This window comes from Aedoeadaptatus acetigenes, from assembly GCF_025566985.1.
Taxonomy (GTDB): domain Bacteria; phylum Bacillota; class Clostridia; order Tissierellales; family Peptoniphilaceae; genus Aedoeadaptatus; species Aedoeadaptatus acetigenes.
In genome coordinates this window covers 1-57,671 of record NZ_JAOQJD010000012.1, presented here as the reverse complement: position 1 = coordinate 57,671, position 57,671 = coordinate 1, and the positions used below count along the sequence as shown (strand labels likewise).

The window sequence follows — 57,671 nt, the reverse complement described above, 5'->3', positions numbered from 1 at the left end:
TGCGAAAACCAAAAACCCGAATTCATCGAACACAGCGAAGGCCACCGTTGCCGCTGCTGGAAGTACCACCCCTCCTATCCGAAAGCGAAGGAGTTGACACATGAATGAACCCATTCTGCAGGTAAAAAACCTGTCCAAACACTTTAAAGTAGAAAGCGGCTTTCTCCAAGCCGTGGACGGATTAAATTTCGACATCTACAAAGGCGAAACCTTCGGCCTCGTCGGCGAAAGCGGCTGCGGCAAATCCACCGCCGGCCGCACCATCCTGCGCCTCTACGAGCCCACATCAGGCGAGGCCATCTTTGAAGGGCAAAACATCTACGACTTAAGCCCCAAAGAAATGAAAGAGCACCGCAAAGAAATGCAAATGATCTTTCAAGACCCCTACGCCTCCCTGGACCCGCGGATGACCGTGGAAGAAATCATCGCCGAGCCTTTGGTTATCTACGGCATCGGCAACAAAAAAGAGCACAGAGAGCGCGTCATCGAGCTCCTGGAAATGGTGGGCCTAAGCGCCGAGCACAGCCTCCGCTTCCCCCACGAATTTTCCGGCGGGCAAAGACAGCGGATCGGCATCGCCCGTTCCCTGGCCCTAAAACCCAAATTCATCATCTGCGACGAGCCCATCTCCGCCCTGGATGTCTCCATTCAGGCGCAAGTCGTGAATCTTCTGAAAGACGTGCAAAAGAAACTGGGCCTCACCCTGCTCTTTATCGCCCACGACCTTTCCATGGTGCGCTACATTTCCGACCGCGTCGCGGTTATGTATCTGGGCAAGCTCATGGAAGTCGGCACCACGGAAGACTTCTACAGCAATCCTCTGCACCCCTACACGAAAGCCCTCCTTTCGGCCATCCCCATCGCCGATCCCGACGAGCAACGCAAGCGCGTGCAAATCGAATTGGAAGGCGACGTGCCGAGCCCCATCAACATGAAGCCCGGCTGCCGCTTTGTGGATCGCTGCCCCTACGGCGACGATACTTGCCGCGGAAGAGACCCCGAAATGGAAGAAATCCTCCCCGGCCAATACGTGGCCTGCTTCAAAGTGCGGGAAATCAATAAAGATCGACTGTAAAAAGAGAAGACCCCTGCGGCAACTGCACCGCGGGGGTCTTTTTGTTGGGGAGATTGATTAATTCTGAAATATCCTTTGGAGTAGATCAATCGCCTTAGAGTAATCTCCTCATTAAATGATTTTTGCTTTTTGATTTCCGTGGTTCTTCATTCTGCGGAGGGCTACTACGAACTACTACAAACTACTACAAACTACTACAAACCGCTACAAACCGCTACAAACCGTTACAAACCGCTACAAACCGCTACAAACTACTACAAACTACTACAAACTACTACAAACTACTACAAACTACTACAAACTACTACAAACTACTACAAACTACTACAAACTACTACAAACTACTACAAACTACTACAAACCGCTACGAGGATTATTACACCACTGATTATCTCTTAATTCTTTCTAATAAGTGGTTAACGTATAGTATTGCTTAGGATCTTGTTTGGAATTTCCATGCCAACGAAGAACTTCTTTCTTTGTCAGCCCTCGTAATAATTTACGCGCTGTGATGTGGCTCATATCAATAATTTCTGAGGCTGTTTTTACTGTAATCCGCCCATTTCCATACAAATATGCCAGAATTTTTCGTTCGTTTTCATTGAATTGATAAATGTCTAATTTTTTTCCAGGTCATCAATATGATCATCCATACGCAACCTTCGGGAAGCGTAGTTGTTCTCTAATTTCAATTGAAGCGCGTAAGGATTTGGTTGACTATACGTAGGCTCATTGAGATAAAAGTCCGCCATTTCATCATAAATGCGGTTTACACCTTCATTCAACTCACGGACCCAACCGAAATTTACAAGAGCCCGAGCGATTCTCGGATTTCTGGCATAACGTGTGTAACGCATATTTTCTAAAGTCACAATATTCGGTAATGAACCGGGGCTAAAAATCTCCAAGCGATCATCAAACATGCTGACACGAATATGATCGCCGCGAACAGAATAATCACAACGACTACGACGCATGTATACGACCATTGGCGAAGAAAGCGGAAAAAGTTTCCTCCAATTTCATCTGAACGAAATTTTGAGATCCCTGCCACATAATTATAGCCGGGGATTCTCTTCCCTTAAATTTTGTGGAGGTAAATCTTTATATCTACCTCGTCCAGCCGCGCCTCCACGGCCTTTAAATCGATCCTTTCCCGGCGATTCTTTTTCGCCTGAATCAAATCCTTTTTTCTACGCAAACGAAGGTAGTCGCAGGACAGATACGTCGGATTCCCGGGAAATGTGTTTCCGCTATTCTATCCAGCTGACGGGCGATTTCCTCAAAGGGAAGGTTCAAGTCCAAGGTCTTCACGCTTATCCGATTCCCGTGCATTTGATACACGTGATCGGGCTGAATCAATGCGTCCGTCCTGGCATAGAGCACCATTCCCGAAACGGTATTCTCCCTTTCGCCGAATTGGTATTCGCGATTTTTGACATAGGTAAATATCTGATACAGATTATTCGAATGAACCGTATGTTTATTGAATCGTACCCAGGTCGTATTCGCATAGTATTTCGCGTCAATAATCAGCACCGTGTTCTCTCTTTCGAGGTGAATGTCGCTCTGCATCACGGGAAGCATATCGTCGTAGCCGTCATCTAAAGACCAGGGGATTTGGGAAGCGGCGGCTGAAAGCCCGGGGTAGTGCTTTTTATAGTATTCCAAAATAAACTTCTCATAGAGACGACTCATTCTCTGCTCATCGAGATAGTCCATGACCTTCGTCGTGCCGTCAACATTCGTATGGAGCAAACCTTTTACGACAAAATAACAGATGGAGATCAACATCTGATAAGTCTGATTGTACCGATTGTATTGCAGATTCCAATTTACCTTATATAAATTGATGGGCGTGACATCGGCAAAAAATACCATAAGCTTGTGCAGTTCTTGTTTCCTTTTTCCGGTAATATCCCCACGAAGAAGCAGCGCCACCGTCGATTTAATGATTCGATTCATCGTGGTGTTTGCGGAAAAATCATCGTATGTGCAGGTCAATCGCTTCCTGAGCATGCTGTTTGTCTTAATCGACTCTCCCATGTCGATTTTCCCCCGAACGGAAGATCGCTCCTCGGTTTGAAGCAGGTACTCTTTCCCCAACCCGCGCTTCAACTGAAAGGCGATGCCCTTAGCCAAAATCGCCGCCATTAACTCCGCCGTGTTGTTAAATTCTTCCGTGGCAATCTTTTTGAATCCCTGTCGATTCAGGGCTTGAAAGGCGTAGGACAGCATGTAATAAATGTTTCGTACCGGGATCACTGAATCGCGCTCCTTAATCTGCCGATCCAATTTTCCACCTTTGTCGGCTCATCGAACCAATACTCCTTCAAGAGCGGAATCAGCTCATATTCCACAATGCCGGACAAGACTTGCTCGTCAATTGTCTCCGCCGAAAGGTTGCAGAAATAACTGTGACCGATGCAAAAGCCTTCCCCTAAGGATTCGTCTATGGAAATAGCGTTGTTTAGATTTTCCACACAGGCGATCAATCGATCAAATTTTTCATTTTCTAAGCCAAGTTTATACGCTTCGAATCCGTCCGTCGCAAATCCGGGCTTGATTTCGAAAAAGGCGAACCGCCTTCTCAATGCGTAATCCAGCATGGCCAAGCTGCGATCCGCCGTGTTCATCATACCGATGATGTAAACATTTTTGGGCACGGAAAACTTTTCGTCGGAGTATAAGAGCTGCAAGGACACGCCCCGCTTGTCATTCTCTATAAGCATAAACAACTCGCCGAATATTTTACTCAAATTCCCCCGGTTAATTTCATCGATAATAAAGAAGTAGTCGTTGTCGCCGTCGATTTCTGCTTTTTTGCAAAAGTTATAGAAAGCGCCGCGCCGCAGCTCGAATCCGTCGGCGGAAGGCCTGAAGCCCATAATGAAATCCTCATAGGAATAGCTCTGATGGAACTGGATCATCATCACTCGTTCCACATCTTTCTCTCCCATCATCGAAAAGGCCAACCGCTTGGCGGCAAAAGTCTTCCCGACGCCGGGCGCGCCCTGCAAGACAATATTTTTCTTGATCCGCAAAATGCCGATTAATTTCTCGTATTCTTCCTCCGACATATAAACATCAGACAAAAAATCGTCCTTTGTATAGTGCGGATAGATCTTTTCTACCTCTTCTACGTCCTCTTCGGACTCATTTTCAAAAATGTCTTTGAGCTTTTCTACATAATCCGAATAAGGCGTAATATCAGTCAGGGTCTTCGTGACCGCTTTTCCCGGATGGGGCCAGTCGCCGCGGTGAGTCCAATCGACTTGGCGAATATGCTTAAACTCATCGTTTCTTGAGCCGTCGAATTCGTAATCCGACATGACAACGCCGCGGCCGATCAACCGGTGCATGCCTTTTTTCACAAAAACGACATCGCCTATTTTCATCTCATTGGCAAATTGCCAAGTTAAATGGGCAGAATTTATGTAGGAAAGGCTTTCGTCATAAATCTCCTTCATTTTTGCCTTCATGGCGTCCTTGCTGTCATAGGCGGTCAGATCACCCATCCCGCCCCAGCCGATGGCCATGATGCCGGAATTGTAAAATTCATCCCACAAACCGGAACCTTTCCCGGGCGAGTAGATCCAATAGCGCTTCGTTTTCACATCCTCGTCCGCAAGCGCAGTGGTTTTTTTATCCGACTTAGCCGGGCCGGCTGACAAAACATTTTTGAATATATCAGAGGCCAGCTCTTTCGTCATCTCAACATTCATGCCTGCTTCTGTTAAAGTCCATACGCCATAAATACTCTTATCGATGTATCCTGCATTTACAAGGTAACTGCGCGCGAAAGCCACTTCATTTTCGAATTTGTTTACATTGTTTTTTCCTCTGGTAACACTGACCTCTTCTTCAGTTAAGTTTTCATTCTCTATTATTTTTGCCCGTGCTTCAGCCGGAGTGGCGGAACCATCTAAATCACGAAGAGCCTGAATTAACGGAGCAAACCACTGAAGAATTGAGGCATTGGAAAGTTTGTTTTCCTTTTCCTCTGATTTCTCCTTATTCACCTGTTCCGAATAGACCCATGCTTCAAATGACAATTCCTTAAAGTCTTTTAAAAGGCTTTCGTCGCTCTGCAAATACCTTTTCAATGCTTCAATGATCTCAAAGTATTTTGCAGCGGCCATCTTAGATTCAGTTTTAGGAAGCTGTTTTACAAATGTGGCAGGCAGTTTTCCCGATTCATAAATATACCATTCATTGCGACTGTCTAGATTTAAGAATGCGTCCGGAGCAATCCAGTACAATGCCATGGTAATTTTACTATTACCGCTGCCTCTTTTCTTCATCACCAAGTTAAAATCACGGGACATGGTCTTCCGGTTCTCTGCCGTTGGCGATTGTGCATAGGCCAAAGCCGATTCATACAAGCCCCACAAATCGTCGATGTCCTCGGCGCCCCGCTGATCGACAAAATAATAAAACGTCGCATTCTGAGGATTGAGCACCGGCAAGCTGTCAAATGACGTGGGTACCGCCGTCTTGACGTCAAAGAGCTCGGCAATGGCCGTGAGAATCTTCACGCGGTTTTTGTCCGTCAGCTTCTTATTAAAAAGGCCGAAGACCGTAAAGGGATCGATGTCGACGAGTTGATTGTCTCTTTCCAATGTGGGCATGCTGATGCCCGTCATGGTATAGATCGCCACGACCTTCTCTATCAGCTCTTTTCTTCTGTTTTTATAATCTAAAAGTTTCGAAGCAAACTCTCCGTAAAAATCCACCCAGCCGAATTGATTCTTTTCCATCACATTCTCCTCCAATACCTAATGTTCAAATCTATTTTATCGTCAATCAACGTCTTTATCCACTTTTACTCAAGTATTAGGTAGCCCGGTGCATCTTTTCTTCCAATCAAAAACCCGACTCCACCTGAAAGATGCGTCGGGTCGTATCATTTTTCTTTTCATTCCTTATCTGCCACGCAATTTTTCTGCTTTTAAAAATCCTTATTCCATCATTCCTCGATCCATCCCCGCTTTTTCCACCCGCGAAATTCCGCCCGGGCCATGATGACGCACAGAAGGCAGGTGAGGCTGTCTGCAATGGGCACGGCGTAAAGGGCGCCGTCCAATCCGTAGGTGGCGGAGAGCGCGAGTGCCAGGGGAATCAGGAGGACGCCCTGACGCACCAGAGGAATCGCCAGGGAGCGGAGGGGCTTTCCGATACCCTGAAAGAAGGAGGCTGTGGTCATGTGGATGCCGTAGAGGAAGAAGGCCATCATGTAGAGCCTAAAGAAGTGGGCCGCGCAATCCCGGTAAAGGGGATTGTCGGAGACAAAGAGCGCGGCGATCTGCCGAGGAAGCAGCAGGTAGACTGCGCACCAGCAAGCGGAGATGACCAGGGCGATGGTCGTGGCCATGCGGTAGGTATGGTGTACCCGCCCGTAGTTTTTCGCCCCGAAATTGTAGCCGTTGATGGGCTGAATGGCAGAGGAGACGCCGACGAACATGGCGTGGGCAATTTGGTAAACTTTCATCATCATGCCGTAAACGGAGAGGGCCATGTCGCTGCCGTAGATCGTGGCGGCGCCGTAGATGCGCATAAGATTGTTGAGCACAATTTGCACCAATGCGGTCAATACCTGTGTCAGAAAACTTGGGAAGCCCAGCTTTACTATCCGAAGGGTCAAGGCTCTCGTCGGGCGCAGGGCATCCCTTGTGAGGCACACGGTCTTGAGCCGGCGCAGGTAGAGAAGGCACAGGCTTCCTGCGACGACTTCGCCGATGACCGTGGCGATCCCCGCACCGACGACGCCCATATGCAAGCCGAAGATAAAAATCGGATCGAGGATGATATTGATGGCGGCGCCGGCCATCATGCATTTCATCGTGTATTTCGGCGAACCGTCGGCCCGAATCATGGCAGTAAAGGCGGGGCAGATGAGTTGAAAGGGAAAGCCGACGGCGATGGTCCTGAGGTAGGCGAGGGATTCGTCGTAGGCCGTGTCCGTGGTGCCGAAAAGTCGCACGATCCGCGGCGCGAACAGGGTGCCGATGATGGCCATGACGAGGCCGCTCACGATGATCCAGGTGACACCGTGGCCGAAGATGCGATCCGCCGTATCTTGATCTTTTCGCCCCAAGCACAGGCTGACGTTGGCGGCGCAGCCGTCGCCGAGCATAAGGGCGACGGCGTTGACGAGGATGGCGACGGGAAAGGCCACGTTTACCGCCGCCATGCCGGTGATTCCCGCACCCCGGCCCACAAAGATTTGATCGACGATATTATAAAGGTAATTGACCATAAGGGTCAGGGTCGTCGGCACCGAGTAGCGGATAAGGAGCTTCGAGATCGGCTCCGTCGCCAAAGGGCTGTCGACGGTTTGCGTCTTTTTCACCATGCACCTTCCTTTTTCGCTTTTCACTCTCGGGAAGTTTGCCGCAAATAAAAACATCCGGCGACATGAGCCTCCCCAAGGGAATTTCTTACACCGGATGCTTTTTTCGGAAGACGAAGGGAAAGGGCATCCGGCAACAAGCCGAAAAGCCTCCTTCTCCCTTCCAGACCAGACTGTTGGCTTCGGACTTGCACCGAATCAGCTATGCGCTCGCGGGCTTTTACCGCCAGTAGAATACATTCGTTTCCGAAGAAAACTTTCATCTTTAATCTATCACTATTTTATGACGCGGTCAATGATTTCATGTAATTTTTTGTTTTTTCTGGCGCTTATCCGACAAAATCGCCATAAATGCGGCGTCAGACGCAGAAAAATCGAGCAAACGCGCGAAAGCCGCCTGCTCGATTCCATTCCTTTTCAGGTCAATCTGTCTGTTCGTCATTTTCTTCTTCCAATTCCTCAGCCACTTCTTCTTCCACGGCGTCTTTGATTTTTTCATCGTCGATAATCGAGGCTTCGGCGAGTTTTTCCAGTTTTTCTTTGTCTTTTTTCGTAAACTCTTCGTCGTCGTCCAATTTCTTTCTCGTGAGGCGGTTGATTTTCTTTCTCTTTTTTATCTCGGATTTGATTTCGCTCCGCTCCCGAATCCAGGCGGCGATTAAAATCAGGATCAGGATCAATCCCAAATAGCCCAATATCGGATAGAGAATCGCCATTAATTTTTTAAATCCCAAGAAGGACAGGCCGAAGCCCGCCAAGGTAAAGAGAATCAGATTGCGCTTAAAGGTGCCTTCTGTGGCGGAAAAGCGCCTGGCGGCGGAGTAAAAAAGGGACATGCCCGTGTTAAAGATCATGCCGAAGATGATGATGGACATGGCGAGGCCCATGGCGGGATGCACGCTGTCTAAAACGGTCTGCATGGGAATGTCCGCATCTTTTACGATTCCCAAGGCGAGAAAGAGCGTCACGCCGACGAGGCCCGTAAGAATGGCCACGAGGGCGCCGCCGATCATGCCGCCGATGCGCGCTTCGGCCGGGTCGGTTTTGCTGCCCCCTAAGACAAAGGCCATGGAAATGCCGCTGATCATGCAGAGGCCGAAGTAATTGATGGTGGAGAGGGGGAGGTTGGGAAGCGCCGGTGGCAGAGTTTTGCCCAAGCTGTCTAAAAGCGCCACGTCCGGGCTCGCCTTGACCATGGTGTAGACCGCGCCGATCAAGGTAAAGACCAGGACCAAGGGCGTGAAGGCTCCGATGATTTTGGCCACTTTATCGAAATCCAACATGCCCACGACGACGATGAGGGCCGTGCACAGAAGGGAACCGATCCAGGGCGCCAGGCCGAATTGTTGCTCCAGATTCGATCCGGCGCCGGCAATCATAACAAAGCCCATTAAAAAGCAATTGACGATAAGAGCGTAGTCCATGAATTTCGTCACGGCGGTGGAGGTGACTTCGTCCAACACGTCGATGTGGCTTTCGGCGACGAAGTGGCTGCCTAATTGAAGCACAATGCCGCCCACCACCACGTGCAGCACGCCCACCGCGGCGATGCCGTAGATCCCGGGAAGGCCGAAGGACAGAAAATACTGCATGAGCTCCTGCCCGCTGGCCAGGCCGGCTCCGGTGAGGACGCCGACGTAGGCGAAAATAATGCTTAGTGTTTTTTTATTCATTCATTCTCCTTTGTGAAATGCCATTACTTAACTTAAATAGTTTATCATAAAATCCCTCTCCATCAAAATCGCCCGCTTACGTGACAAAAAAACCGACGTCCGCTTCATCGTCGACGCCGGTTTTCCGATTTTTTCTACTTTCCGAAACTTATTTTTTTCTTGTTTAGTATAAAGGAGCCGAAGAGGACCAAAGCCAGGCCCACGGCCATGTTTAGGGTAAATGCTTCGTCCAATACGAGGACCGACAGGAGGGAACCGAAGATCGGTATAAACAGTTTGTAGACGCCGAATTCATTGGCGTGGTAGTGTTGCAGCACCGAAGTCCAAATGGAAAAGGAGGTCGCCGAGATAAAGGAGCCGTATAAAATCATGAGGCAAGCTTTCGGCGTCAGGGCCAAGGGCCTGCCGGCGATGGCGAGCCCCAGGAGGATGAGCACCACGGCACCGATCATAAATTGAAAGGACGTAAGGATAAAGGAATTTACGCCCTTTCCGTACTTTCGAATCATCACCGAGGCCAAGGCGTTTAGGGTGGTGGCGATGAGCACAAAGCCTTCCCCGACAAAGCGCACGCCGCCGGTGTTCTCCGCCGGGCCATTGGAAATAATGATGCCTGCAGTCCCTAATAGGAGGGCGATGAGAATATTCGGGTTCACCTTTTCGTTCGGGATCAAGATCGCCGAAATTAATACGACGAGAAAGGCATTGGTGGATTGGATAATCGACGATTTCACGCCGGCCACGTGAGAAAGGCCGATGTAATAGAAAATGTATTGCAAGGACGTTTGAATCAAAGCCAGGATCACGACGAATTTCCAATTGACTTCCTTAAAGGCGATCCGCCGCCCCTTTTCGCTCACCTTAAAATAGATGAGAGTCAAAAAACCGGCCAGTAAAAACCGGATCCCCGCCACCAAGATTTTTAGCCCCGCATCCCCTTGGCCGATGCCCAACTCCGTAAAGGTGCATTTTATTAAGGGAATGGCGCTCCCCCAAAGGAGCATGGCAAGAATACTTAATAAAATCGCATTTCTCTTTTTTGCTAACAACTTGTCCTCCGCAACTTCTCTCTTCTTTACAATTCCCCTGCCCGAAAGGGAATCCCGGGCAGTGAATGCCCTTTGGCGAATCAAAAACCCCGACCGGGGAAAAATTACCATGTCGAGGTTTTTTTCATTTATTTCTCTTTTTTCACGTTCATTCCCAAGCCGTGGCTTCAACAAAAGGCCTCTTTCCCTCTTCGACCACACTTCGTCTAATGCCATTATCATACCACAAAGGAACGCAGGAATAAAAATGCGCTCTGCCGGCCGAATTCCTACAAGAAATTAAAGGGAAAGATGGAAAATTCGCCGGTCGTAGAATAGGTAGCTTTTCAACACGCGATACCTCGTATAGGAATACAAAAGGGCGCGATAAGAGGACACAACGCCCTCTTCGCCGCTCCATGGAACGGGAAAGCACAGCAGGATGCACAAAAGAAGCAACTTCTTTTTCTTACGCATTTGCTTTTTCATCAATCGCCGCCTTTTCTCATGCCCGAGGCATTCTTAGCCCTTGCCCATAACGGACATGAAGCGTTCAAACATCATATTGGAATAGCCGTCTTTTTCCACGAGATCTTTCCAATGGAGAATGGCCTCCGCGTCGGTGACTTTATCGGGAAGCATCATGCTTCCGTCCTTCAAGCTGATGGAGGGAGAAAATGCCGTGATATCGTCTCTGTAGCGAATGGTGATCTTGCCGTTTGGGGCAATGTCGCTGATGTTTTGGCAAATAAAGGTGATGCCGGTGGTTCCAAGGGTATCAAAGGAGGGATTGTCCTCTTCCTTCAGCTTTCCGCCCTCTGAAATCGCAAGTTCTTTGAGGCAAACAGAGGCGTTCTTGTACTTGGGAATCACCAGGTAGCATTCCTCTCCATTGAGATAGGGCCTGTCGCCGCCCTCGCTCTCTTTCACGGAAAGAAGCATGTTCGGATCTTCCCAATTGGTGAACACGCCTGTCCAAGCGTGTAGTTTCGCCAAGGTCTCTTTCAAGCTCCCTTCGTCAAAGGCGGCACCCAGGTGGATGATGAAGGCCTTGTGGTTTTCATCGGCCGGATCGACGCCGAGTTTTCTCGCCATTCTTACATAAACATCGGATATGGGATCTGCGTCAAATTTGTCGGCCCTCAGTTTTAAAAGGGGCGGGCACAGTCCCGCGTCCGGGTCGATGGATTGGGCGCAGACAAACATAGGCGCGCCCACTTCGTCGATATAGATCCGTTGATCCGGAGCCTCGCCTTTGTCCCAGAGATTGTTTAGCACCAAACCGGTGTAGTGGTTCGGATTGTAGAAATAGGACGAATCGGTGCTATCTCGATAATAAATGCTCGTTTCTTTAGCCTGCGCTTCGACCAAGCTGTTTTCGATGAGTCCCAACAGCTCGCCCTTCGCCACGCCGAAATGCTTCATAAGGGCATCGTCGTCGATGAACTTGCCGTCGAGAAGGGAGAAATTAAACACGGTGTAATGGGCCGGCCCTTGTTCCCAAAGATCGGAAGTTTCGATCATGACGCTTAGCACATCCTCGTCTTGATAGGCGGAAAAAGCGGCATAGATTCCAAGATCGTTGCCTTCCATCTCCTTTTCATACTTGGCGTAGGTGGCCTTCATGGCGTTCATCATGTCGTCGATCTGCTTGTTGGCTTGAGCTGCGTCTTCGGATCTTCCACATAGGAAGACATGGAGCCGATCGTCGCACCCTCCACGGGTTTTAATTTGGCCACTGCCTTTGAAACGCCGTCATTGGCCGCCCCATTGCCGCGATTGGCGCTATCCTTTCCGGACTCGACAGAGTGATTGGCGCAGCCTGCGAGGAGAAGGGCCATTAAAAGAATGAGAACCTTTGAATATCTTTTCATACTATCCCTCACTTCAGTAAAAGGTATCTGCTTGACTTTATTATAATATAAAGAGCCATTTGAAATACATCTTATGTAAAACATAATCGAGAAAGCAACATGCTTACGATTATGTTGACTTGAAGAGTGCGCCAGTAGATTCGTGATTTATTATTTCAAGATTCATCTTGTTTTTTAAGAAGTTTTTTATATTCTTCTTCCAACTTTTCTCTCTCAGTTTTGGATATATCCATTGCCAATCTAGAATTGATAGTAGATAGTCTAAAATCGCGCAAAAATTTGTCCGTATTATCACTCTTATTGAATTTATTCTTTCTTTCTTTGTATTGTAGTAAGTTTCCTTTAAAACCAGTAATTCTTTCATCCTTAATGATTAAAAGACTGTTTGCTATGTTATTTATAAACTCTTCATCATGGGTTACGAAAAGAAATGGTCTATCATAAGATTTCAATAGATTTTCTAAACTTTCAATTGCTCTTATGTCTAAAAAGTTTGTCGGCTCATCCAGAATTAGATAGTTAAAATCAGCTGTCAGAATTTTAACTATTTTTACTTTAGCTTTTTCTCCATCGCTTAAAACCCCGATAGTTTTATGTACATTTTTATTTCTAAAGCCCAGCCTTGCAAGCACAATCCTCGTCAAGGTTTCATCGTAGATGGTTGTATTTAGTACGTTCTCTAAAATACTATTGTCTTCTTCTAAAGTCTCATCCATCTGACTAAAATAGCCTATATTAAGATTTGGATGCACCCATATATTCTCTTTATTAAGAATCATTTTTAAAAGAGTAGTTTTCCCACTGCCATTATCGCCAATAAGCGCCACCTTGGAATTGTTTTCTATTGTAAATTCAGACTTTTCAAATAGAACTTTTTTATTAAACACTTTATTTAAATTTTCTGCCCTTATTAATACTTTAGAGTGAATCCGTTTAATCTCCGGTGCAGATAACTTTATATCCTCTTCTTCCTTTGGTCTTTCTTTCGCTTCAAGTTGGTTTATTCTTGCCTCTACTGACTTCACTTGCTTGTCAAGTTTCTTCTTATTTTCCTGCCCGCCCATCTTATGAAGTCTGGCTTCTGAATTTCCCATTCTTCTAGGTGTAGTTCTAACTTTTGACGACTGTTCCTTGATACTAACTGCTAGGTTTTCAAGCCTTCTTTTTTCTTTTACATAGTTTGTATATTCTTTTTCTTTGAATTTTTGCCTTTTTTCTCTTTCTTCAAGGTAAAATTGATAGTCTCCATTATACTCTTCAATCTTTCCATCTGATAATTCTAAAATCTTATTGCAGGTTTTATTAATAAAGTCACGATCGTGCGAAATGATCAGGTATCCCATCTTTCTTGAATTTAATTTCTTTATTAGTTTCTCTTTTTGCACGATGTCTAAATGTGATGTTGGCTCATCCATTAAGAGAAACTTTAAATCATCAGACAATAGATCGAAAAGCTGTAATCTTCTAAATTCTCCCGGGCTATACCTGTCGTCAATATTTAGTTTTGCCTTAGAATAAATTTCATTGGAACTATATTTGTCTTCGACACCATCATTCAATAGATAGTCCAAATCTCCATCGACATTTACTATCCCCGTATATTCCTTTTCAAGCCCTAAAATAAGTCGAAATAGTGTTGTTTTACCCGCGCCATTGTCCCCGATCAGAGCAATCTTATCTTTCTCGTTAATCGATAAGCTATTGATTTCAAGTAGTTGTTTATCAGGCAATGTCTTTCTTAAGTTGTTTATATTTATCATAAATCCTCCTTTGATTTTTGATAGGATTTCTTTCCTCTATTATCTGTTTCTTGTGCTCTTTGTGTTAATCATTTTTCTATACCTCCAAATATTATTTTTTGTATACCCATATTAAAAAAACATCAAGCCTCTATCGCCATAAAATAAACAGATTCGGCCGTCTCATCACCTCATCCGATCGTTCTATCATAAATCAAGATCGAAACTTTCCAAGTACTTTAAAGAAGCACTTTTTCGTTTCTGCAAACAGATTTTTTCCACCTCACACTTTCGTGTGATGTGGTAAAAGGAACTTGCCGATATAATTTGTTTAAGCTTATAAGACACCCCTATTGATTCTGCAAAGAGAGTGATCTTTGAAGGGAGGATGACACATGAAGACGCGTTTACCATTTTTTAAAAGAGCTGTGCCCATTGCTTTGGTTTTGGCACTGGTCTTGGCACTCTCCGCCTGCGAAAGCGGAAAAAATCAGGTCACCGAATTCAAAATCAGAAACGACCGCGTCGGCACGGAGGTATCCTTTAATCTCCCCGGCAGCGAAGAGGATTGGGAAGTGGTGGATCATCAATTCGGCACGACCTCGGAAGATATCAGCTACTATCCCAAAGGCGACGATTTAGACGGCACCAACAGCTGGAGCGTCCAGGCACAGCTCTCGGCAGAGGATTCGTTCTATAAGGAAATTGTCATCGACGGAGAAGAACCCGTGGACGACAGCCAGAGCGTGGTGGAATCCGATTCGGGCATGCGATGGCTTAAAACCACAGGCGACGGCAACTATAACTGCTACGTCACTTGCCTGGATAAGTATTTGAACGGCTACCACACCGTCGAATTTATTATCTTGCCGAACGGCCAGCTTGAGGATGGCCAGGAGCCCGACAAAGAACTTTTCGACAAAATTGAAAAGACGATTCTGAACAGCCTGAAATACGACAGCGCCTATGAGGGCAAGCCGGACTATTCCGACGGGGCCTACACAGGCACCCATCAGGTGAAATGGCCCTTTGAAATTCCCTTTGAAAGCAGCGCAATCAAGGTCGAAGAATTTGTGGATGACAACGGCTTAGTGGTCCGCTTTAAATACGAAAGCCCCGAAAACCCCTCCGTCGTCTACCGCATCGAATTGATTCGCGATTTCATGCACAATCCTGAAGAAAGTGACGGCAAATCCTACATCAATGAGCACTTTGTCAATAATGAGGATCCTTACAAGGAAGAAGGATTCGAGGTCATGAAAATCGCCGACTATGAAGCGGCGATGCGCTTCAATCAAGAAAATATCAAAGATGAAGTGGTGATCGAGATTCCCGAAGACAAAGTGAAACAACACCTCGTTCTCGATATGTTCACCTTTATCGATAGCGACACAGACGCCGACAAAGGTGATGAAAAGAACAAACAAAAGATCATCGACATGGCGGCGGCCATTGCAAAAAGCGCAGAATTCATCGGATCCCCCGAATCCGGTGCCGATGAAAATAAATAGCACACTCCTTTCCTTTATATAAACAAAACGCTCCGGATTTGAGCTTCACGCCGATCCGGAGCGTTTTGTTTTATTTCTTTTAAATCCATAGACCGGCAGCATTTCTTGCCGTGTACGGGCGTAAAGCGCTTTGCTTTATCGCCGCTTTTGCCGCCGAATCATTGAATCCCATCTTTCATTCTTTCTCGTCATGATAAAAAAACCGCATTCCTTACTTGATTAAACTGCAAATTTGCTTTCCATTGAATTGGCCACTCTGACCAAGAACAACATGACGGGAACCTCCACCAGAACGCCGACCACCGTCGCTAAGGTCGCCCCCGACGATAAACCGAACAGGGAAATCGCCACGGCGACGGCAAGTTCAAAGAAATTCGAAGCACCGATCATGGCGCAGGGCGCCGCAATGCTGTAAGGCAATTTCGCAAGATGTGCCATGGCAAAGGTTATGGCAAAGATAAATAAGGTTTGAATGATGAGGGGGACGGCGATGCGTAGGATGTTCATCGGTTGCTCCGCGATGTGATGCCCTTGAAACGAGAAAATAATCACTAAAGTGAGCAATAAGCCGACCATCGTATACTTATCAAACCGAGGAATAAATTCTTTTTCTAAGTACGCTTCGCTTTTTCTCGAGAGAATAAACCGTCGCGTGGCGATGCTCGCCACCAGGGGCACGACGATGAATAGGACAACCGATAAAAACAATGTTTCCCACGGAATGGTGATATTGCTCATATTCAGCAGAAAACTTACAATCGGTATATATGCAATGAGAATGATCAGATCATTGGACGCTACTTGAACCAAGGTGTACGCACTGTCCCCGTTTGTCAACTTGCTCCATACAAAGACCATGGCAGTACAGGGGGCCGCACCCAGCAACACGGTACCCGCCAGGTATTCGGTGGCTAAATCGGGGCGCAGGATTTTTCCGTAAACACCAAAAAAGAACGCATAGGAAATAAAATACATGGATAGCGGCTTAATGACCCAATTGGCAATCCAGGTGATAAACAAGCCTTTCGGATTCTCTTTAATTCCCTTGATGCCGGCAAAATTAATTTTTAGCATCATGGGATAAATCATGATCCACAATAAGATCGTCGTGGGAATGGATACATTGTAAAACTCGAATCGAGCCAATGTGTTCGGAATGACCGGAAGAAATTTCCCGATGAAAACCCCAATCACCATGCATAGTAAAACCCAAAATGTAAGATTTCGCTCGAAAAAGCTTATCTCTTTTTCTTCCGTCATATTATTCCCCCTCCTCTTCGGCCCTTTCAATCAATTCAATCACTTTTTCCTCGATCCTGCGGATCACGTTTATGAATGCTTCATCGCCTTTTCCCGTAGGATCATCCAGGCCCCAATCCTCACTTTTGTAGGAAAAGGGCAAAACCGGGCATACGACATTGCATCCCATGGTAATCACTTCATCCACCGGCGGAATTGCTTGAATCAATTTGGATTTTTGCGTTTTTTCCATGTCGATACCATACATCGCCATCATCAACCGCCGGGCATCCGGATTAATCTCCTCTTTTATTTCAGTGCCGGCTGAATACACCTCCAGCACATCGCCCCCTAATTTCTTGGCCAAGGCTTCAGCGATTTGGCTTCTGCAGGAATTATGCACGCAGACAAATGCAACTTTCTTTTTCATAAATCACCGTCTCCTCTTATTTACAGATACAATCTGTTTTTGCCGTGGTAATCATCGCGAGAAATGCTTTTAATTCAGATATTTTTGATTGATTCAAGGTGTATTTCATCCAGGGTCCGTCCTTTCGTCCGTCCACAAGCCCGCTTTTTGTCAACAAATTCATATGATAACTTAATGTGGACTGCGAAATACTTAATTTTTCTAAAATATCGCAGGCGCACAATTCGCCGCAGGAAAGCATGTCGATTATTTTTAAGCGCGTTTCTTCGGAAATGGTTTTTAACATGAGGACGTAATCCCCGTAAGAATCCTTCATTTTATTTTTCCCCCTTGCAACAGAAACATAAGATCGATACCTATCGATGTTATCGACATTTTATCAGGCACATCGATGGTTGTCAATGTGTTTCGGCCTGCGCGCTCCATAAAAATCGTTTATTCCATGAAAAAAGTTAGGGTATTTCACCTAACTTTTCTCATCCTTTTGAATAAACTACCTAAGCGCATCCGGCGTCGATTCGGAAACAACGAAAACGAACGATCGTATCTTTCGACGCAGTGCGGGCTTCTCTATGCTTCTTCTATGGCGCCTACCGGGCAGCTATCCTTTGCTTCCGCTGCCGCCGCTTCCGATTCCAGAGGTACGTCTGTTTCAATGGCCTTGGCCACGTTCATCGGTCATGGAAAATACTTCCGGGCAAATCCCTGCGCAAAGTCCGCACCCGATGCAATTTTCATTGACTCCATATTTCATAATAACGTCTTTTCATTATTCCAGGGTAAGAAGAAGCGCCATCTTAAACTTCTTCGTCGCTTTTACCGAGTGCAGACCACCTTTCGCGAAGTGAAAGTTTTCGCCGGCGCGAATGGCATGATCTTTTCCTTCATATCCGATCACGGCCTCGCCGTCCAAAGCAAAGATGATTGCCTCGCCGGGGGCGGCGTGTTCCGAAAGGCCCGTGCCTTCATCAAAAGCCATCACCACAAGCTTCATCTTGTCATTGTGCACCACGTCCATGTTGACGATCTTTCCTCCCCCATAAGGAACGAGGTCTTCCAGCTTAAAAACTTCTCCTGCTTTGATGATTTCGTTCATCCTACTCTCCTTTTCTACACAAACTTCCGTATACACACTGCCTTCTTCCGTTCGCATGCCCACGGGGACGTCGGTCCATGTGAAGATGCATTCTCCGGCGCGCAGCTTTTGCGAAAAGCCGTCGTTTTCGTAAACCTCCACGCTTCCCTCCGCCACGATCAATAATTTATGATAGGGATAGATTTCCGCGCTGATGTCGGTATGCTCGGCCAGGGAAAAATACGTGATCCCACTATCGCCTCCGAAGGCTTTTGAGACGGTGCATCCCGGAATCGGCGGATTCACCTCCCCGATGGAAAAGACTTTTCCGGTGGTTTTCTTTTCGTTGATCTCCAAGTCGTTCATGATTTTTCCTCCTCCCTCGCTTTTCTACTTGTATTGTAGTACAATCGCAACAACACGTATGTTGTTATGGCAACAAACCGGAGGTTTTTATGAATACTTTTTTTCTGGCAAACACGCAGCTTTTCCGCGGCATTAGCGAAAGTGAAATAAAAGAGCTCCTCCTCTGCCTCGGCGCCTATGAGCGGAAATTTCAAAAGGACGACGTCATCTTTCGAGCCGGATCGCCTGTCGATGCCTTCGGACTTGTAACATCCGGAAGCGCCAATATCGTCGTAAATCTCTATTGGGGAAACAGCATTATTTTCGGGCACGTGGGCAAAGGAGAGGTCTTTGCGGAAAACTACGCGGCCATTCCCGGAAAAGAGCTCCTGTGCGATGTCGTGGCCTGCGAAGATACTGAGATCGTCTTTCTAAATATGAAACACGTTTTGACGACCTGTCAGAAAGGATGCGCCTACCATAACCGCATCATTCAGAATATGCTTCGCATTTCCGCTCAAAAAAATCTGAACATGTCTTCCCGCATGATGCATACGGCTTCAAAATCTCTAAGGGAAAGGCTCCTGTCTTATTTCTCCGAGCAAGCCTTGGAACACGAAAGCGCACACTTCACCATCCCCTTTAACCGGCAACAGCTTGCCGATTACCTCGCCGTCAACCGCAGTGCCATGTCCAATGAACTTTCGAAAATGCAGGCGGAAGGACTCATTACGTTTCGGAAAAATGAATTTATCTTGAATGAAGCCGCACGGGATGAATAGGTTGCGATGGGAGGGATTAATGGCCCCTCGAAAAAAGGGATGGTTTCATGTTTTCGCAGAGAGACTGCAACCTTTCCATAAAAAAGATTCTCCGGCCATAGTCGAAGAATCTTTTTTGTTGCGCAAAATCAGGCTTGCTTTCCGAGAAAATGTTCTTTTGCAAACTCCATGTCCTGTACCAATTCCATGGTGCCGAGGTATTTGCCGTTCTTGTCCCGCACAGCCATGTATCGAACCAGCATGGTACGCCCTTCTTTTTCCATCCATACTTCCACAGAATCGCGACGTCCGTGTCTGAAATCGTCGATGATCTGACGGACCATGGGCTCGATTTTCGGCGGATGACACGAGAACACCTCGCGGTTCAGCGCCATGAGAGGTCGTTTAAATACCTTCGGCCCTTCGTCGAAGAAGCGATTGATATTGTCTGCATCGACAAAGGTGATCTCCATGGGGATCGTGTTTAATAGGGCGATCAGCTGCTCAATGGTCAAACGGCCGCCCGGCATGAGGATCTCCCCTTCCGAGGCTTCAGCCACAGCCTGCGCCATGTTTTCAGCATCTTCCCACGTCTTTTGTTCTACGCCGAAGCAGGCGGCATAATCTTTGGCATCCCGATAAATGCCGTACCATTCCTCTTGCGTAAAATTAACCGCACAGATGGGAAAGAGAATGTTCTGTTCCTTATAAATCATCTCCTCCGCACGAGTAAGCAGGTTATCCAGGCGGGCATTCCATGCTTCGCCATGTTCTTTTTCCTTCACAAGGGAAGCGAGGCCGTCGCGAATTTCATCGTCGACCGTCCACATGACATCGGAAGGACCGGAGATATCGTAATGAACCTTAAGCAGCGGATAGAGCAGATCGCCTTTCTTGGCGTAATGAATCGAAAGCTCGCGAATTTGCTCAAGTAGCGATTCATCTCTGTGCTCTTTAAATTCAGCGAGCAGCGCCGACAAGGCGTCGTTTTCTTTCTTGAAGGTGTACAGGGGATGCCCCGTGATGGCTTCGAGGGCCGCCGTCTTCGCCTCCTTTTCTTGCTTAACCGCCTGCGCCTTTTTTCTTATGGCCGATGCCTCCACTTCCCTTTCGGCATTGGCGATTTTTTCTTCCGTGGTGGAACCGTGGAACAAAGCCGAGTGCACGTCACACAAGCGCTGCACCTCGCTCAGGGGCGTGCCTTCTTTCAAAAGCGCCTGCTCCGCCTCCATAATCTCCGACGCCTCCACTTCTCCGAATTCGCGAACGAAATCTGCCCTAACATCTTCCAAGGCTTCTCCGTCGCCGAGTCTTTTCAGATATGCCTTCAATTGTTCCCTACGATCCGCGGAAGGGTGGCCTGCATTGTCTTCCTGCCATTGCGTTTTCGAAACCGAAGCCATATCCGGCATATCGCCCACCGGCTCAAATCCATGGCGCATCAACGTGGTCATAACATCAATCATGGAGATGTTCTTCATCTTCGCGCCCTTCGGGATGGTCATCATTTTACCCATGGAATACAGCATGGGCTTTTTCGTTATCTCGGTAAAGCCCAGACCCGCCATAATATCGACCAGTTCCGGGTATTCCTGTGTCAGTTCGAAGACCGTTTTATTTAAATCAAGTTTCTTTGCCATTTCAATAACTCCTTTCATTTCTCTTTTTCTTAATCATAAACGGAAAGGAATCCAATGTATGTTGTTTCAACAACGTTTTTGTATAAATACCTACATCTTCAATCAAAGGCCGGTTCTCATTTTGAGGCAGAATATGTTGAAAAAGTTTCGCCCCGAAATAATAGTTGTCCAATCCCCCGCTAATATAATCCGGATAGAGTAATCGAATTGTTTTCATTTTATTCTCCTCATACACCGGACGATACTTGGGTCCCATTCATCCGTTGAAGTGCTTCGCTCTTTCATCCTCTATGAATCTTAAAGCAGACCGGCGACAGTATCGCCGTGTCGAGTTTCGTCCTTTCTCACGCTTTCAATCACGGGAAATTTTTCCGCAACCGGCGCGTAGTTTTCGGCGGCGTATTCTCCCTTTACAATAAGCGGGTAGAGCCTCTTTTTTCCGATTATCTTATAAAGGATGGGCATGAGGATGGCCAAGGTTTTCTTTGGCTTTAAATTTTCGTTTGTAAGTCCGTGAAACACGGCCGCGTGGTGACCTTCTTCTGCAGCCAGTTTTCGAAAGGTGTCTGCGTCCTTTGTATCTTTCACCACCTCTGCAAGGGCTTGATACATAAGGACCGCATCCAATTCTCCTTGCTGGGATTTTAATAATATTTTCCTATCGTTGTCGCTTCTGCTCATTTCATTTTCCTTTCAATCACATGGATTTGTACCTACTCTAAAAGATACCCTCTTCCTTCATTATAAATATCAACTATCGAAACGTGAATAAGATCCGATGCTACTCTATATCCATCGCTCCTTCGGCATAGAAAAAGGCCTTTAAGATTTAAAACCTTAAGGCCATCCTTTTTCATGCTTCATTTACTATTTTTTTTATTTTCTTTGTTCCTCAATTTTACCGATTTCAAGCAGGAATCTGATTTTAACTTCTCGAAAAGATCTTCGATGTCGTAATTTTTATGAAAAGTTAACGTGGCTTCAATGATTGATTCGTCCTCGATGCCCACGTCAATGATATCGAGTTTTCTCACTTCCACGCCTTTCTCGGAAGTGAAATTCAAAAAGCGGTCTCGGTCGAAATTGGTACTGTTAAATACCATAATATAAGATACTGTCGTTCGCTCATTGAGCGCATCGCTGAATCCCATGAGCAAGATCAAGGTGATCAGGCAAACGACGGTCGCTATAATCGCGCCTTCATAATAGCCGATTCCCACGGCGAGTCCGATGGCGGCAGACAGCCACAAGGTGGCCGCCGTGGTGAGGCCGGATACCCCATCCTTTGTTTGAAGGATGGTCCCGGCACCTAAAAAGCCGATGCCGCTGATCACCTGGGCGGGAAGCCTGAGGGCATCCCATCCATCGCCACCGGATACTTTGCCGACGCCGTCGATGCCGATGAGCATAATCAAGCAAGCACCGACGCTGACAATAATATGGGTTCTGAAACCGGCGGCTTTGTGTTTCGTTTCCCTTTCCATGCCGATAATGGCGCCTAAAAAGGCCGCCAGAATGATTCTGCCTGCCACTAAAAATACATTCATTCCCTGCCTCCTTCTATCCCGCCTCGTACCGATTGAAATCATTTATTTCGAAAAAGCCAATCCTTGCTTGAGATGCGCCGATTTTAATATGTCTTAACATTACCATGATAATAACTTTACATCAAGACGCGGGCATTAAGGCAAGTAACAACAAGTAACAAATTGAAAGTATCCAAAGGCAGGTGGCGGTGAACGTCTGCTATGCCGCATCCTCCTTGGATTGTCCTGCGCCTTTTCCGTGCATGGAACGTTTCCTGAAATTTTACATAAGAATAGCACCTACCCTCGTAGATGCTTTCATAAAACTTGTGCTTTTTAAGACTTCAGCAATTCAATGATTTCATCCTGCGCCTCTCTGCCTTCTCTGAAAAACCGCGCCAAAGGGTAACAGTGGCACATGCCTTTCCCCACAATGATTTCGTAGGGCGCCCGGTATTTTTCCATGGCTTTTTGAAATTCGTCCGCAAAGGCGTAGAGGCATTCATTTTCTCCGTAATAAAAGTATGTTTTCGGGAAGTCCGTAAAATCGCCTACCGTTCCGTCTAACATATATTCAGGCAGGTCTGCATCTCCTTTTGCAATCTCCCTTGCCGTTTTAATATAGGTCGGTTCAATCATAATGTCTTTAGGGTTCAGCGCATTTAGCTTTTCCCATATCTCTCTGTTCTCATGGAGCGTGACATCGGGTATGCCGCCGGGTGAAACTGAAATAATTTTTTCGGGCATGGGAAGGGGTCTGCCCAAGGCATTATTATGTAGAAAGATCCCTAGAGCCAGGCAGGCGCCGGAGGAAAAACCGAGGACACTTAGGTTCTCCGCCTTGTAATTTTCGGTCATCCGCCGATAGGTTTCAAAGGAAACTTCGTATGTCTTATCCACCTTTACATCCTCCGAACAAAGGGGATAAAACAAAAACCAAACATCTTTGCCCGTTTTCTCCATGATTCTTTCCGCCAAAGAAAAATCCAATTTGTCCGGCTGCGTAATCATGCCGCCGCCGAAGAGATAGAGAACCGCACCGTAGGCGGGCATTTGATTTTTTTGGTAAGAAAGCAGCCTGTATCCCATGACCTCTCTGTGGAAGAGGAAATAGTTTTTTCTCTCGGCCCGCTTTTTTGCCTTCTTTAAATCAAAGACCACTTTCGCATTTTCTTTCCTTGCATAGGCGAGCATGTCTTCTTTGTTCTTTAAAAACATCTTTTTGACTCCGAGCAGCCTTACGATGGACGATGCGATCTTATACGTTAAACTCATTTTTCCCTCCTTGAAAACAGCCTTCCATCCGGTTTCCCCCATGCTTTCGGTTTATTCTTTATCCCCTGTAATAAAATAATCGCAACAATCCGCGCCGTTGGCGATGGTGTCTTTTCTGTGAAGCACGCCATGCTGAAGGCCAATCATCACCTCGTCCAGCTCGCAAAACAGGGGCATTAATTCCGCGACGCCGAGCTTTTCGGTGTAGGCACATATGGGGCAGCGGGTGATTCTGTAGTAGCAGGCGCCCTCGTAGGGCTCGCCGACAAAATCAACTTTAAAGGACGTGGGGTAGCGCTTTTCTTTTTCCGGCGTATACCATTTGACATACTTCAGGATGTTTTTCTTATTGGCCGCCTTCCCCCACTTCGTATTGAGGTCGACAAGAGAAAAATACGGGCGGACAAAATAAAGGGATCGACGCATCATCTCCTGCGCGATTTCCGGCGGAATCTTTTTCTCGCTTGCTAAATAAGGAGCGACAAACACGAGGGCAAACAACTCATTGTAGGCCATGGGATTGTACTCGCCCATATCCTCCGCCTCTTCGACAAGCTTTCGATACACTTTTTTGCTTTTTTTGATGATTTCGTCGGCATAGGCTCGGCCGTATGTTTCCGCCAAGACCTTTTTCATCGGATGTCGAAACAGATTAAAATAAAATCGGCGATATTTCATCGAATCTCCTTCATGCCTTTCTTTCAATGCTCTGTTTTGGTCGCTATGAACGCCAGTTGTTCTTTTCTGTCTAAATGGTAATCACACAAAAAACCGACTTTCGTAAGCATATTCGTCAAGTCGTCGGGTGTGTAGACTTTCATGGAAATCTTCCCGGCTAAAATCCTTACATCTTTTCTTTTCATCGACGAGACCTCATTGCATATGAGAAACTTCCCGCCTCTGTTTAACACGCGATAAATCTCTTTAAAGCACGCCTCAATGTCGTTCCAAAAATAAATCGTTTCAAAGGCCGTGACAATAGCCATGGATTCATCCTTAAAGGGAAGGTGCTTTACATCGCCCACGAGAATTTGGCATCGGCCGGACTCGATCGCTTCTTTATTTCTCTCACTCGCCATGTTTACACTGGTCTGCGAGTGGTCCATGCCGTAGACTTTGGCTCCTTGAGTCAAAAAATATTCGATGTTTCGCCCGCCGCCGCAGCCTAAATCCAAGACGGCATCTTCTTTATTGATTTTTATGTAAGACCTTCCCCACTTCGCTAATTTTTCATGGCCTCGATTCATGCTCATTAACATCAATCTGCCGGCAAAGTTGTCTTCCGGTTTTCTGAAATTTTCTAAAAAGCGTCGAAACATAACCGCCTCCTGTTGATACTTATTATCATAGATATTATACCACGTCCCCTTCCGGCGATTTAACAGAAAAAAAGGATTTCAAGATTTCTTGTAAAATCCTAAAATCCATTTTTTCGACAGCTTTATAGTCTGTTATTTTATTTTTAAAGTATCGAAGCCGGATAAGATGCCGTGCAGAATCTGTTTCCTATTTTTTCTTCACATAAATCCCGTCGCTTCGTCGCGGGATTTTTCCACCGGTAGATGATGAAATCCCTATGCTTTTACATCTTTTTCAACTTGTTATACCGATCTCCGCATCCTATACCGAAAAGCATGGACCCGATGATCCATGCGTACTCCGTTTTACCACTGTTAAATGACATCCATATCGAAGCGATAAGCGTAATGAACGCAATCATAGCCAATATCAGCCATACGTTCTTTTCCTCCATTTTGCCTCCTTAAGCAACTTCCCTTTGTACGAGTAAAAATCACCTCTCTGTGTCGCCCAAATATTTCTCCAGGAGAACCAGATTGACATCGGGGATCCCGTTAAACACAGTAGGCACCATATCTATTTCTTCAAAATCAAGCTTCTTGTACATCTTCCGCGCCACCAGATTTCGTTCATTTGTGTCCATGCGAAGCGCGCAACATCCGTGATCCAATGCATAGCTTTCATAGAAATCGACAAACTGCTTTCCGAGTCCCAGTCCGCTCGCTTTCGGAGAAATCGTCAGCGTGTGCAGAACCCATACCTTCTCGGCATCTACCTCGTGCCGCCATTTGGCCTTTGCGTAGACATCCACCTGAAGCTGATTGATGATCGCGGAGCCCAAAATAGCGCCGTCTTTTTCGATCACAAACAAATCTTCTCGACGAAGCGCGTCTTCTGCCGTCGCCCTTGTCGGGTACACGCCACGAATCCATCCCACCGTGATCGCCCCATCCTCTTGCAATTGGATGATTTCATTATAAATCGTCACCACCGCATCGAGATCGGAAGAAACTGCCTTTCGAATCATTCCATCGCCCCTTTCAACATTTTTTTCGTCGATTCAGGCTTGTCCGGCTCATAAAACTGAAAATCGTTTGTTATTTAATAATAATCCCATAGACTCCAATTACAGTTAGGATAATTCCAATAATCAATTCTACCAATCCAACTCTCTCGGCATATCGTTTTGTTTTCCTTCCTGCTTTATAAGCTTCTTCAAAACCGTTGATTAGATTGTATTTCTCTTGAAAATAAATCTTATATCCAAATACTGTAAATGCAACACCGAGCGTCATTAGTATAATTTTTAATATCAACATTTTACCGACCCCTAAATCATTACTTCATCCTCTCATGCCTGCTTTCATACAGATTGGCTTTATTTTGGACGAAAATCAATCTGTTGGAAAAAAACTCCGGCGATGTGCCTGTCTCCGGTGTCATACTCAAAATCCCTTGATTTCGAGGCCTTCCTATTCCGTGTAGCACTTCTCCCGTGACATTAAACATAAACACTCCACATGAAACGAGTGGTCAGGATGGATAAAAAGCCCATTTTTACATTTTCGTAAACATATCAGCGGCTTTTAGCAGTTTCGAGTATTGAAAAACATATCATTAGGATTTTTAGCAGTCTCATTCTATTTGATTTGCAAATAGAATAATAATTTTAACGATCTATTCCATTTTCAGTTGATTTCCAACAGTGACTCGATTCTCCAATCCTAGTTTTTCAGCATTACACCCCTCTTCTACATCCATACTTTCGCATATTTTCTTCTCGAGTCGGGCTTTTTTATCATTTCGTTTTCTCTAGTTCCAATACCTTTTCTAAACACTTGTCTGCATTTATATTTATTTGATTCTCTCCAAAACTATATTTAACACTAGAATCTATGACCGTAATATCTGGCTTTGTTTTTTCAAGATCATTAATGCTTCCCTTTCCTGTCACTCCCATTTGTTTTGGAAAACGCATGACAAAACCTGATTTAGGTAATGATATTTGGAAGGGATCAGTCCCAATTCCATCGCCCCCTGTTGTAGTCCCGATTAATGTTGCAATGTTTGTTTCTTTCATAAAGCTAGCTAACATTTCAGCAGATGAAAAAACTTTTTCATCTACTAAGAGATATATCTTTCCTCCAAATTTAACGGATTCATTATTAGGATTAACTACTCTTTCATGATTCGTATAAAAACTAAAGTCTTTTAGGTAGTTGATTGTTTTCTCCGGAAAATTAAAACCTCCTAGTGTGTTGGCATTAAGCCTTTTATATCCTTCATATCTTCTAACCTTTTTGAAGAGTGGACCATCCTTAATAAATGTATATTCTAAATTCCTAACTTCTTCATTTACAATGAGAGGTAGCAAAAACTCTTCCCAATATTGAGAATCTCCACCGCCATTGCCACGAATATCTATAACTAAGGCTCCATAATTTTCAACTAACTGCAAGTACGACTCAATCTTTTCTTTATCTTTTTTAAATTCTATACTTTGCAGATCATAACCAATCATATTAGGAATGGAGATAAGTGCAATTTTACCTGGTATTAAATCTTGGCAATTAGCATTTGTTGATAGAATCTCAAAATCTTGTCCGTGATATTCAGACAACTTGTCTCGAATTAATTCATTGGTAATGCCATATCGATTTTGAACGATGTTATTCTCATATAAGTCTGCAAAATCTGAGCGAAAATCTACTCTATGAGCATCTCTGTATGTTAAGTATTGATATATTCCCTCGTTTACTCCTATTAAATTCACATGGTAATTATGTAGGTCTTTCAATATCTGATTAAATCGCTTATAGAAATCCTCATCTGTTTTAGCTTGAGCAATATAGTCTTGATAATCATTTTTATTTGCTAAAAAATCAACACCGAAAAGTTCTCTGTTCACATCAAAATAAGGATAGTAATCTTCTAAAACATCCCAAGCATAATTGAAGTCATAGACATAATCATCAGAATCTAATTTTTCATTCTCTTTTAAGGGAGGAAAGTCAAAAATAGGTTTTGATGAAAATTTATAGCTGTTAATTAAACAGAAGGTTACCACTGAACTTATTAACAAAATCACTATGGTAAAAATTATGATTTTACGCTTTTTATTTATTTTCATGAATGTACCTCCTATTGGATTCTGAAATTAATAATAGTATGGTTTTCCGGCGGTAAAGTGGATGTTCAAAAATCCAATTTCATCAATAACAACATGACCCGCTTCATTTTCTAAGGCTTCTGCATTAACACATTCTGTTGATTGCTTCGGGACTAGTCCCTTGACAATAATGCCACCGTCTCGTAATGACTTGAGTGATCAGTATGAATAAAATTTCATATTTCTGAAAAGCCTTGTCTGCGGGATCAGATCCATAACGAATCAATCAAGTTATTCATTAGAAGTCTAAACTTTCCTTGTTTAACAAAAAGTCAAATAAATTCATCGTCAGTATCCCGTGCTTGTCTAAAAACGGTTTGACCCGGTCGTTTACAATGATGATTTTTTTAAATGAATCGTCGATCGTCAACAAGGATGCTTTTTCTTGATTCATTTTTTCTACAGAGGGAAGGCGATATGCCGATTGAATGTAATATCTCTTGCTTCCCAGATTGGCGATAAAATCAACTTCCAGCTGTTTCTTTATATCTTTATTATTCTTATCCTTTTCCCTCTTCACCACCATGCCGACATCCACCATATACCCTCGATATCTCAGCTCGTTATAAATAATATTCTCCATAAGGTGGGTCGGTTCGATCTGTCTAAAATTTAATCTTGCATTCCGAAGCCCCACATCTTCAAAATATAATTTATAAGGCGTTCCGATGTACTTTTTCCCCTTAACATCATACCTGTACACCCTTTTCAGCATAAAGGAGTCTTCAAAATAGCCGATAAATTTATCGATCGTATTGGCGGATATTTTTGATTTCTTAATCGACGAAAAGGTGGATGCCAGCTTTGTCGGATTGGTCAGCGTTGCAGTGCCCGATGCCAAGATATTGAGCAAATCTTCCAGCTCGGCCGTTAAGCGAATGTCATACCTGTGAACAATATCTCGCAAATAGACATTTTCGAGTTGTCCCTTGAGGTAATTCATCTTATCTTCTTCCGTCTTCATCAAGGCTTGGGCCGGCAAACCGCCATAGACTTGATAGTCGGTAAAGGCATCTTCTTTATCGCCATCATAAGTTTGAAGAAATTCAGAAAAGACCAGAGGCATGACATGGATTTCGTCGCCCCTACCTGCAAATTCAGTGATGACATCTTTAGATAAGAATTTAGAATTACTCCCGGTAACATAAACATCAAAATTATCTTGACGTAAAAAGCCGTTTAATACTTGTTCAAAGGACGCCAACAATTGCACTTCGTCCAAGAGGATATAAAACTTCTCGCCGCCCTTTGTTTTACTCATGATATAGTCTAAAAACTTTTTAGGATCGACCAATCTTTCCCCGCTCAGCACGTCCAGATCCATGAGATCTTCGCCGATTTTCAACAGATCTCTTCCGGAGTCAAAGGCAAATTTTATAATATGATTTTCATCGACGCCGCTTTCAAGTAAGTGATTGTAAAACAGATGATTGAGTAAGTAGGATTTCCCGCTCCTCCTGATTCCTGTGATTATTTTAATCAATCCGTTATCTTTTTTTCGTATTAATTTCTCTAAATAATAATCCCGCTTTATCTCCATAAGTCCTTCCCCCTTTCTATTTAAAATTATTTCCAAAGCGGACCTTAATTTAAGTATAGGAGATGCCCCCGGTAAATTCAATCCTATTTCGAAATAATTCCATAGCGGAACTATTTTGAAATTCACTTCCGCGAATAGGGCGAAGCATTTCAACTACTCGCTTATCTGTTCTTTACTTCCGGTACTTCCGTTTTCTATAATCAATCTCCCTCTCGTTATTTCCTTTCAATACTTCTCTCTATTTTCAAAACTGCCGGCATAAAAAAGACTTTCTGGATTATACCGTAACCCCGAAAGCCTTATAAGCTATTTATTTAATTTTCAGAAGACGAGAATCACATCCGCCATCAAATCTTGCCAATCGAATCGCCCCGGCGGGCGCTTCTCTTGGAGATTCTTGGCATGATCAAGACATTATCTTCTTACAAGAAGGGCAATGGCCTCAGCATGAAACGAGTGAACACTAAGTATGTCATGAAGTCTTGTCTGAATGTGGAAACATATCCACATGCTTTTTAACGATAGAATAAGGTTATCGTTAAAAGGCATTACCTCGACAAACCGGGAGTTGTCATCAAACCCGGACTTCTGTTGTTCGTCTTTTCAACACAAGAAAGCTTATGACGCAAATACTAATATACGCTATAACAAACAATACAACATGATCAATGCTGATAGGGTATGGGGCAATCCACCCTTGTTTAAAAAATGCGATAGAAATTGCACCCGTAACCATAGAAAGAGGCATGAACAAGAACCCGCTGAGATTAAGCCAGTTGACAGCAAAAGGCGGCCTTGCTACAGAGAGTAACCGCCCTACAAAGTATCCGGCAATTCCAACGGCCTGAATAATCATTGAACCCCATACGGTATACATGGTTTGCGTTTCATGCCAGCCTGCAAAAGCACTAAATAACCCAATCGCAACAAATGCTGTTGATGCGATATATAGTATCTTGCTTTTTAGTTCAGAGCTTTTCTGCTCTTTATCTGCAACCGGTTCAATTCCTTTTAGAATATAATCGGTTGTAACTCCGAAGTAATCGCTCATGGTAATTATTTTTTCTAAATACGGCAAGCTTTGTTCGCTTTCCCATTTTGAAACTGCCTGCCGAGATACTCCTATCTTGCCTACAAGTTCCTCCTGTGAAATTCCTTTTGTTTTTCTCAAATACCGTATTCTGTCTGCCATGTTCATAACGCACCCTCCTTTCTTTTATGGTTTAGTTATATCAAACCAATCGATTTCATGGCTACCAAGCCACCTTGGAAATATGTCAACCAACAGTTGCAATGCTGTTTTTTTATTAAGCCAATATAAACAACCTATTCTACAAATTCTAATTTGTCTTCGTTTTAAAAATCCCATTATATAATTCCATAAACTCTTTAGTAAACTTTGAGACAAATTCATGATCAAGTTCAGTGGCAAGGGTTTCTTAATTTTACTTAGTTCTTGACATCAATACTACACTCTCGCCATGCTACGAGACTTGGAAGAAGCGATCAAGCCCACCAACACCTGCTCCTACCGTCGCGCCTTTATCTACAAAACCTATTGATTTTATAAGGTCGATCATCTTTATTTTGTTTCACTCATCATTTTTTGATTCGGCTATTTTGCATGATATTTATCGTGTAGCTGCAAAGAAGTATTTAAAAATTGTGTCCATATACTTGACTATGTTGCGCCTTTCTTTCTAATTTTGAGCAAAGAAAAAATAGTAAACCGATTTGATTTACTGTTCTTATGGTATCTCTTATGAAATTATTAAATTGTTTATGCAATTCTAAATTTATCTTCCTAAAAAGCCAACAAACAAAGCTTGAATTGTAGCTATAATTGGTACAAGAAAAAATGGAACTAATAAAAAATGTTCTCGAATTGCCAAATGTTTCATCCAATTATTAAACTCATAATCTTTGTGTCCCTCTGTTCCCGGAATAACTATCTTTTCTTTATATTTTCCTTGAAATAAGAGACAATCCAATAACAAAAAATCTCCTATATTTAATATACTCCACTGAATGTATCCCATCCAAAATATATTCCAAAAGCCAACGATTCCTGAATGTAAAATGCTTATTGTTGAATAAATAAAACAAACTCCCACAATAATGATAGTAAGTGTCATGTTTATCTTTTTCTCTTGCTTTGTCATTTGTTTCGGAGCTATTTTTTGGATAGCCTTTGGATAAGAATCCAAAAAGAATCTTGGATTAATAAGTACCAAAGAAGCCACTGCACCGTTAAAAATAGCTGCTATAGCAATTCCGACAAGAATTGCCTGTATTAAATCCATAAAATCATCTCCCTTTTGCTTTTAAATTCATATTACTTTATAAATAATAATTTAATATTACTTTTTATGTGCAATCATCACACCAATCGGTGCAAGACCTCCATATACCAATTTCATTTCAACTACTGAAAACCCATAATCATGGGTAAAATCTTCAAATTTCTTTTTATCCCATTCTTGATACATCTTAAATCCTAAAATAGACATCAAACTTTTTATCATTTTTCTTTGCTTTCCCTCTTTCCATAGAAAAGTAGGGGCAAACAAAATCCCATTCGGTTTTAACACCCTATAGATTTCTTTCATCGCCTCATCCGGTTTAGGCATAATATGAAGTGCATTAGCAATTAACACACAATCAAATTTTTCATGGGAATAGGGTAATGCTGTTGCATCGGCTGTTTCAAATGTAAGATTTTCGTATTCCCCACGCTTTTTAGCTTCCTGAATCATTTGCTCGGAGAAGTCTGTACCGATCCAACTTTTCGTATGCTTTGAAAGACTAAACGATAATTGTCCTGAGCCACAAGCGAGTTCAAGCACCTCCATGTCTTTATTCAAATGAGGACAAATGTATTCGCATACTTTATCATATACTCCTTTGTCTTTTTTCATGAAAGGAGCATATAGCTTAGCAAATTTATCCCAAAATTTTTCATTTCTTTTATCAATCATTTCAACTCTCCTTTAAATATAATAAGGATCCTATTAATCTTTATATTGAGCCTATTTTCTAATTGATACCTCGTAAGAGAGGAATAATAGCTGTTCCTATACCAAGTAGAAATGTCATAAATGCTGAGAGTCATAGGCTGTCATTCTTTTCTATTCAATCATTTTGAAGTGTCTCAAAGCATCCATGATGGCTTCTTCTTTTTCAGGTGTACACTGTGGAATAATTTGTTTCTCCTTTTTAGACTTGTTGTAATGTTCTCGTAATTCTATTCCACATGTCCTTTTTATCTGTGCAATATATAATGTCGGAACTTTTAATTCAAATTTATTCCAAACATATTCTTTGATTTGAGCATATGTTGCCTTACTTTCAGCACTGGTCAAATCAAGCTCATCCAGCTCAATTTCAACGTCTATATGCTTATCGACATCGAGTTTGGACAAAAGCGCAATGGCCTCAGCCGTCGAATCTTGCCAATCGAATCACCCCGGCGGGCGCTTTTCTTGGAGATTCTCGGCATGATCAAGACCTTATCCTTTTACAAGAAGCGCAATGGCCTCCACATGAAACGAGTGAACACTAAGTATGTCTTGTTGACCTGTTCGTATGTGGAAACTTATCAATGAACCTTTTAACGATAGGTAGAAACTATCGTTAAAAGGTTTCAGATAGACAGACTGGGATTTTTTAAGCTTTAGTTATCGGAATCCAAAGTTCCATTTTATAGTCTTTGCTATTCATATCACCTTCATAATAATATTCAAAGTCAGGTTTTCCTGAATGGACATAACCATGCTCAGGGAAGAAAACTTCCATCGCATATTTCCATCCGTTATGAATACAATCCGGAACAGATCCTATTAATTCTACAACAGCATAATCTGCTTCTTCCACTTCCAAAATATCTAAACCCATGCTTCTTGCTTTATCCACATCATTAACAATATAGCCGGCCATATAGTTAATTGTATTAGCTTCTAAGGCATCATGGTTATCAAGGGTTAATATATCGTGGCAAACCCCAACAGATTCTCCTGTCCCTAATTTTGACATCTCTTCATGGCTAACCCTAGAAAATAATTTTCCCCATATACTTGAACATAATGATGAATTGATGTTTTGTTCATTTACACCTGCAACCGTAAATGCTTTTTTCTTTTGAATTGTAATGTTCATGCTTCTTCCTCCTTTTACAATTAATGCTAATTGCACTCGTGAAACTAATTTGAACGGTTTACCGTTTCTTACCTCAGAAGGAGTAAATCCATGAAAATTCTTAAAAGCTGTCCCAAACGAATCCGACGACTCATATCCGAATTTTAAAGCAAGATCTATAATCTTTTCATCCGTATCTCTTAAGATAACGGCAGCTTCTGTTAATCTTCTGCTTCTTAAATATTCTGAAAGCGTTGTTTCGGTCAGAATAGAAAACAAGCGACTAAACATCGAATACGAATATCCGGATAGCTGTGCTACTTTCTTTTCGTCAATTTCATCATCAAGAACTGTTTCAAGATAATCAATCGTATTGTTAAACGACTTGATAATATTCATTTCGATTCCTCCCTTTCTTTCGGTTAATTTTAGTATAGAGGAAGATTTCTTTTCCTACCCTAAAATATCTGTACAAGTTTTATAGGTTTTATCTCTTATAAACTTATACTTTGCTAGACTTAATAAACAGGGATTCATAAATTACTATCTAACCATGTTTTTAGTTCATCAAAACTGTAATCTCCTTTTAACGCTATTCCATCTTTAATAATTGAATTCTTACATTCCTTTTTGTAATCTTCAATCATTCTCCCAAAACCACCTCCGCCATGCGTGCAAAACGGAATAATTGTCTTTCCACTTAAATCAACCGTTCTTAAAAACGATAGCACGGGTGGGGCAAAAGTTTTAAGCCAATTAGGAGAACCAATAAAAACCACCTCCGCATTTTCAATAGTTTCTGCCCCTTGAATAAGAGGTGGGCAATATCCTTTTTCAATTTCTTCTCTCACTTCTTTTACAGCTGTATTATATGAGAATGAATAAGGCTTTTGTGGCTTCAGCTCTCTCAAATCTCCATCAGTAATCAATGCGATATCTTCTGCTAATCTTCTTGTTGTTCCTGAATATGAATAATATACAACTAAAGGACTCATTATAATTACCTCCTTAATTCAACCTAATTACTGTTATATCGTTTTTATTATATGATAAGTAGCCTGATATTATCTATCCTGTTCACTCCCCCTAAAATATACATAGTGTCTACACACCCTGCAATAATCTACACTTGAAATGTTCCCGCAGGGTATTTTTCAAATAGAAAAATGGCTTTTAGGATTTTCTTAAAGATCCTAAAAGCCATTGATTTCAACAGTCTTATAACATCTTATCTTATCTTATCTTATTTTCTTGACATCAAACATACAGCCTCCACATGCGTTGTCTTTTGCTTGGGAACATAATTTTTTATCCTCGTCATTCTTGTAGGAACACAATTTATTAATGTCATTGTCTTTGGCATTTTTTCTTTTATCTTTAAAGTTATTTGAATCTTGACTATCTTTAACTCCTGTTTTGAAATAGAATGTTAGGTCATATGGATGGACTGTTCCGTCTTTGTCAATTCTGCCCACCACAACTTTATGAACTATGCTTTCAAATACTGTTCTACTAAATTCCTCTATAATTTCTTTGTTTTCTAAGACCTTTTTAAATTGCTTTAGTCTTTCTTTAATAGAGTTTTCATCTTTGATAGTTAGCTCTAGTGTTTTCTTTTCATCAAGTAATTCTTCTTTTTGTTTTGTAAGTTTTTTATATTTTTTAGCATAAACTTCTTCGTCTATACTATCTTCTAAATGAAGATCAACTAACTTTCTTTCTTGACTAATGATTCTGTTTAATTGGTTTTCTAACTTTTTCAAATCTTTGACTAAAGTATTATCATTTATTTCTTCTTCTACAATTTTTAAAAAGTCATCTATTACTGTTGAATCTGCATGGCATAATTGCCTATAGCTTTCAACAAAAGCTTTTTCTATTGCTGCTTCTTGTATTCCTTTTGAATGAGGGCAATATTTTTTACCTTTTTTAGTTGACTTTACACATTGCCAGTTAATTTTTTTATAAATTGAACTAGTGTGCCATGTTCTTCTTGAAAGTATTTCACCACAAAATCCACATTCAAGCATACTTGAAAAAGCATATTGCCTTGATAGTTTCTCTCTTTTTCTATCCTTATTAGCAATGGTGTTTCTATTTTGTGCCCTCCTAAGTCTAATCTCTTGTGCCTTTTCAAAATCTTCTTTTGATATAATTGGCTCGTGATGATTTTCAATGTGATATTTATCAGATTCACCAAAGTTTGCTAGTCTTCTTTTTGTTATGGGATCAACTGTGAAGGTCTTTCCCATTAGTATATCGCCAATATACTTTTCATTCTTAATTATTCCTAACACTGTAGTATCAGACCATTTTGTTTTACCTCTAGGGGTGAGGTATCCTTGTTCTTCTAGTTCCCTACCAATAACTGACCCTCCATTGCCCTCTAAATATCTTTTAAAGATGTATCTGACAATTTTAGCTTCTTCTTCATTTATAGAGATGCTTTTTGTTATAGGGTCATAATCATATCCAAGGCAACCTTGAAAGCCAATAAGCTCCCCTTTTTCCATTTTCATTTTCAGTCCTTTTTTCACATGGGCTGAGGTATTTTCTACTTCTTGTTGAGCTACTGAACTTAATATTGTTAGTAATAGCTCTCCATCCATTGTCAAAGTATCTATATTTTCTTCTTCAAATACTACACCAACGTTATTTTCCTTTAGAAGCCTTACATATTTCAAAGTATCTAATGTGTTTCTAGCAAATCTTGATATAGATTTAGTAATTATCATGTCTATATCTCCATTTTGACAATCACTAATTAGTCTCATGAAATCAGCTCTTTTAGTTGCAGTTGTTCCTGTTGTTGCTTCATCTGCATATATACCAGCCAAAGTCCAGTTTTTATTATTTTTTATTAGATTTGTATAATAATCAACTTGCGATTTATATGATTCAAGTTGGTCTTTACTATCAGTGCTAACTCGGCAATATGCTGCAACTCGTTTTAATTCTAAATCTAGTGCATTTCTATTTCTAGCTCCTGTATTTGAAGCTTTTATTAATTTTACTTTAGTATTCATTTTACCTCCTTCCCATTTTGTATCTTTCTACAGTGTTATTATATCACAAGATTAACTACTTTCTATTCATCTTCTTATAATCATTTTCTATTCTATTTTTTATTTTTGTGTATTCCTTATCATTAATTAATTTAAGATCATAAAGTCTACATAACATTGCAAGTCTTATACTATAAATCTTTATTGCTTGCATTTTAACCTCCTATATAAGTTGATTTTTTTACCTTGATAAGTGGATTAAATCTGAAATGTGCTAATTCCACATAAGCAACTTCAAGAATATTGGCACTTCAAAGTATTTTTGTTTTTATAGCAAGATGACAAAATACCCCTCACTTTATAAAGTGAAATTTGCCCTCTTTGGTAACCAGAATTTTTATTTTTCTATAATATTTTTGAGTTTCAATGATTAATTTAAGCATAAAAAAATGAGGACTTATGCTACTAGACATAAATCCTCTAATCTAAATTTTCCTGTTCAAAGACTTTAATATTTCTTTCTATCAATTATTTAATTTCCACGATTCCGCCTTAGCTTTTGCATTTATAAGGTCAGAATAAAGTCCATTATTTTTAATCAGTTCTTCGTGATTTCCACGTTCTACTATTTCTCCATCTTTTAAGACTAAAATCTGGTCAGCATTTCTAATTGTCTTTAACCTATGAGCAATCATTATTACTGTCTTATTCTTTGTTAATGATTCTATTGCTTCTTTAAGCTTATCTTCATTTTCTGGATCTATGCTTGCTGTGGCTTCATCAAAGATTATGATGTCCGCATCTTTTAGCATAGCTCTGGCTATGGAGATTCTTTGTTTTTCTCCACCAGATAGGCTTGCTCCACCTTCCCCAATAATAGTGTCATATCCTTCTGGTAAAGCTTCTATAAATTCATGGCACCTCGCCTTCTTTGCAGCTTCTACAACCTCTTCATGGCTTGCATTTTGTTTTCCAAATTTTATATTGTTTTCAATAGTGTCTTCGAAGAGATAGACGTCTTGAAATACCATGGAAATTGAATTCATAAGGTTTTCTATCTTATAATCCTTAATATTCTTTCCACCAATTAAAATTTCTCCAGAATTTACATCCCAAAATCTCGCTATTAGATTACAAAATGTTGTTTTACCAGATCCAGATGGACCAACTATGGCAGTCATGGTATTTTCTTTTATCTCTGCTGATACATTTTTTAAAATTGGTCTATCATCATAAGAAAAGCTTACATTTTTAAAGACTATATCATGATTTTTTATAGGCTCTGCAATACTACCTTCTCTCATATCAGGCATAGAGTCGATAAAACCTACAGAATCTATGGCATTTTCGCAAGCTCTTAGGATTGCCATGTTTGATCCTGCCCCGATTAAGCCTTCAAAGATAATAAATGATGCCATAATCATAAGAATTGTTTCAGCAAGTGGAAGTTCACCAGATAAATTTAATTTTAATGATACATAGACCATAGCTACTGTTGTTATTCCCATTACAATTCTTTGGATAACTGTGTAAGGTGCTACAGATATTTCTAAATCTAAAAGTATATTTGATGTATCTTTTATAGACTTTCTTAAAGCTCTGTTATTTTCTCCACCAAGATTATAGGATTTTATAACCTGCATTCCTTGTAAAGTTGCTAATACTTCTTTTGTAAGTCTTGTTTGTGTTTCTGTCATTTTGTCTGCATTAGCTGATGATTTTTTCTCCATCATTGATGTAACGATGAAAAATACTACCACACCTGCTACAGCAACCAGTCCTACCTTTACGTTAAAAATTAAAGTTCCAAGAACAAAGACTAAAGTATTTAAAACTCCACCAAGTACAAGAACCAAAAGCATAGGCACCCACATTTCTGCTTGGGAAAGTGAAGATGTAGCAATAGTAGTTAATCTTCCAAGTGAAAAGCTTGAAAAGAAACCCATAGGAACTCTTTTTATTTTTTCTCCTATTTCTATCCTCTTATGAGCTGCCATAAAATATCCAGCGTGTGTTTGTGCCATTTGTGATGATTTTTGTGTCATTATCTTTCCAGCAAGGGATATAACTAATATTCCAAGACAAACAAAGATAGCCTTATAATCTAAAGTTTTAGAAAATATATTTACTAGCATATAGTAAATTGCACCAAACTCAAGGGCATTAAATACTGCGTGCAAAAATCCAGCGAGAATAGATTTCTTAATATATACCTGTTCTTCTTTTGAAAAATTCCATATCTTTTTAAACACATTAAGCATTTTCATCACCCCTTAAATTTGCAGCATACATTTCCTTATAAAGTTCTGATGACTTTAATAGTTCTTCATGAGTACCATAAGAATTTAATTTGCCATCTTTAATAACAAATATCCTATCTGCATCAACAATTGTCTTTAGCCTATGAGCGATTATGATTAAAGTTTTACCCTTAACCAGATTTGCCAAGGCGTTTTGTATGAGAGCTTCATTTTCAGGATCTATATAAGAAGTTGCTTCATCTAAAATTACGATTGGTGCATTCTTTAGCATGGCACGAGCAATAGATATTCTTTGTCTTTCTCCTCCAGATAGATGACCTCCACCTTCGCCAACTCTTGTATCATAACCATTAGATAGATTCATAATAAAATCATGGCAGGCAGATTTTTTACATACATCTATAATTTCTTCGTCAGAGGCATTCTTATTTCCAAGCCTAATATTTTCCTTTATAGTCATATCAAATAGGAAATTGTCTTGGGATACAAAAGAAATAAGTGAAGACAAGTTTTCGAGCGACACATCTTTTGTTTCTACTCCGCCAATTTTAATAGATCCACTATCTACATTCCAAAATCCAGCAATGAGTTTTGCTATAGTAGATTTACCTGATCCAGAAGGTCCAACGAGGGCTGAAACAGAAGATTCTTTTATTTCCATAGAAAGATTATCAATGACTTTCTTTTTTCCATCGTAAGAAAAGTCGACGTCTTGAAGTTCTATATTATAGGATTCTATTTTTTCTCCCTTGTCAATATTTTCTAACTCTCTTGAATCTAAAATTTTTCCTATTTCAGAAGTTATAGTTGATATTCTTGACATATCATCCATATAGTTCATGATTTTTAAAATGCTAGAAACCGTAGCAAAGGATAAGACGATTAAGGTAATTAAATTTCCTAAATCAATACTTCCATTTATATAAAATAAAATCCCAAAGGGTATGATTGTAATAATTCCCATAGGAGAAAGTAATCTACCTATGGCAACCCTATTCATAGATTCACCCATCCAGTTATAATAAAAGCTTGCATTGTCATAAACTGCATCAGCGTATTTTTTATAAGATGATTCGCTTTGATTAAAGGTCTTTATTACTTCAATCCCATTTATATACTCGACAATAGAATTATTCATATGTTGACCAATGGCAACTGACTTTCCAAACATTTCTTTATAATGAGCATTCATAACAGACATCATGGTAGCCATTCCCACCACAAATGGAATTAGTGATAGCAAGGTCAATCGCCAATCTAAGGTAAACATATAAATAAATAATAGAACAGGTCCTACTAAGTTTGCAGTAAATTCTGGCACTAAGTGGGCAAGGGATGTTTCCATAGAATCAACTTGCTCAACAATTATATTTTTAAATTCCCCTGAAGATCTTGATAATACATCTCCCAATGGCATCTTAAATAATTTTTTGGAAATATCATTTCTTATTTCTCCTAATGAATTAAAGGTTGCCGTATGGGAAATACTTGTTGATATTCCTGCTGCCACTTCTTTAATAACAAATGTTATTAAAATATTTATGCATAGTGGAGTGTATAAGCTCATATCCCTTATGCCATTAATCAAATTCACAATAATTTTCGCCATAAAAATATAGGAAAAAAGACCAGCCACTACTCCAATTATTGCCAGTAAGATTGACATAAAATATGGGCCTTTTCTCTTTTTTACATATTGTTTTATTAGATCCATCAAATCCCCTCCTTAATAAATCCTCGTAATAATAAGATAGGTCTATCCATTCACTACTTTATAGATAGACCTGCCTTAAATTCAATTTATTAACCTATTCTCATTTAGCTTTTACACTATAAATATTGAAAAATTGTGGTGTACTTGTAAAGTCATATCCATCAATTTTGTCATTTCTATATAAAATCATTTCTTTTGAATAAGAAAGAGGCAAATCCATAGCGTTTTCGTTTGAATATACTATAGCTTTTTGTATATTGTCTTTAATCTCCCCTTCATCTGTAGAAGTGGAAGCCTTCTTTATTGCGTCAATATATATATTGGAATCTGAAAGTGCTTTTAATGGCATTAAATGTGGATCCATTTCAGTTACTGATTCTTGTAAGAACTTGTGAGGTTCAGTATAAGAACCCTCTGTATTCCATGTTGTCAAATGGAATTCTCCCTTTATACCATCTGTCCACCATGACATTTGATCTTTTTCAACTATGTCAACATCTATACCTACTTCTTTTAATTGCGTCTTTATTGCAAGTGCAGTTTCCTTAGCAAGTACTAAATCTGACCAGTAAACATATTGAAGCTTTAATGGACTTCCGTCCTTTTCTCTTATTCCTGTATCTTTATTAAGTTTCCAACCCGCTTCATCTAGCAAGCTATTTGCCTTTTCAGGAGCATAACTATAATTAGTTGGATAATTTGCATCACAATAAGCCACATTTTTAGGGAATAAAGTTTCAGCTACATCTTCATATGAGTATGTTAAACTGTCGACAATGTCTTTTTTGTTAATTGCATAATTAATTGCTTGGCGAACTTTTAAATCTTCTAATTCTTTTTTACTTGGATTTAAAATTAGATTCTTAGTCAAAGTCCTATTTTTATTGACTTCTCCAGTAACATCCTTAATTTCAGAACCTTTTTTGAAGTCATCATAATTTATTAAATCTGCTCCATAAATTAAATCTATTTCCCCTTTATTTAAGGCTTGAAGTCTTGAGGAAGCATCGGGAATATATTTGACAATAACTTCATCATAGTAAGGTTTTTCCCCATGATAATTTTCATTTCTAACAAATTTTGTATATTCTCCAGATTTAAATTCTTCATATACATAAGGACCTGTTCCTATATTTTCGGTAAATGTCTCAAAGTTTCCCTCAGTAAATGACTTTGGAGATGGCATCCCCAATACATTTTGGAAACAAAAGCCATTTATATAAAATTTAGACGGATTTTCATAATGAACAGCAATCGTATTATCATCAATAACTTCTGTTGATTTTATCTCTGCAACAGCCCTAATGCCTGCAAAGTTAGGATTAGACTTATCAAAGTCTAATATTTTTTTCACTGCATCAGCATTAAAATCTTCACCATCTGAAAACTTTACCCCTTCCTTTAATTTAAAGATTAAAGTTTTGTCATCATCTTTATATTCAAAGCTTTCAGCAAGTTTTGGTACAATTTCACCGTTTTCATAAGCTACTAGGGTTTCGTAAATTAAACCACAAGCCATATTATTTTCCTTATTCATTGTTAAAGTCGTAAGGTTTGTCAGTTCTTTAGCAGTACATAAGGTTAAAACCTTCTTGCTTTCATCTTTTGTGTTTTCACTTGCTACATTTGAATTTTCTTGAGCTTTTTCTTGATTCTTTTGGCAACCTCCTAGTAAAATTGAAAAACTAAATACAAGTGCCAATAAAACCATCATATTTTTTCTAAGTTTGATCATTTCTATCTCCTTTGCAATTTTCCTTCTCTCAATATTTTTCCTTTCTTTATCTCTATGATATAATCTGAAATCTGTTTTGCTTGATTTATATCATGAGTGATAAAAATATAAGAAATACTATGCTTAGATTGATAATAAAAAAGTAAATTTAGTACTTTTTCAATCGTCAATAAGTCAAGCCCAGCCGTAACCTCATCTAGTATTAAAAAATCAGGATTAACCATAAGGGCTCTTATGAGCGACAATCTTCTTTGCTCGCCTCCAGATAGTTGGTGAACGGGCACATCTAATATTTCCTTTTTTAAATGTAAATCCTCGCAAAATAATAACACCTTTTCCTTTCTTTCCTTTTTCGACAAGTTTGTTAAATTAATAAGCCCTTCTTCCAAATTTTTAAAAGTGCTTATACCAGGATTTAAAGTACCAGATGTATCCTGGAAAACAGACTGGATATTTTTTCTATATTTTCTTATTTTTTTTAATTTTAATTTTGAGATATCTACAGAATCATAGAGTATAGATCCTTCATCTATTCTTTCTAATCCTATTAATGCTTTTGCAATGGTGCTTTTACCAGATCCGCTTTCACCAATTAAACTTAAGTTATCTCCCCTTTTAAGTGAAAAGGAAATTTGATCTAGAGCTTTAAATGTCCCCTTTACTGTTTCAAAAGAAAGACTAACGTTACTCATAGCTATTTCGTCCACTCCCATTCACCTCCAGAATCTAATATCTTCTGACTACATTCAACAAATTTTCTTGTCCATTCCTCTTTAGGACTTTCAAATATATCTTTACTACTCCCCTTTTCTATAACACACCCATTTTCTATCACATAGATGCAGTCGCTATATTTTTTAAGAATTTCGGCATCGTGTGTTATTAATAAAATTCCTTTGCCTTTGAAATTTGCTTTAATCAATTCAAAAAATAATGATGAGTTATAATTATCTAAGGCTGATGTTGGTTCATCAGCAATTATATAATCAGTATTTAGCCCCATAGAAATTGCTAATATCACACGCTGAATCATGCCTCCTGAAAGTTCAGTTGGATATGAATCTAAAACTCTTTCATATTCAAGATTTACGCTTTTGAGCTTATCTTTTGCTATACTTAATGCTTCTGATTTATCTATATTAAGATTAGCAATATAAATTTCAATCATTTGACTTTTTATTTTTTTCCTTTTGTCAAAAGAAATCATGGGAAGTTGAGGAATAAAAGCGATATTTCTATTGTTGATATTGATACTATCTTTTTCAAATATATCGAAATCATCTATAGTAATATTCCCAGAACTTACTTTCAAGTCCTCTGATAAAATCCCGAGTATTGCGTTTATTAATGTAGTCTTCCCAGCACCACTTGGACCAGTGAGACCAATAATTTTCGCCATAGGAATACTAAGGGAAATATTATTTAAAAGACTGTTTCCTTTTTTATCTGTAACTTGTAATTGATTAACCAAAATCATATCTTCACCTTCTATTTGCTTCTTTTGCAATAATATTAAATGACATTGTAGTAATAAAAACTGCAAAAATTGGGTAAATTATGAGTTCTGGCTTAATAAATATTGAATCTCTTGCTTCTAAAATCATAGAACCCCACTCCACAACATTTTCTCCAAGTCCAATTCCTATAAATGAAAAACCAGTAATTGCTAAAATCATATCCGCACAAGACAAGCAAATATAATGAACTAAGTCCAATGATATATTGGGTAGTATATGAACTAGAACTAGCCTAGTCTTTGAAGCACCAAGTGAAATCATACAGGTGCAATAAGCCTTATCGTATTCAATATTTATTTGAGTTCTAACAAGCCTTAAAAATCTCAAAATATATGAAACAACCAAAGCAATTAATGTAGTTTTTATTCCATTTCCCCAAGATGCTATAAATATGATTAAATAAGCAATTGGTGGTATAGCCGTTACAGCATTAATAATCGAATCTACTATTACATTCTTTTTCATGGTAACCTTTGATGTAAGAGTTCCTAAAAGCAAACCTAAAGTAAAAACAATAATTGATGCAGTCATAACCATAAATAATGTAGTTTTTCCCCCGTACAGTATTCTCGATAAAACACACCTGCCCATGCTATCATTTCCCAAAGGATACTTAGAACTTGGATTTGCAAATCTAATGGGAAGATTAACTTCTAAGGGATCATTAGGGGCAAAAAAACTTCCAAAGAACATAAATAAAATCACTAGGAAAGCAAATACTGTCCTTTTATTTATTTTCATTAATCTCCCCTTTCCTTTATCAAAAGATCGTTTATCAAATCGGATGTTATATTAGCAATGGCAATAAATAAGGCTAAAAAGAAAACCAAACCATGAATCATCGTTGCATCACGATTTATTACAGAATTTACAATCAAATATCCAAATCCTGGAATAGAAAAAACTCCCTCCACTATTGCCACATTTGCAATCATAAGCCCAATGCTCTGAAAGAAATTTGGGATTAACTTTACTATCGAGTTTGGCAATATATGTTTCACGAACAAAGTAAATTCCTTTAGACCATTAGCTCTAAAAAACATAATATAATATTCGCCATTTTCTTTATCTAAAGCGTCTTTAAATAGTGGATAATAAAAAGAAGCCCCAAATATCCCTAAAGTTATTGCAGGAAGTAGATAGTTTGTAATGCCAATATTACCTGCTACTGATAGCAAATCCCACTTTACTGCAAATATATCAAGTAAGATAATAGCAATATAAAAGCTAGGAATTGAAACACCAATAAGGCATAAAAGATTTATAAGCTTATTGATTATCTTGCTCTTCCATAAGAAAGTAATACATCCCAAAGATAATACTAAAATTACCTGCAATATTGCGGAAAAGAAAACAACAGATAAAGTTTTTGGCAAAGCCAACATTATATTATCCCAGACTGGTTTACCATTGCTTAAAGACTGTCCTAAGTCTAGAGAAAAAAGATTTTTAATCCAGTTAAAATATTGCTTATATACAGGTTTGTCAAAACCAAATCTTATTCTTACTTCTTCAATTTGCTCAGGTGATGGACTTCCGATATGTCTTTTAGCATATGCAGTGGCTGGATCGACGGGAGATAATTTCATTAAAACAAATGATAATACACTAACAATTAATAATGTCATTATTAGCTCATAAAGTTTTTTTAAAAATGTCTTTTTTGTATTCATTTTTATACCATAATTTAAGATCAGCCTAATAATTCAGGAAATTTATTTTTCAAATATTCTTCTAACATCTTTTTGATTGTTTCTTTATTTTCAATAAAAATTTCTTTTTGATTTAAACTTTCATATCCTAAAATCAAAGTATTTACAAATGTCACTAAAAACTCATCTTCAAAAATAGATGATAGCTTATCGTTTAGAGGAAAAGTAGACGATAAAATTTCTGTGTTTGTTTCTTTTAAATTTTCAAACATTTCACACAATCTTTTATCTTCATTTTGTAGTTTCAAAAAAATTGCATATATGCTTTTAAATTCATTTTCATCATAAATTCTTTCCATCATCATCTCAGTAATTGCGTCTAAAGTCGTTAACTTAGATGTGTCGATAGTTTTGCTTTTCTCTCCTCTATATTTGATGCCTAATTTCATAAAATCATAAATCATTTCGTAGGTTGATCCATAATGATAGTAAACACCACCTTTACTTAAACTTACTTTTTCTATAACATCTTCCATAGTTGTATTTTGGAAACCCTTTTCTAAGAAACATTTCTTTGCCGCTTCCAGAATTTCTAACTTCCTTTTTTCTCCAACTTTCAATTTTTTATCATTCAAAACTTTATCTCCTGTCAATAAATAATTCCGACGCTACCGTCAGTTTTATTGTAACTCATTTGATAATTAATTTCAATACATGAATTATTTTAAAATTTAGTAATCTTATTTAAGATATTTGCTTGAACGCCCTTTATACTTCTTTATTAATTTCTTTAAATGCGGTATAATTAATAAAACTTAATACACGCTTAACGCTTATAACTTTAATAGCAAGCACAGTAAGTGTACGGACACTTACGAAAAAATTAATGGAGCAGACCTCTACGGAATGCTCCATTTTTTTAATTTTTACCTTGTTAGGGAGAACCTTAGACCCCGAAATATATTTTATAAAGGAGAATAAAATGGCAAATAGATTTAGAAATGAAAGAATAGAAATAAAACTAACTAAGGAAGAAAAAGAAGTTTTTGAAAAGAAAATGAAACTTGCAAACTGCAAAACTATGTCCCACTTTCTTAGGAAATGCGTATTAGAAAAAGAAATTTATGTAGTAGATTTAGAACCATTTAGAAACTTACAATGGCTACTTTCAAATGCAACAAATAATATAAACCAGATTGCAAAAGCTACTAATGCAACTGGTGTTATTTACAAGAATGAAATCAAATCAATGAATAAACAGATAGAAAAATTATCAAAAGAAATATGGCAGATCCATTCCCTACTTCTTAATAAATCAAAATGAAATTTATTATATAAATCAAAATTTAATTTATAAATACATTAAATACCAGCTGAGAAATTCTACATTTTTAATAAAAACTAGGTACATCAAATACTGCATTTTTCATGAATATAATCATGTTTTTATTTTTCAAATCAATCTACATGATTTGAAAAATATCTTTCCGAACTTAAATATAGTATTCTAGTAAATACAATAAAAAAAGAATACCCTCATGCAAGAGTATTCTTAAAATAAAAATAGTAATTATCTTTTTTCATTCTATAGAATAATATTAAAAAGCAGCATAAAACATAAGTAGAAATAGTACCTACTTTTCAATTAAATCGAAGAGAGATCTATAACATTTTCTTCTCCAAAATACTCTTTAGCTTTTTCTAATATGTCAGAATCATCAGTAGGCATATATATTATTAAATTCTTTTTTGCTCTTGTTATACATACATAAAATAATTTTTTTGTACGTTTCTGAACATTAGAGTTCGGAGATCCTTTACCAAATAATGTTCTAAAGTCATATTTATTCCAATCAGACTCTAATACAAGCAATACATTGTCATATTCACTACCTTTAACACTATGTTGAGTACAAATTGGTGAAAATTCTTTTAAATATAAAACGCTTTTTCTATATTGATTAAATGTTATCTTTTTTATTCTCTCCCATAAATAAAACCCTTTATTTGAAATATAATCACTAAACAATTCATCTTCTTTGAGTAACCCTTTTACTTCCGCAAATTTTAATACATTTTCTATCGTTTGATTATCTTCACTTACAAGATAATCAATTGCTTGCTTAAGGCAAATCTTATCATTCCTATTATGAATAGAAAATTTTGTTATTCTCAGAAAATCATTAAATCTATTAGCCTCATATAATTCAATAATCTCCTCTAATATATCTAATCTGCGTAAAATCCTATCTCTATAAGAATTAGCTTCATATCTACCACTCATTCCATTTAATTTATATGACATGAGTGATTCCTTAGTGATTCTACATTTTTCGTAAGCTTCTTCCCATGACACATCTTCTAAAACACTATATATTGACTGATAAATTTCATTTCCGTTAATTTGATCTAACAGCTCCACTTTGTTATATGTCGGTTTTACCTCTAACGCTATTTCTCCCAAAGTCTTATTACAGTCTAAATTTCCCTTATCAATTTTTTTCTTTATCTCACTTATAAGCTTAGTTATCAAATCAGCATTATATAGATCATATAAGTCTTTAAAGCCAGTCATTTCAGCATTATATTTATGTGTTAGCCTTAACTCTTTTGTTTGTTTTCCATCAGAAAAATCCCAAGATTCAAAAATATTCTTCCCCTTTACACTTATAAAATCATTTATTTCAGTTCCATATAAAAATTTAATACTACCTTCTCTAATAGTACCATTTTCCATATTAGGTGCATTTATATCTTCTGAAGGTCTTTGCTCAATATCATCATCTCTAAACTTATTGGCTACTTCGATTACAACTCTTGGATTTCTTCGGTTTTGCGTCTTTACTATTTTAGTTAAATTATATTGATTTAAATTACCAACTCCGTCGTCATATATAGACTGCATTGAATCTCCAAAAAAACCAATTACATTTTTCTTATCGCTTTGCTCAAGATGCTTTAGTAAAATATCAGCAACTAAAGGACTTGTATCCTGATATTCATCAACAAAAATACAATCTGCAATATCCTTTAAAATGTCCGCTATTTTTTTATATTTCTCAAACATTTTCTCTGCAACAATCAAAATGTGATTATGGCTGATTTTCACTCTATTTTCTTCATTTGGCGTTACAGAATAATACTCATCATAATCCACATAAAGATTTTCGAAATATTCTTTAGAAATTAAATCCTCAGAAAAATCTTTTGGCTTTTTAAAGTTCTTTTCATTATCATCGTTAATAAGCTCAACTAAAATATTTTTTATTTCATTCTGATATTTTCTGATAAGAGACCATATAAACTCATGTATTGTTGAAACCCAAATATTCTCATTTTCTATTCTTGATAAAATTTCGGCAACTGCATTATTTGTATATGTAATGCATACTATCTTTATATCTGGTAATTCCTCTGTGAGTGCATTTATTAAGGAAATTAAGGAGTATGTTTTTCCACTACCTGCTCCACCTTCTAAAATAAAATTTTCACCATTTTTTATACATTGAAGAGCTTCTAATACTTCTTTTTCCAATGTTAGCGTATCCATAATAAGCCCTCCTCAATATAATGTGGAACTGCCCATTTTTCATCTTCTTCGCCATTCTCATTATCAAAATACAATAAGCTTGATGCAAATGCCGATTTCTTTTTCACATTATTCAAAGCAAAATTATAATAATCACCATTTTCTATTTCATCATTCGAAAAATCTTTTAAAGCTCCATATTGATAAAATCCTTCTTTGTTTTTTAATATAAAGTCTTTATTTAGTGCTATAAATGCATCTTCAAAACTACTCGCTTGATACTCACCATAAGATTCTGGTATTTGATAGGCCATTCTCATATTATCTTTAATTTTATCCTCAGCATTTTTCCCTACAAGTTCCTTAAATTGATTATTCGATGTATCAATTCCAGTATCTTTAAAAAATTCTTTTATTGATGCGTTACTTGTATGTGTTCCCTCATCGGGGTGACAACTCGTATATACAGTTCTTTCTTTTCCATTTTTATCTATTTTCTTTTCAGCTTTAACAGAGTCAATATCCGTAACAAACAAAACTTTTGTTCCTAAAAAGGAAAATAAAGGCATAAATATATGAGAATGCGCTCCAACTTCTATTATAGAAATATTCTGTGATAATAGTGGTATAATATCTGCTCTTGGCTTTTCTTTATTATCAATTTTATGCATCATCACTGGCATTAAAATTCGTTCGGTATCTCCTTCTATACAAATAGCTTTATCCGCAAAGAAAAGTTCACTTCTATTCATTGTCAGATATTGTTTTACAAACTTAAATCCTTTCTGTTCATCTCCACCATACTCTTCTTTTAAAGAATTAAAGCTCTTAGCTATGACCGTATTCCCGTTTTTCTTCAAATATATAATGTCATCAAAGTTACATTCAGAAACTATATGTGATGAATGCGAAGTGATTAAAATCTGCAACTGCTTATTCTTTTCTTTCAACAACTTATTTCTATGTGCTTTGATATGAGATTTAATATTCCTTATAAATATATACTGTAACTGAGGGTGTGTATGTGCTTCAGGTTCTTCAATATATAAGAGATTTATATCTGCTGGTTGTTCAAACAATTCCTGTATATTGGTTTCAATCTCAAATAAAATACCAATTAAATTCAAATACCCCAATCCATTATATGTTTCTGGAAGCGAATAATCTCCCCCTTGTCTATAACTTAAGTTTGTATTATCTGACAATAAATTTTTCTCTGAAATAGATGACTCTATTGCTATATCAATTCCATTTTCTGCACCACCATAAGTTTTAATAACATCTATAACATCACTAAAAATACCATCAATGGGTTCTTCACCTTCACTTTTTTCTCCATTGTAAATCTTATATAATTCTTTATCGGCTTCCTCCAATTTTTCTTCAAGTCTTGTAAATACCGATTCACTTTCATCTTTTGCAGCTTTATAAGAACTGAAATATTTACCAGTTAAACCTGATAAAACATGATTACGATCATCATTAGAAACCGCTCGATCAGCTCTTATTCCTGCCACTTTAATGACTTTTTGAATATCTTTATTATCAATTTCTTCTGATCTATCTTGCGTTGTTTTGTTTGCTTCAACATCAAACCCTCTTGAATATTTTTTCGTTTCAAAGAAGTTTGCAAAATTCTTACTCATAAATTTGGAAAATGATTTAAAATCTTCAATATTTTTTTCACTAATAATGTTTTTTAATTCTATGATTTTTTTTGCAGCTATTACCGAAATAAATTCTAAAACTATTATGTTATTATCTGGATTTAAGTCCATCATGAATTTTTGAATATTCTCATATGAATCATTATCATTATACTCAATGAATAATTGCATATTAATAGTTTCTAATAATTGAACTTCATCCAGCTTTGTTATATCAAAACCAATTATTTTTTTATAGAGATCTTTCTGGCATTCTAAATTTATATCTTCCCAAAATAATTTAGATGAATTTAGCATTTTATCTAAAACAATAATAGATGATGTTTTTCCACAATTATTTTTGCCTATAACTAGCGACAATTCATCTTTAAAATTTAACTCAAAATTTTTTAATAATCTAAAGTTTTTGACTTTCATCTTTTTTAAAATCATTTTAATACTCCTCTTTACCTTCTAAATCAAACTTTTCTTTTATATTTATTTTCCTAAAAATCCTTTGTCTACTTACATCAACTTGTTGTTTTCGAAACGATTCTCACTACATCAACAACCTTATCAAAGGTCAAATCTCCAATGTATTTATTTTCACTGAGATACACTTCCCACAAGGATCTTAGGTAAGAATCATCTTTTATGTCCTCGATTATTTCCTCAGAGTCTTTCATTATCTCCTGACTTCCTCTTTTGTGTGAGGTTCTTTCTACTGCTTCTTTTAAAATTTCATAGTTTATCTCATCTTTTTTTAGTTTGTAGAGGGTGTATAGATCGTAAAAGTCTCTCATTCGTGTTGTTGTTATATTTCTTCTGATTATGGTTTCATATTTTTCAGCTACAATTGTTTCTAATGGATATGCCATTATTTTTATATTTTCTTTGCTAAAGATACAGGGATAGGTATATTCTATTTCCCTTGGCGTTATTGCATCTCCTGTTGTTAGGTCTAGTTTCATCGGATTTTTGGTCTTTCCAACATTTGCTATTAGTGATATTCTAAAGTTCTCGTACTCGTCCTCTTCTCTAATATAGCTAATATCCTTTATTTCAAATCTTATTCCATCATCTACATTGATATTTATAATTTCTTGAACTGTTTCTTTTATTTTTTCTTCTTTTAAAGCTATGCCTTTAATGGTTGTGTCCATGTCCATAGTTGTTCTATTTTCAATCCCGATTAAAGATGATATTAAGAATCCTCCCTTTATTACAAAATTGTTTTTGTACTTTGATTTAGATAGCCTTTCTAAAAATCTTTCAAAAAAATATATTTGCAGAACTTCTTGTGACTTTAGATTTTTCTTCTCTGCCATGCTTCTTATCTTGCCCTTTATACTCTCGATATTAATCACAATAATACCTCCATGTATTTTCTAATTTCATTTTCTATTTTAAATAATCTACTGTATTTTATGAGTCGTCTTAGATTTTTATTTGTTGATTTAAAGTATATTTTTAAGGCTTCTGTAAAAATCTGTTTATCTATTTTTTCTCTGTCAATTATAATATCGCAAATTGTTCGATCAATATCATAAACTGGGATAAGGTTGCCTTGTGGTGATTTTATTTCTGCCTTTCCTAGTTCGTATAAATCTTTTTTTACATAGTGAACTTGTAGATCCTCATATCTTTTTTTGATATGGCTGGAATTGTAGCCTTGAGGTACAGATATATGAAATACATTTGGGGTCCTATCTGATAAGTCATGTAGATATAGGGCTGTTTGATGGGAAAATATAATTCGATTACTATTTGATGATATTAAAACAAAATCGTCTATTACTTTTCCTTTTAATTGATATAGTCCTGGTCTTAATCTTTCCAACTGTCCACTCTTTGTTAATTCTGATAAATTATGCCTAGTATATCCAAGTTCTTCTGCTTCTTTGTTGGTTATCACTAAATTTTCTTGGATATATTCTTTAAGTGTATTCATAGTCCGCCTCCTCTCGTTTACGCTTTTATTATATGTTATAAAAGCGAATATGTAAAGCTGGGCTATGAGTAATTTATATTTTGAGAAGGATGTAACGAATCCTTACTCCCTTCAATAAAAAAGAGCAGCCTTTTAAGCTACTCTTATAGAAAGTACAAAATGAGTTTATCTTATTAATTTTTTCTTTGTGTTTCCTCATACTAGTTTTAAAACTACTCTTACATCCATGTAGTTTTTTTGAGTCTTTTTGACGTATCCTTCTTCATCTTTATCGAAGACAAAATGCTTATAAAACTGCTTAAAATGCAGGATTTCTATATTTACATCTTTTGTATCAACGCTATAGTCTCCACATGCGCCGTCCTGGGGAATTGGTCCACAGCTTCAAGGTGTTCCACTTTATAGCCCTCTCTTTCCAGTAGCTCAATATCCCGAACTTGGGTCACGGGGTTGCAGCTGATGTAGAGGATGCGTCTCGCGCCGAGGGCAGCGAGTTTTCCGATGGCTTTCGGGTGGATGCCGTCGCGAGGGGGGTCCACGACGAGGAGGTCGCATGTTTCATCCACAGTGTCGATCATCTCCAGCACGTCGCCGGCAATGAAGCGGGCGTTGTCGATGCCATTGCGCGCGGCCGAGCGATTGGCATCCTCCACGGCGGATTCCACGATTTCGATGCCCACCACTTTTTTCGCCGCCTTGGCCAGGACCTGGCCGATAGTGCCCGTGCCGGAGTAGAGGTCGAAGACCACGCCTTTTTCTTCCGCCGCCAGGGTCCGAGCCTTTTCGTAGATCAGCGTGGCCGTGTCGGGATTGGGCTGAAAGAAGGAAAAGGGCCCGATGTCGAAGTGCAGGTCCAGAAGCTCTTCGCCGATAACCTCCTCGCCAAAAAGGTGGCGCACCTCTTCGGGCTTAATGGCGTCGGCCCAATCGTCGGTGATGGTGCGGTAAATGCTTGCCACCTTGCCTTTTAGCTTCAAGCCACGAAGGAAATCCACAAAGGACGCCTCGTCTACCGCATCGGAGGTGGTGACCAGGTTCACCAAATAGCTGTCCGTGGCCCGCGCGTGGCGCACGACGAGAAAGCGCAGGGTGCCTTCGTGCTTCATGCGGTGGTAAAAGGGGGTGTTCAGCTCGCGGAAATAGCCTTCCACGGCCCCGCGAATGGCCTCCATGTCTTCCGGCACCAGGAGGCAACCCGTGGTGGAGACGATGTCGTAAAAGCCCTTTTTGTGGTGCAGGCCCAGGGTGAGGGGGCCGCCTTTTTCCGCATCACCGAAGGTGTATTCCATTTTGTTGCGGTATTGGTATTCCTTGGGCGCCGGCGTATAGGGCACATCCCTGCCGTAGAGATCGTCGATCATGGCTTTTTTCAGGGCCGATTCCTTTTCGTAGCTCAGGCTTTGGTAGGTGCAGCCGCCGCAAATGGCCGCATGAGGGCAATCGGCCGCCTCTTCCATGGGTGATGAGGCCAAAAGCTCCACGATCTTTCCCTTTTTATTGTCCTTTCGGTTTCTCGTGATGCGCACGCCCACCTTTTGCCCGGGCAGACCGCCTTTTACCACGACCCGCGTGCCGTCTTCCGTTTCCACCACGGATTTGTTGGGGAAATGCCGCCGAATAATCTCGCCTTCTACATATTTTTTCGCCATAATGCCTCCTTTATTCTTCCCTCCATTATACCATGGGGCTTCTCCCATAGAAAAAGCTACCGACATCCATCGGTAGCTTTTCGTTTTAAATTTACTGGTCGTAGACAAAGCTCGTGTTGTTGACTTCAAACCAGGTTTCGTCTTTTCCGTTGGCCTTGCGCTCGTAGCCGTGGCCGTTGGTGGCTTCGACGACGGGATAGTAGGACCACATCTCTTTCTTCATGTCCTTAAACTGCAGGATTTTGTCTTGATGGGTATCCACATAGGCCTCGTCGGCAAAGCGATTGAGCATGCGGTTGGTGATAGCCACCACTTCCGCCCGCGTAATGGGTTGGTCGGGCTTAAAGCTTCCGTCGGGATAACCGGAAATCCATCCGGCGCCCGCGGCCTTTTGAATCACATCGTAGGCCCAGTGGTCCTTGGCGACGTCGGTGAAAGCTTTGCTCCCCGCCGAAATATCGGCGAAGCGCGTAGCCATGGCGGCAAATTCCGCCCGGGTAATGTCGGCCCGAGGCATGAAGTTGCCATCGGGATAGCCCTTCACCATGCCCAGCTTGCTCATGTAGCTAATGGCGGTGACGGACCAGAGATTGTCGGGGATGTCCTTGTAATCGCGGCTGTAAATCATGCCCTTTTGCGGCCGTTCGTTTAAGAGACGGGAGAACATGACCGTGACTTCCTGGCGGGACATTTTATTATCGGGCTTAAAGTTTTGATCCGGGTAGCCGATCATGTATTGGGCATGATCTTTTCTGTTTAAGAGAGGCGTGTCCGCGGGTTTTGAAAGAAACGTGCCGCCCTTCGGATGATTATCGGGCTTCTTGGGATCGTCGGGCTTCTTGGGTCCTACTTTTTCCCATTGAGCAACGAAGTTTTGATTTCCGGTAACTTTATAGTCAGCTCTGGGTTTATATTCTTCCTTGCTCCAATAAAGAAACTTGTATCCTTCTCTTGTTGGAGCTTCCATTAATTTAATCTCTTCATTTTCTTTGTGCAATTCAGTTTTAATTTCTTTGCCATCCGCAAATTTACCGCCATTGGCATCGTAAACGATCAAAAGTTCTCCTTTATAATTAATGTCGTAATTGTTAAGAAGACTTTTACTCATATATTTGTTGTATGGGGTATCCGAAGTATCGCTAAATGCCAAATTTGTGAATTTATCATAATTTGTCGGAGGTGCAAATAGACCTGCTCTAGCTACATTCCCTTCAAATAATGTCGTTTTGTCGATAGTTAAGTTTTGATACTTCGTTACATCAGCCGGGTTTTTATAATCGAGGGACGCATCAAAGATAGCTCCGCCCATACCGGACTTATTGTTGATAAATTTACTTGATTCACTTATCTTGGCAGGAATGTCAGCATCAATATAAAGACCTCCGCCTAATAATTTTGTTTGGTCTCCACTCTCTCCGGTATCATTACCATTGAACTCAGTTCCTTTAATATTTACAGTTCCTTTAATTTGTGTGCCACCCGTTCCAACGAAGACACCTCCTGCCCCATTGGCTGTATTATTTTTAATTACACACTTATTTAGATTCGTAGTTTTACCAGCTACAGAGACAATTCCCCCACCTAAAGAGCTTGAATTATTAGAATCTATAATAGAATCTTCAACAGTCAAATTTCCCAGCAGTGAAGTTATTCCACCACCTATACTTTTAGCCTTATTATTTCTTATTGTACTATTTTTAATCGAGCAAGAGTTTTGTCCAGAAAAGAATAAGGCTCCGCCACGAGCTTCATCACTTTTGTTATTATCAAAATTACAGCCGTCAATATTAAGGTCTGCGTTGACACTATAAACAGCTCCTCCATCTGATGCTGAACTATTTTCTGTAAAAGTAGAGTCTTTTATTTGAGCCCCACCTTGTAAATACAATGCACCTCCAGCTGAATTAGCTTTATTCTTGTTAAATGTAACATCATTCAGTGTTAATTCTTTTGATGTGAAAATTGCTCCACCCCAATTGGCTTCGTTACTTTCAAAAATGGCATTTGAAACACTAAAAGCTTTTGAACTGTATATTGCACCACCTGTAGAAGCTTTATTACCTTTGAAGGTTGCATTAGAAATGCTTGCTGTATGATTTTTCCCAATAATAATAGCTCCGCCAGTTACTCCAGTTTCATTATCTTCAAATTTTCCACCTGTAATATTTAAAGGTCCAAAAGCAGCAATCGCCCCTCCACCTCTTTTGGCGTTGTTATTCCTAAAAGTTCCCCCACTTATATTTATTATAGAATCATTACGAGCTTGTATAGCTCCGCCTTGCAAGCTATATTTATTATTTTGAATTATTGCTCCTTCTAAAATATTCAAAGTGCCACCGTTAAGATATATTGCCGGCCCATCGAAACCTGAATATTCTGAGAAATTTTGCACCACTGCTCCGTCAGCTAATGTTAAAGTTCCTCCGGTAATACCAAACGCTTGTGCACTATTGCTTCCATCTAATATTACATTTTCAATTTTAAGTGTAGTACCACTAAATAATGAAGCAAAATTCTTATTACTTCTCTTTAATGTAAACTGATTTCCTGCTTTAGATCTTAAAACCATATTTACATCTGTTTTTCCCCATAGTCCTTCGTCTTCAGGGATAGCATAATCATCATTCATGGTGATTACATACTCATTAGTTAAATCTTCTTGTTTGCAATTCTCCACCGCTTTATAAAAAGTGTCATAATCACCTACAAGCGCACCATCTTCTGTGCTTCCGACAAGTCTTTTTGTAACTGTAAAAGTCTTTTCTGCAACAGGTCCTCCCACTGCATCCGGGACTTCTTCCTTACTTATCTCGAGCTCATCTTCCTCCGCTTTTACTTCTTCCGGATCATCCTTTTTATCTTCAGCCTTAACCTTTTCGACTTTTTCGACAGATTGATTCATCCTTGGGATTTCTTGCTTACCCTTAGCAAACACCGATGTTGCATTTAAAAATACTGATACCATCATCAGCAGTGCCAACAATAGGGCTGTGCTTTTCTTGTGTTTCATAGCTCCTCCTAAATCTTCTGAAAAGTAAAATACTTTTAGACATTATCCTTAACTATAAGATTACCATACTCCTGTTTATTTAGTAAGGCAAAGTGAAAAATGTTATAAAAAGACTCCCGGGATTTACGGAAAGTAGAGTGACCCCATAAAGTTGGACTTAATCGAGTAAGCATTTCGCTTGCTCGATTTTGTTTTACATAACATTCGTTCTATGCAGATTTCATTCGTTCACGGTATTGCTTCGGACTCAAGCCACCCAACTTTTCTTTGATTCGATCGTTGTTGTAGTAGCGGATGAAACGTTCGATGGAACGCAC

Annotated in this window: 55 protein-coding genes, 1 pseudogene and 1 riboswitch (1 of these 57 running past the window's edge); of the genes and pseudogenes, 5 read left to right on the top strand and 51 right to left on the bottom strand. The window is 39.5% G+C overall.

Going from position 1 to position 57,671, the window contains the following annotated elements:
* Positions 1-108, top strand: the end of a protein-coding gene (locus OCV31_RS07595) for an ABC transporter ATP-binding protein (protein ID WP_148473987.1). The gene continues 900 nt to the left of window position 1, outside the view; the window shows 108 of its 1,008 coding nt (coding positions 901-1,008); its start codon lies beyond the left edge, outside the window; the stop codon is at positions 106-108.
* Positions 101-1,075: an ABC transporter ATP-binding protein gene (locus OCV31_RS07590; protein ID WP_148473985.1), complete on the top strand. Its 975-nt coding sequence runs from the start codon at positions 101-103 to the stop codon at positions 1,073-1,075. The genes OCV31_RS07595 and OCV31_RS07590 overlap by 8 nt, the downstream gene beginning before the upstream one ends.
* A gap of 405 nt (positions 1,076-1,480) precedes the next feature.
* On the opposite strand, the gene OCV31_RS09795 is transcribed toward OCV31_RS07590, so the two are convergent.
* The 11 genes from OCV31_RS09795 to abc-f form a co-directional block, all read right to left on the bottom strand.
* Positions 1,481-1,690 (bottom strand): winged helix-turn-helix domain-containing protein, encoded by a 210-nt coding sequence (locus OCV31_RS09795; protein ID WP_394800650.1) that lies wholly within the window; start codon positions 1,688-1,690, stop codon positions 1,481-1,483.
* Positions 1,691-1,692: 2 nt separating this feature from the next.
* A complete protein-coding gene (locus tag OCV31_RS07585; RefSeq protein ID WP_267303880.1) occupies positions 1,693-2,064 on the bottom strand; it encodes an ATP-binding protein in 372 nt (123 codons plus the stop codon).
* Positions 2,065-2,254: 190 nt separating this feature from the next.
* Complete coding sequence (mcrC, locus tag OCV31_RS07580; RefSeq protein WP_267303879.1) at positions 2,255-3,370, bottom strand: 5-methylcytosine-specific restriction endonuclease system specificity protein McrC; 1,116 nt, start codon at positions 3,368-3,370, stop codon at positions 2,255-2,257.
* Positions 3,337-5,835, bottom strand: a complete 2,499-nt coding sequence (locus OCV31_RS07575) for an AAA family ATPase (RefSeq protein ID WP_148473983.1) — start codon at positions 5,833-5,835, stop codon at positions 3,337-3,339. The genes mcrC and OCV31_RS07575 overlap by 34 nt, the downstream gene beginning before the upstream one ends.
* Before the next feature lie 209 nt (positions 5,836-6,044).
* On the bottom strand, positions 6,045-7,430 hold the full coding sequence (locus OCV31_RS07570) for an MATE family efflux transporter (RefSeq protein WP_148473981.1): 1,386 nt from the start codon (positions 7,428-7,430) through the stop codon (positions 6,045-6,047).
* Positions 7,431-7,574: 144 nt separating this feature from the next.
* Positions 7,575-7,685: riboswitch (FMN riboswitch) on the bottom strand.
* A gap of 43 nt (positions 7,686-7,728) precedes the next feature.
* Complete coding sequence (locus OCV31_RS07565) at positions 7,729-7,869, bottom strand: hypothetical protein (RefSeq protein ID WP_267303878.1); 141 nt, start codon at positions 7,867-7,869, stop codon at positions 7,729-7,731.
* The gene (locus OCV31_RS07560) at positions 7,850-9,100 is read right to left on the bottom strand and encodes a YkvI family membrane protein (protein WP_148473979.1); all 1,251 of its coding nucleotides are present in this window, start codon (positions 9,098-9,100) and stop codon (positions 7,850-7,852) included. The genes OCV31_RS07565 and OCV31_RS07560 overlap by 20 nt, the downstream gene beginning before the upstream one ends.
* A gap of 134 nt (positions 9,101-9,234) precedes the next feature.
* Positions 9,235-10,149 (bottom strand): DMT family transporter, encoded by a 915-nt coding sequence (locus tag OCV31_RS07555; protein WP_148473977.1) that lies wholly within the window; start codon positions 10,147-10,149, stop codon positions 9,235-9,237.
* A 501-nt stretch (positions 10,150-10,650) separates the two neighbouring features.
* Entirely contained in the window at positions 10,651-11,766 is a 1,116-nt protein-coding gene (locus OCV31_RS07550; protein WP_267303877.1) for a hypothetical protein, read from the bottom strand.
* Positions 11,763-12,002, bottom strand: a complete 240-nt coding sequence (locus OCV31_RS07545; RefSeq protein WP_267303876.1) for a hypothetical protein — start codon at positions 12,000-12,002, stop codon at positions 11,763-11,765. Before OCV31_RS07545 ends, OCV31_RS07550 begins: the two co-directional genes overlap by 4 nt.
* A gap of 155 nt (positions 12,003-12,157) precedes the next feature.
* Positions 12,158-13,762 (bottom strand): ribosomal protection-like ABC-F family protein, encoded by a 1,605-nt coding sequence (gene abc-f, locus OCV31_RS07540; protein WP_148473975.1) that lies wholly within the window; start codon positions 13,760-13,762, stop codon positions 12,158-12,160.
* Between the two features lie 374 nt (positions 13,763-14,136).
* Here abc-f and OCV31_RS07535 point away from each other — a divergent pair, with 374 nt between their 5' ends.
* Complete coding sequence (locus OCV31_RS07535) at positions 14,137-15,252, top strand: hypothetical protein (protein ID WP_148473973.1); 1,116 nt, start codon at positions 14,137-14,139, stop codon at positions 15,250-15,252.
* 219 nt (positions 15,253-15,471) lie between these two features.
* On the opposite strand, the gene arsB is transcribed toward OCV31_RS07535, so the two are convergent.
* The 6 genes from arsB to OCV31_RS07505 all read right to left on the bottom strand — a co-directional run bounded on the left by arsB (position 15,472) and on the right by OCV31_RS07505 (position 18,362).
* Positions 15,472-16,512: an ACR3 family arsenite efflux transporter gene (gene arsB / locus OCV31_RS07530; protein ID WP_148473971.1), complete on the bottom strand. Its 1,041-nt coding sequence runs from the start codon at positions 16,510-16,512 to the stop codon at positions 15,472-15,474.
* A 1-nt stretch (position 16,513) separates the two neighbouring features.
* Positions 16,514-16,921, bottom strand: coding sequence for an arsenate reductase ArsC (locus OCV31_RS07525; RefSeq protein ID WP_148473969.1), 408 nt, complete (start codon positions 16,919-16,921; stop codon positions 16,514-16,516).
* 16 nt (positions 16,922-16,937) lie between these two features.
* Positions 16,938-17,237, bottom strand: a complete 300-nt coding sequence (locus OCV31_RS07520) for an ArsR/SmtB family transcription factor (RefSeq protein WP_148473967.1) — start codon at positions 17,235-17,237, stop codon at positions 16,938-16,940.
* A 254-nt stretch (positions 17,238-17,491) separates the two neighbouring features.
* On the bottom strand, positions 17,492-17,596 hold the full coding sequence (locus tag OCV31_RS07515) for a ferredoxin (RefSeq protein ID WP_267303875.1): 105 nt from the start codon (positions 17,594-17,596) through the stop codon (positions 17,492-17,494).
* The gene (locus OCV31_RS07510; protein WP_267303874.1) at positions 17,574-17,675 is read right to left on the bottom strand and encodes a ferredoxin; all 102 of its coding nucleotides are present in this window, start codon (positions 17,673-17,675) and stop codon (positions 17,574-17,576) included. Before OCV31_RS07510 ends, OCV31_RS07515 begins: the two co-directional genes overlap by 23 nt.
* Positions 17,676-17,690: 15 nt before the next feature.
* Complete coding sequence (locus OCV31_RS07505; protein WP_148473965.1) at positions 17,691-18,362, bottom strand: cupin domain-containing protein; 672 nt, start codon at positions 18,360-18,362, stop codon at positions 17,691-17,693.
* A gap of 89 nt (positions 18,363-18,451) precedes the next feature.
* Here OCV31_RS07505 and OCV31_RS07500 point away from each other — a divergent pair, with 89 nt between their 5' ends.
* Positions 18,452-19,123 (top strand): Crp/Fnr family transcriptional regulator, encoded by a 672-nt coding sequence (locus OCV31_RS07500; protein ID WP_148473963.1) that lies wholly within the window; start codon positions 18,452-18,454, stop codon positions 19,121-19,123.
* A gap of 128 nt (positions 19,124-19,251) precedes the next feature.
* On the opposite strand, the gene OCV31_RS07495 is transcribed toward OCV31_RS07500, so the two are convergent.
* The 27 genes and pseudogenes from OCV31_RS07495 to OCV31_RS07365 form a co-directional block, all read right to left on the bottom strand.
* Entirely contained in the window at positions 19,252-20,742 is a 1,491-nt protein-coding gene (locus tag OCV31_RS07495) for a DUF438 domain-containing protein (protein WP_148473961.1), read from the bottom strand.
* A gap of 1 nt (position 20,743) precedes the next feature.
* Complete coding sequence (locus OCV31_RS07490) at positions 20,744-20,959, bottom strand: hypothetical protein (protein WP_267303873.1); 216 nt, start codon at positions 20,957-20,959, stop codon at positions 20,744-20,746.
* A gap of 80 nt (positions 20,960-21,039) precedes the next feature.
* On the bottom strand, positions 21,040-21,423 hold the full coding sequence (locus OCV31_RS07485) for a ferritin family protein (protein WP_148473959.1): 384 nt from the start codon (positions 21,421-21,423) through the stop codon (positions 21,040-21,042).
* A gap of 179 nt (positions 21,424-21,602) precedes the next feature.
* Positions 21,603-22,289 carry an MgtC/SapB family protein gene (locus tag OCV31_RS07480; RefSeq protein ID WP_148473957.1) on the bottom strand — a complete coding sequence of 229 codons (687 nt, stop codon included), beginning with the start codon at positions 22,287-22,289 and terminating at the stop codon, positions 21,603-21,605.
* A 315-nt stretch (positions 22,290-22,604) separates the two neighbouring features.
* Complete coding sequence (locus OCV31_RS07475; RefSeq protein ID WP_148473955.1) at positions 22,605-23,543, bottom strand: alpha/beta hydrolase; 939 nt, start codon at positions 23,541-23,543, stop codon at positions 22,605-22,607.
* 51 nt (positions 23,544-23,594) lie between these two features.
* Positions 23,595-24,221 carry an L-2-amino-thiazoline-4-carboxylic acid hydrolase gene (locus tag OCV31_RS07470; RefSeq protein WP_148473953.1) on the bottom strand — a complete coding sequence of 209 codons (627 nt, stop codon included), beginning with the start codon at positions 24,219-24,221 and terminating at the stop codon, positions 23,595-23,597.
* Positions 24,222-24,244: 23 nt separating this feature from the next.
* Positions 24,245-24,862: a class I SAM-dependent methyltransferase gene (locus tag OCV31_RS07465; protein ID WP_148473951.1), complete on the bottom strand. Its 618-nt coding sequence runs from the start codon at positions 24,860-24,862 to the stop codon at positions 24,245-24,247.
* Between the two features lie 473 nt (positions 24,863-25,335).
* On the bottom strand, positions 25,336-25,869 hold the full coding sequence (locus OCV31_RS07460) for a GNAT family N-acetyltransferase (RefSeq protein ID WP_148473949.1): 534 nt from the start codon (positions 25,867-25,869) through the stop codon (positions 25,336-25,338).
* 70 nt (positions 25,870-25,939) lie between these two features.
* A complete protein-coding gene (locus tag OCV31_RS07455) occupies positions 25,940-26,161 on the bottom strand; it encodes a DUF3784 domain-containing protein (RefSeq protein WP_148473947.1) in 222 nt (73 codons plus the stop codon).
* Positions 26,162-26,640: 479 nt separating this feature from the next.
* A complete protein-coding gene (locus tag OCV31_RS07450) occupies positions 26,641-27,972 on the bottom strand; it encodes a S41 family peptidase (protein ID WP_148473945.1) in 1,332 nt (443 codons plus the stop codon).
* A gap of 277 nt (positions 27,973-28,249) precedes the next feature.
* Positions 28,250-29,677, bottom strand: a complete 1,428-nt coding sequence (locus tag OCV31_RS07445; protein ID WP_267303872.1) for an ATP-binding protein — start codon at positions 29,675-29,677, stop codon at positions 28,250-28,252.
* A 448-nt stretch (positions 29,678-30,125) separates the two neighbouring features.
* Entirely contained in the window at positions 30,126-30,749 is a 624-nt protein-coding gene (locus OCV31_RS07440; RefSeq protein WP_148473943.1) for a helix-turn-helix domain-containing protein, read from the bottom strand.
* Positions 30,750-31,347: 598 nt separating this feature from the next.
* Positions 31,348-31,854 (bottom strand): hypothetical protein, encoded by a 507-nt coding sequence (locus OCV31_RS07435; RefSeq protein ID WP_148473941.1) that lies wholly within the window; start codon positions 31,852-31,854, stop codon positions 31,348-31,350.
* A 57-nt stretch (positions 31,855-31,911) separates the two neighbouring features.
* Positions 31,912-32,529 (bottom strand): class I SAM-dependent methyltransferase, encoded by a 618-nt coding sequence (locus OCV31_RS07430; RefSeq protein WP_148473939.1) that lies wholly within the window; start codon positions 32,527-32,529, stop codon positions 31,912-31,914.
* A 150-nt stretch (positions 32,530-32,679) separates the two neighbouring features.
* Positions 32,680-32,988 (bottom strand): annotated as a pseudogene (locus OCV31_RS07425) (23S rRNA (uracil(1939)-C(5))-methyltransferase RlmD); the annotation flags it as partial.
* Between the two features lie 229 nt (positions 32,989-33,217).
* Entirely contained in the window at positions 33,218-34,084 is an 867-nt protein-coding gene (locus tag OCV31_RS07420; RefSeq protein ID WP_148473935.1) for an AraC family transcriptional regulator, read from the bottom strand.
* Positions 34,085-34,218: 134 nt separating this feature from the next.
* Entirely contained in the window at positions 34,219-34,680 is a 462-nt protein-coding gene (locus OCV31_RS07415; protein ID WP_148473933.1) for a flavodoxin, read from the bottom strand.
* Positions 34,681-34,923: 243 nt separating this feature from the next.
* Positions 34,924-36,711 (bottom strand): recombinase family protein, encoded by a 1,788-nt coding sequence (locus OCV31_RS07410; protein WP_148473931.1) that lies wholly within the window; start codon positions 36,709-36,711, stop codon positions 34,924-34,926.
* Positions 36,712-36,766: 55 nt separating this feature from the next.
* Positions 36,767-36,904, bottom strand: coding sequence for a hypothetical protein (locus OCV31_RS07405; protein WP_173655978.1), 138 nt, complete (start codon positions 36,902-36,904; stop codon positions 36,767-36,769).
* A 310-nt stretch (positions 36,905-37,214) separates the two neighbouring features.
* Positions 37,215-38,951: an ABC transporter ATP-binding protein gene (locus OCV31_RS07400; protein WP_148473929.1), complete on the bottom strand. Its 1,737-nt coding sequence runs from the start codon at positions 38,949-38,951 to the stop codon at positions 37,215-37,217.
* The gene (locus tag OCV31_RS07395) at positions 38,944-40,665 is read right to left on the bottom strand and encodes an ABC transporter ATP-binding protein (protein WP_148473926.1); all 1,722 of its coding nucleotides are present in this window, start codon (positions 40,663-40,665) and stop codon (positions 38,944-38,946) included. The genes OCV31_RS07400 and OCV31_RS07395 overlap by 8 nt, the downstream gene beginning before the upstream one ends.
* 100 nt (positions 40,666-40,765) lie before the next feature.
* A complete protein-coding gene (locus OCV31_RS07390) occupies positions 40,766-42,400 on the bottom strand; it encodes an ABC transporter substrate-binding protein (protein ID WP_148473924.1) in 1,635 nt (544 codons plus the stop codon).
* Between the two features lie 2 nt (positions 42,401-42,402).
* Positions 42,403-43,113 carry an ATP-binding cassette domain-containing protein gene (locus OCV31_RS07385; RefSeq protein ID WP_019117947.1) on the bottom strand — a complete coding sequence of 237 codons (711 nt, stop codon included), beginning with the start codon at positions 43,111-43,113 and terminating at the stop codon, positions 42,403-42,405.
* On the bottom strand, positions 43,095-43,907 hold the full coding sequence (locus tag OCV31_RS07380; protein WP_267303870.1) for an ATP-binding cassette domain-containing protein: 813 nt from the start codon (positions 43,905-43,907) through the stop codon (positions 43,095-43,097). Before OCV31_RS07380 ends, OCV31_RS07385 begins: the two co-directional genes overlap by 19 nt.
* A complete protein-coding gene (locus tag OCV31_RS07375) occupies positions 43,882-44,658 on the bottom strand; it encodes an ABC transporter permease (RefSeq protein WP_004167043.1) in 777 nt (258 codons plus the stop codon). Before OCV31_RS07375 ends, OCV31_RS07380 begins: the two co-directional genes overlap by 26 nt.
* The gene (locus tag OCV31_RS07370; RefSeq protein ID WP_148473920.1) at positions 44,658-45,590 is read right to left on the bottom strand and encodes an ABC transporter permease; all 933 of its coding nucleotides are present in this window, start codon (positions 45,588-45,590) and stop codon (positions 44,658-44,660) included. Before OCV31_RS07370 ends, OCV31_RS07375 begins: the two co-directional genes overlap by 1 nt.
* Positions 45,591-45,610: 20 nt before the next feature.
* Positions 45,611-46,204, bottom strand: a complete 594-nt coding sequence (locus OCV31_RS07365) for a TetR/AcrR family transcriptional regulator (protein ID WP_148473917.1) — start codon at positions 46,202-46,204, stop codon at positions 45,611-45,613.
* A 347-nt stretch (positions 46,205-46,551) separates the two neighbouring features.
* On the opposite strand from OCV31_RS07365, the gene OCV31_RS07360 reads away from it, so the two are divergent.
* Entirely contained in the window at positions 46,552-46,893 is a 342-nt protein-coding gene (locus OCV31_RS07360; protein WP_148473915.1) for a plasmid mobilization protein, read from the top strand.
* A gap of 321 nt (positions 46,894-47,214) precedes the next feature.
* Here the strand turns inward: OCV31_RS07360 and OCV31_RS07355 are convergent, their stop codons facing one another.
* The 7 genes from OCV31_RS07355 to OCV31_RS07325 all read right to left on the bottom strand — a co-directional run.
* Entirely contained in the window at positions 47,215-49,119 is a 1,905-nt protein-coding gene (locus OCV31_RS07355; protein WP_148473912.1) for a UvrD-helicase domain-containing protein, read from the bottom strand.
* Entirely contained in the window at positions 49,107-51,197 is a 2,091-nt protein-coding gene (locus tag OCV31_RS07350) for an ATP-dependent nuclease (protein ID WP_015777630.1), read from the bottom strand. The genes OCV31_RS07355 and OCV31_RS07350 overlap by 13 nt, the downstream gene beginning before the upstream one ends.
* A 77-nt stretch (positions 51,198-51,274) precedes the next feature.
* On the bottom strand, positions 51,275-52,111 hold the full coding sequence (locus tag OCV31_RS07345; protein WP_148473910.1) for a nucleotidyl transferase AbiEii/AbiGii toxin family protein: 837 nt from the start codon (positions 52,109-52,111) through the stop codon (positions 51,275-51,277).
* Positions 52,108-52,695, bottom strand: a complete 588-nt coding sequence (locus OCV31_RS07340; protein WP_148473908.1) for a type IV toxin-antitoxin system AbiEi family antitoxin domain-containing protein — start codon at positions 52,693-52,695, stop codon at positions 52,108-52,110. The genes OCV31_RS07345 and OCV31_RS07340 overlap by 4 nt, the downstream gene beginning before the upstream one ends.
* Positions 52,696-53,015: 320 nt before the next feature.
* Positions 53,016-54,344, bottom strand: coding sequence for a 23S rRNA (uracil(1939)-C(5))-methyltransferase RlmD (gene rlmD / locus OCV31_RS07335; protein ID WP_148473906.1), 1,329 nt, complete (start codon positions 54,342-54,344; stop codon positions 53,016-53,018).
* A gap of 91 nt (positions 54,345-54,435) precedes the next feature.
* The gene (locus OCV31_RS07330; protein ID WP_148473904.1) at positions 54,436-57,354 is read right to left on the bottom strand and encodes an S-layer homology domain-containing protein; all 2,919 of its coding nucleotides are present in this window, start codon (positions 57,352-57,354) and stop codon (positions 54,436-54,438) included.
* Between the two features lie 209 nt (positions 57,355-57,563).
* Positions 57,564-57,671, bottom strand: a 108-nt coding sequence (locus OCV31_RS07325) for an IS3 family transposase (RefSeq protein WP_267303804.1), incomplete at its 5' end; no start/stop codon positions are given.

Coding starts and splice junctions, on each gene's coding strand:
- OCV31_RS07590 (WP_148473985.1), top strand. CDS start 101: ATGAATGAACCCATTCTGCAGGTAAAAAACCTGTCCAAACACTTTAAA.
- OCV31_RS07585 (WP_267303880.1), bottom strand. CDS start 2,064: ATGGTCGTATACATGCGTCGTAGTCGTTGTGATTATTCTGTTCGCGGC.
- OCV31_RS07575 (WP_148473983.1), bottom strand. CDS start 5,835: ATGGAAAAGAATCAATTCGGCTGGGTGGATTTTTACGGAGAGTTTGCT.
- OCV31_RS07570 (WP_148473981.1), bottom strand. CDS start 7,430: ATGGTGAAAAAGACGCAAACCGTCGACAGCCCTTTGGCGACGGAGCCG.
- OCV31_RS07565 (WP_267303878.1), bottom strand. CDS start 7,869: ATGACGAACAGACAGATTGACCTGAAAAGGAATGGAATCGAGCAGGCG.
- OCV31_RS07560 (WP_148473979.1), bottom strand. CDS start 9,100: ATGAATAAAAAAACACTAAGCATTATTTTCGCCTACGTCGGCGTCCTC.
- OCV31_RS07550 (WP_267303877.1), bottom strand. CDS start 11,766: ATGATGAACGCCATGAAGGCCACCTACGCCAAGTATGAAAAGGAGATG.
- OCV31_RS07545 (WP_267303876.1), bottom strand. CDS start 12,002: ATGAAAAGATATTCAAAGGTTCTCATTCTTTTAATGGCCCTTCTCCTC.
- abc-f (WP_148473975.1), bottom strand. CDS start 13,762: ATGATAAATATAAACAACTTAAGAAAGACATTGCCTGATAAACAACTA.
- OCV31_RS07535 (WP_148473973.1), top strand. CDS start 14,137: ATGAAGACGCGTTTACCATTTTTTAAAAGAGCTGTGCCCATTGCTTTG.
- arsB (WP_148473971.1), bottom strand. CDS start 16,512: ATGACGGAAGAAAAAGAGATAAGCTTTTTCGAGCGAAATCTTACATTT.
- OCV31_RS07525 (WP_148473969.1), bottom strand. CDS start 16,921: ATGAAAAAGAAAGTTGCATTTGTCTGCGTGCATAATTCCTGCAGAAGC.
- OCV31_RS07520 (WP_148473967.1), bottom strand. CDS start 17,237: ATGAAGGATTCTTACGGGGATTACGTCCTCATGTTAAAAACCATTTCC.
- OCV31_RS07515 (WP_267303875.1), bottom strand. CDS start 17,596: ATGAACGTGGCCAAGGCCATTGAAACAGACGTACCTCTGGAATCGGAA.
- OCV31_RS07510 (WP_267303874.1), bottom strand. CDS start 17,675: ATGAAATATGGAGTCAATGAAAATTGCATCGGGTGCGGACTTTGCGCA.
- OCV31_RS07505 (WP_148473965.1), bottom strand. CDS start 18,362: ATGAACGACTTGGAGATCAACGAAAAGAAAACCACCGGAAAAGTCTTT.
- OCV31_RS07500 (WP_148473963.1), top strand. CDS start 18,452: ATGAATACTTTTTTTCTGGCAAACACGCAGCTTTTCCGCGGCATTAGC.
- OCV31_RS07495 (WP_148473961.1), bottom strand. CDS start 20,742: ATGGCAAAGAAACTTGATTTAAATAAAACGGTCTTCGAACTGACACAG.
- OCV31_RS07490 (WP_267303873.1), bottom strand. CDS start 20,959: ATGAAAACAATTCGATTACTCTATCCGGATTATATTAGCGGGGGATTG.
- OCV31_RS07485 (WP_148473959.1), bottom strand. CDS start 21,423: ATGAGCAGAAGCGACAACGATAGGAAAATATTATTAAAATCCCAGCAA.
- OCV31_RS07480 (WP_148473957.1), bottom strand. CDS start 22,289: ATGAATGTATTTTTAGTGGCAGGCAGAATCATTCTGGCGGCCTTTTTA.
- OCV31_RS07475 (WP_148473955.1), bottom strand. CDS start 23,543: ATGAGTTTAACGTATAAGATCGCATCGTCCATCGTAAGGCTGCTCGGA.
- OCV31_RS07470 (WP_148473953.1), bottom strand. CDS start 24,221: ATGAAATATCGCCGATTTTATTTTAATCTGTTTCGACATCCGATGAAA.
- OCV31_RS07465 (WP_148473951.1), bottom strand. CDS start 24,862: ATGTTTCGACGCTTTTTAGAAAATTTCAGAAAACCGGAAGACAACTTT.
- OCV31_RS07460 (WP_148473949.1), bottom strand. CDS start 25,869: ATGATTCGAAAGGCAGTTTCTTCCGATCTCGATGCGGTGGTGACGATT.
- OCV31_RS07455 (WP_148473947.1), bottom strand. CDS start 26,161: ATGTTGATATTAAAAATTATACTAATGACGCTCGGTGTTGCATTTACA.
- OCV31_RS07450 (WP_148473945.1), bottom strand. CDS start 27,972: ATGAAAATAAATAAAAAGCGTAAAATCATAATTTTTACCATAGTGATT.
- OCV31_RS07440 (WP_148473943.1), bottom strand. CDS start 30,749: ATGAACATGGCAGACAGAATACGGTATTTGAGAAAAACAAAAGGAATT.
- OCV31_RS07435 (WP_148473941.1), bottom strand. CDS start 31,854: ATGGATTTAATACAGGCAATTCTTGTCGGAATTGCTATAGCAGCTATT.
- OCV31_RS07430 (WP_148473939.1), bottom strand. CDS start 32,529: ATGATTGATAAAAGAAATGAAAAATTTTGGGATAAATTTGCTAAGCTA.
- OCV31_RS07420 (WP_148473935.1), bottom strand. CDS start 34,084: ATGAATATTATCAAGTCGTTTAACAATACGATTGATTATCTTGAAACA.
- OCV31_RS07415 (WP_148473933.1), bottom strand. CDS start 34,680: ATGAGTCCTTTAGTTGTATATTATTCATATTCAGGAACAACAAGAAGA.
- OCV31_RS07410 (WP_148473931.1), bottom strand. CDS start 36,711: ATGAATACTAAAGTAAAATTAATAAAAGCTTCAAATACAGGAGCTAGA.
- OCV31_RS07405 (WP_173655978.1), bottom strand. CDS start 36,904: ATGCAAGCAATAAAGATTTATAGTATAAGACTTGCAATGTTATGTAGA.
- OCV31_RS07400 (WP_148473929.1), bottom strand. CDS start 38,951: ATGCTTAATGTGTTTAAAAAGATATGGAATTTTTCAAAAGAAGAACAG.
- OCV31_RS07395 (WP_148473926.1), bottom strand. CDS start 40,665: ATGGATCTAATAAAACAATATGTAAAAAAGAGAAAAGGCCCATATTTT.
- OCV31_RS07390 (WP_148473924.1), bottom strand. CDS start 42,400: ATGATCAAACTTAGAAAAAATATGATGGTTTTATTGGCACTTGTATTT.
- OCV31_RS07385 (WP_019117947.1), bottom strand. CDS start 43,113: ATGGGAGTGGACGAAATAGCTATGAGTAACGTTAGTCTTTCTTTTGAA.
- OCV31_RS07375 (WP_004167043.1), bottom strand. CDS start 44,658: ATGAAAATAAATAAAAGGACAGTATTTGCTTTCCTAGTGATTTTATTT.
- OCV31_RS07370 (WP_148473920.1), bottom strand. CDS start 45,590: ATGAATACAAAAAAGACATTTTTAAAAAAACTTTATGAGCTAATAATG.
- OCV31_RS07360 (WP_148473915.1), top strand. CDS start 46,552: ATGGCAAATAGATTTAGAAATGAAAGAATAGAAATAAAACTAACTAAG.
- OCV31_RS07355 (WP_148473912.1), bottom strand. CDS start 49,119: ATGGATACGCTAACATTGGAAAAAGAAGTATTAGAAGCTCTTCAATGT.
- OCV31_RS07350 (WP_015777630.1), bottom strand. CDS start 51,197: ATGATTTTAAAAAAGATGAAAGTCAAAAACTTTAGATTATTAAAAAAT.
- OCV31_RS07340 (WP_148473908.1), bottom strand. CDS start 52,695: ATGAATACACTTAAAGAATATATCCAAGAAAATTTAGTGATAACCAAC.
- rlmD (WP_148473906.1), bottom strand. CDS start 54,344: ATGGCGAAAAAATATGTAGAAGGCGAGATTATTCGGCGGCATTTCCCC.
- OCV31_RS07330 (WP_148473904.1), bottom strand. CDS start 57,354: ATGAAACACAAGAAAAGCACAGCCCTATTGTTGGCACTGCTGATGATG.